Source organism: Propioniciclava sp. LT294 (assembly GCF_059516005.1).
Genome location: NZ_JCAKNG010000003.1, coordinates 111572 through 167761, shown reverse-complemented (window position 1 = coordinate 167761; position 56190 = coordinate 111572). Strand labels below are relative to the sequence as shown.

52 protein-coding genes, 1 tRNA gene and 5 pseudogenes (2 of these 58 only partly in view) are annotated in these 56190 nt (G+C 67.3%); 38 read left to right on the top strand and 20 right to left on the bottom strand.

Translation table 11 applies throughout. The features are described 5' to 3' along the window. Both treZ and treY read right to left on the bottom strand, forming a co-directional pair. Nucleotides 1-1209: the 5' portion of a malto-oligosyltrehalose trehalohydrolase gene (treZ, locus tag AC5YDA_RS05670; RefSeq protein WP_496190043.1), read on the bottom strand. 600 nt of this gene lie to the left of the window's left edge; 1209 of the gene's 1809 nt are visible here — the first part of the coding sequence; the start codon lies at nucleotides 1207-1209; its stop codon lies beyond the left edge, outside the window. Next, the gene (gene treY, locus AC5YDA_RS05665) at nucleotides 1202-3934 is read right to left on the bottom strand and encodes a malto-oligosyltrehalose synthase (protein WP_496190042.1); all 2733 of its coding nucleotides are present in this window, start codon (nucleotides 3932-3934) and stop codon (nucleotides 1202-1204) included. The genes treZ and treY overlap by 8 nt, the downstream gene beginning before the upstream one ends. Before the next feature lie 476 nt (nucleotides 3935-4410). Between treY and AC5YDA_RS05660 the strand changes: the two genes are divergently transcribed. From AC5YDA_RS05660 to AC5YDA_RS05615, 10 genes and pseudogenes are all read left to right on the top strand, one after another. Continuing rightward, nucleotides 4411-4493: transfer RNA gene (locus AC5YDA_RS05660), tRNA-Leu, on the top strand. A gap of 383 nt (nucleotides 4494-4876) precedes the next feature. After that, nucleotides 4877-5068 carry an excisionase family DNA-binding protein gene (locus tag AC5YDA_RS05655; protein ID WP_496192859.1) on the top strand — a complete coding sequence of 64 codons (192 nt, stop codon included), beginning with the start codon at nucleotides 4877-4879 and terminating at the stop codon, nucleotides 5066-5068. An 11-nt stretch (nucleotides 5069-5079) separates the two neighbouring features. After that, a complete protein-coding gene (locus AC5YDA_RS05650; protein WP_496192858.1) occupies nucleotides 5080-6534 on the top strand; it encodes a tyrosine-type recombinase/integrase in 1455 nt (484 codons plus the stop codon). Continuing rightward, nucleotides 6531-6677 (top strand): hypothetical protein, encoded by a 147-nt coding sequence (locus tag AC5YDA_RS05645; RefSeq protein WP_496192857.1) that lies wholly within the window; start codon nucleotides 6531-6533, stop codon nucleotides 6675-6677. The genes AC5YDA_RS05650 and AC5YDA_RS05645 overlap by 4 nt, the downstream gene beginning before the upstream one ends. Further along, nucleotides 6674-7846: an ArdC-like ssDNA-binding domain-containing protein gene (locus AC5YDA_RS05640; protein ID WP_496192856.1), complete on the top strand. Its 1173-nt coding sequence runs from the start codon at nucleotides 6674-6676 to the stop codon at nucleotides 7844-7846. The genes AC5YDA_RS05645 and AC5YDA_RS05640 overlap by 4 nt, the downstream gene beginning before the upstream one ends. A 517-nt stretch (nucleotides 7847-8363) precedes the next feature. Further along, entirely contained in the window at nucleotides 8364-9221 is an 858-nt protein-coding gene (locus tag AC5YDA_RS05635; protein WP_377107047.1) for a hypothetical protein, read from the top strand. 168 nt (nucleotides 9222-9389) lie between these two features. Next, a pseudogene (locus AC5YDA_RS05630) lies at nucleotides 9390-9897 on the top strand (transposase); the annotation flags it as partial. A gap of 47 nt (nucleotides 9898-9944) precedes the next feature. Next, nucleotides 9945-10196 (top strand): annotated as a pseudogene (locus tag AC5YDA_RS05625) (helix-turn-helix domain-containing protein); the annotation flags it as partial. Beyond that, a pseudogene (locus tag AC5YDA_RS05620) lies at nucleotides 10191-11066 on the top strand (IS30 family transposase); the annotation flags it as partial. The pseudogenes AC5YDA_RS05625 and AC5YDA_RS05620, both read left to right, overlap by 6 nt. A 60-nt stretch (nucleotides 11067-11126) precedes the next feature. Next, a pseudogene (locus tag AC5YDA_RS05615) lies at nucleotides 11127-11876 on the top strand (IS256 family transposase); the annotation flags it as partial. Nucleotides 11877-11880: 4 nt separating this feature from the next. Here AC5YDA_RS05615 and AC5YDA_RS05610 read toward each other — a convergent pair. Further along, nucleotides 11881-12111, bottom strand: a complete 231-nt coding sequence (locus tag AC5YDA_RS05610) for a hypothetical protein (RefSeq protein ID WP_496192855.1) — start codon at nucleotides 12109-12111, stop codon at nucleotides 11881-11883. Nucleotides 12112-12437: 326 nt separating this feature from the next. Here AC5YDA_RS05610 and AC5YDA_RS05605 point away from each other — a divergent pair, with 326 nt between their 5' ends. Beyond that, entirely contained in the window at nucleotides 12438-13115 is a 678-nt protein-coding gene (locus tag AC5YDA_RS05605; RefSeq protein ID WP_496192854.1) for a Crp/Fnr family transcriptional regulator, read from the top strand. On the opposite strand, the gene lepB is transcribed toward AC5YDA_RS05605, so the two are convergent. From lepB to AC5YDA_RS05580, 5 genes are all read right to left on the bottom strand, one after another. Beyond that, entirely contained in the window at nucleotides 13072-13524 is a 453-nt protein-coding gene (lepB, locus tag AC5YDA_RS05600) for a signal peptidase I (protein WP_486662468.1), read from the bottom strand. The genes AC5YDA_RS05605 and lepB overlap by 44 nt on opposite strands. 9 nt (nucleotides 13525-13533) lie before the next feature. Further along, the gene (locus AC5YDA_RS05595) at nucleotides 13534-14106 is read right to left on the bottom strand and encodes a DUF6448 family protein (RefSeq protein ID WP_377103900.1); all 573 of its coding nucleotides are present in this window, start codon (nucleotides 14104-14106) and stop codon (nucleotides 13534-13536) included. A gap of 107 nt (nucleotides 14107-14213) precedes the next feature. Beyond that, nucleotides 14214-14549, bottom strand: coding sequence for a cupin domain-containing protein (locus AC5YDA_RS05590; protein ID WP_377103902.1), 336 nt, complete (start codon nucleotides 14547-14549; stop codon nucleotides 14214-14216). Continuing rightward, nucleotides 14546-14854 carry a DUF2249 domain-containing protein gene (locus AC5YDA_RS05585; protein ID WP_496192853.1) on the bottom strand — a complete coding sequence of 103 codons (309 nt, stop codon included), beginning with the start codon at nucleotides 14852-14854 and terminating at the stop codon, nucleotides 14546-14548. Before AC5YDA_RS05585 ends, AC5YDA_RS05590 begins: the two co-directional genes overlap by 4 nt. Before the next feature lie 79 nt (nucleotides 14855-14933). Further along, the gene (locus AC5YDA_RS05580; protein ID WP_496192852.1) at nucleotides 14934-16169 is read right to left on the bottom strand and encodes a multicopper oxidase domain-containing protein; all 1236 of its coding nucleotides are present in this window, start codon (nucleotides 16167-16169) and stop codon (nucleotides 14934-14936) included. Nucleotides 16170-16204: 35 nt separating this feature from the next. Here AC5YDA_RS05580 and AC5YDA_RS05575 point away from each other — a divergent pair, with 35 nt between their 5' ends. Beyond that, nucleotides 16205-17029, top strand: a complete 825-nt coding sequence (locus AC5YDA_RS05575; protein ID WP_496192906.1) for an SDR family NAD(P)-dependent oxidoreductase — start codon at nucleotides 16205-16207, stop codon at nucleotides 17027-17029. Nucleotides 17030-17110: 81 nt separating this feature from the next. Here the strand turns inward: AC5YDA_RS05575 and AC5YDA_RS05570 are convergent, their stop codons facing one another. Next, a complete protein-coding gene (locus tag AC5YDA_RS05570) occupies nucleotides 17111-17596 on the bottom strand; it encodes a cyclophilin-like fold protein (RefSeq protein ID WP_496192851.1) in 486 nt (161 codons plus the stop codon). A 37-nt stretch (nucleotides 17597-17633) separates the two neighbouring features. Beyond that, nucleotides 17634-18656 (bottom strand): zinc-dependent alcohol dehydrogenase family protein, encoded by a 1023-nt coding sequence (locus tag AC5YDA_RS05565; RefSeq protein WP_496192850.1) that lies wholly within the window; start codon nucleotides 18654-18656, stop codon nucleotides 17634-17636. A 156-nt stretch (nucleotides 18657-18812) separates the two neighbouring features. On the opposite strand from AC5YDA_RS05565, the gene AC5YDA_RS05560 reads away from it, so the two are divergent. The 6 genes and pseudogenes from AC5YDA_RS05560 (at nucleotide 18813) to AC5YDA_RS05535 (ending at nucleotide 22063) form a co-directional block, all read left to right on the top strand. Further along, on the top strand, nucleotides 18813-19730 hold the full coding sequence (locus AC5YDA_RS05560) for a helix-turn-helix domain-containing protein (RefSeq protein ID WP_496192849.1): 918 nt from the start codon (nucleotides 18813-18815) through the stop codon (nucleotides 19728-19730). 180 nt (nucleotides 19731-19910) lie between these two features. Continuing rightward, on the top strand, nucleotides 19911-20309 hold the full coding sequence (locus tag AC5YDA_RS05555) for a (R)-mandelonitrile lyase (protein WP_496192848.1): 399 nt from the start codon (nucleotides 19911-19913) through the stop codon (nucleotides 20307-20309). 25 nt (nucleotides 20310-20334) lie between these two features. Then, nucleotides 20335-21102, top strand: a complete 768-nt coding sequence (locus tag AC5YDA_RS05550; protein ID WP_496192847.1) for an SDR family NAD(P)-dependent oxidoreductase — start codon at nucleotides 20335-20337, stop codon at nucleotides 21100-21102. Nucleotides 21103-21146: 44 nt separating this feature from the next. Further along, nucleotides 21147-21299, top strand: coding sequence for a hypothetical protein (locus tag AC5YDA_RS05545; protein WP_496192846.1), 153 nt, complete (start codon nucleotides 21147-21149; stop codon nucleotides 21297-21299). Between the two features lie 57 nt (nucleotides 21300-21356). Next, a pseudogene (locus AC5YDA_RS05540) lies at nucleotides 21357-21434 on the top strand (hypothetical protein); the annotation flags it as partial. A 98-nt stretch (nucleotides 21435-21532) separates the two neighbouring features. Continuing rightward, entirely contained in the window at nucleotides 21533-22063 is a 531-nt protein-coding gene (locus AC5YDA_RS05535) for an aldo/keto reductase (protein ID WP_496192845.1), read from the top strand. 598 nt (nucleotides 22064-22661) lie between these two features. On the opposite strand, the gene AC5YDA_RS05530 is transcribed toward AC5YDA_RS05535, so the two are convergent. Beyond that, nucleotides 22662-23693 carry a LacI family DNA-binding transcriptional regulator gene (locus AC5YDA_RS05530; protein WP_377103781.1) on the bottom strand — a complete coding sequence of 344 codons (1032 nt, stop codon included), beginning with the start codon at nucleotides 23691-23693 and terminating at the stop codon, nucleotides 22662-22664. Nucleotides 23694-23875: 182 nt separating this feature from the next. Here AC5YDA_RS05530 and AC5YDA_RS05525 point away from each other — a divergent pair, with 182 nt between their 5' ends. The 5 genes from AC5YDA_RS05525 to AC5YDA_RS05505 are packed head-to-tail and all read left to right on the top strand — an operon-like array spanning nucleotide 23876 to nucleotide 30403. Next, nucleotides 23876-25036, top strand: coding sequence for a substrate-binding domain-containing protein (locus tag AC5YDA_RS05525; RefSeq protein WP_377103779.1), 1161 nt, complete (start codon nucleotides 23876-23878; stop codon nucleotides 25034-25036). Continuing rightward, a complete protein-coding gene (locus tag AC5YDA_RS05520; RefSeq protein WP_496192844.1) occupies nucleotides 25033-26583 on the top strand; it encodes a sugar ABC transporter ATP-binding protein in 1551 nt (516 codons plus the stop codon). Before AC5YDA_RS05525 ends, AC5YDA_RS05520 begins: the two co-directional genes overlap by 4 nt. After that, nucleotides 26580-27551 (top strand): ABC transporter permease, encoded by a 972-nt coding sequence (locus tag AC5YDA_RS05515; RefSeq protein ID WP_496192843.1) that lies wholly within the window; start codon nucleotides 26580-26582, stop codon nucleotides 27549-27551. Before AC5YDA_RS05520 ends, AC5YDA_RS05515 begins: the two co-directional genes overlap by 4 nt. Nucleotides 27552-27571: 20 nt before the next feature. Then, on the top strand, nucleotides 27572-29617 hold the full coding sequence (locus tag AC5YDA_RS05510) for a beta-galactosidase (protein ID WP_496192842.1): 2046 nt from the start codon (nucleotides 27572-27574) through the stop codon (nucleotides 29615-29617). 33 nt (nucleotides 29618-29650) lie between these two features. Beyond that, nucleotides 29651-30403 (top strand): hypothetical protein, encoded by a 753-nt coding sequence (locus AC5YDA_RS05505; RefSeq protein WP_496192841.1) that lies wholly within the window; start codon nucleotides 29651-29653, stop codon nucleotides 30401-30403. Between the two features lie 126 nt (nucleotides 30404-30529). On the opposite strand, the gene AC5YDA_RS05500 is transcribed toward AC5YDA_RS05505, so the two are convergent. Then, nucleotides 30530-31786, bottom strand: a complete 1257-nt coding sequence (locus AC5YDA_RS05500) for an ROK family protein (RefSeq protein WP_496192840.1) — start codon at nucleotides 31784-31786, stop codon at nucleotides 30530-30532. A gap of 139 nt (nucleotides 31787-31925) precedes the next feature. Here AC5YDA_RS05500 and AC5YDA_RS05495 point away from each other — a divergent pair, with 139 nt between their 5' ends. From AC5YDA_RS05495 to AC5YDA_RS05455, 9 genes are all read left to right on the top strand, one after another. Further along, nucleotides 31926-33023 (top strand): Gfo/Idh/MocA family protein, encoded by a 1098-nt coding sequence (locus AC5YDA_RS05495; RefSeq protein ID WP_496192839.1) that lies wholly within the window; start codon nucleotides 31926-31928, stop codon nucleotides 33021-33023. Next, nucleotides 33020-33940: a sugar phosphate isomerase/epimerase family protein gene (locus AC5YDA_RS05490; RefSeq protein WP_496192838.1), complete on the top strand. Its 921-nt coding sequence runs from the start codon at nucleotides 33020-33022 to the stop codon at nucleotides 33938-33940. Before AC5YDA_RS05495 ends, AC5YDA_RS05490 begins: the two co-directional genes overlap by 4 nt. Nucleotides 33941-33964: 24 nt before the next feature. Further along, complete coding sequence (locus AC5YDA_RS05485) at nucleotides 33965-34999, top strand: zinc-dependent alcohol dehydrogenase family protein (RefSeq protein ID WP_496192837.1); 1035 nt, start codon at nucleotides 33965-33967, stop codon at nucleotides 34997-34999. 71 nt (nucleotides 35000-35070) lie between these two features. Next, the gene (locus AC5YDA_RS05480; RefSeq protein WP_496192836.1) at nucleotides 35071-36429 is read left to right on the top strand and encodes an ABC transporter substrate-binding protein; all 1359 of its coding nucleotides are present in this window, start codon (nucleotides 35071-35073) and stop codon (nucleotides 36427-36429) included. A 32-nt stretch (nucleotides 36430-36461) separates the two neighbouring features. Beyond that, entirely contained in the window at nucleotides 36462-37397 is a 936-nt protein-coding gene (locus AC5YDA_RS05475) for a carbohydrate ABC transporter permease (protein ID WP_496192835.1), read from the top strand. Between the two features lie 68 nt (nucleotides 37398-37465). Continuing rightward, complete coding sequence (locus AC5YDA_RS05470) at nucleotides 37466-38248, top strand: carbohydrate ABC transporter permease (protein WP_496192834.1); 783 nt, start codon at nucleotides 37466-37468, stop codon at nucleotides 38246-38248. A gap of 50 nt (nucleotides 38249-38298) precedes the next feature. Further along, nucleotides 38299-39165 (top strand): TIM barrel protein, encoded by an 867-nt coding sequence (locus AC5YDA_RS05465; RefSeq protein WP_496192833.1) that lies wholly within the window; start codon nucleotides 38299-38301, stop codon nucleotides 39163-39165. A gap of 2 nt (nucleotides 39166-39167) precedes the next feature. Beyond that, entirely contained in the window at nucleotides 39168-40043 is an 876-nt protein-coding gene (locus tag AC5YDA_RS05460) for a TIM barrel protein (protein ID WP_496192832.1), read from the top strand. 2 nt (nucleotides 40044-40045) lie between these two features. Further along, nucleotides 40046-40345 carry a putative quinol monooxygenase gene (locus tag AC5YDA_RS05455; RefSeq protein WP_496192831.1) on the top strand — a complete coding sequence of 100 codons (300 nt, stop codon included), beginning with the start codon at nucleotides 40046-40048 and terminating at the stop codon, nucleotides 40343-40345. A gap of 1142 nt (nucleotides 40346-41487) precedes the next feature. On the opposite strand, the gene AC5YDA_RS05450 is transcribed toward AC5YDA_RS05455, so the two are convergent. The 7 genes from AC5YDA_RS05450 to AC5YDA_RS05420 form a co-directional block, all read right to left on the bottom strand. Further along, a complete protein-coding gene (locus tag AC5YDA_RS05450) occupies nucleotides 41488-42321 on the bottom strand; it encodes an MBL fold metallo-hydrolase (protein ID WP_496190041.1) in 834 nt (277 codons plus the stop codon). Continuing rightward, a complete protein-coding gene (locus tag AC5YDA_RS05445) occupies nucleotides 42318-43178 on the bottom strand; it encodes an NUDIX hydrolase (protein ID WP_496192830.1) in 861 nt (286 codons plus the stop codon). The genes AC5YDA_RS05450 and AC5YDA_RS05445 overlap by 4 nt, the downstream gene beginning before the upstream one ends. Nucleotides 43179-43480: 302 nt before the next feature. Then, the gene (locus AC5YDA_RS05440; protein WP_496190039.1) at nucleotides 43481-44467 is read right to left on the bottom strand and encodes an ATP-binding cassette domain-containing protein; all 987 of its coding nucleotides are present in this window, start codon (nucleotides 44465-44467) and stop codon (nucleotides 43481-43483) included. Continuing rightward, the gene (locus tag AC5YDA_RS05435; protein ID WP_496192829.1) at nucleotides 44464-46326 is read right to left on the bottom strand and encodes a dipeptide/oligopeptide/nickel ABC transporter permease/ATP-binding protein; all 1863 of its coding nucleotides are present in this window, start codon (nucleotides 46324-46326) and stop codon (nucleotides 44464-44466) included. The genes AC5YDA_RS05440 and AC5YDA_RS05435 overlap by 4 nt, the downstream gene beginning before the upstream one ends. Beyond that, nucleotides 46323-47264: an ABC transporter permease gene (locus AC5YDA_RS05430; protein ID WP_496190037.1), complete on the bottom strand. Its 942-nt coding sequence runs from the start codon at nucleotides 47262-47264 to the stop codon at nucleotides 46323-46325. Before AC5YDA_RS05430 ends, AC5YDA_RS05435 begins: the two co-directional genes overlap by 4 nt. Before the next feature lie 82 nt (nucleotides 47265-47346). Then, nucleotides 47347-48915, bottom strand: a complete 1569-nt coding sequence (locus AC5YDA_RS05425; RefSeq protein WP_496190036.1) for an ABC transporter substrate-binding protein — start codon at nucleotides 48913-48915, stop codon at nucleotides 47347-47349. 284 nt (nucleotides 48916-49199) lie between these two features. Further along, on the bottom strand, nucleotides 49200-49601 hold the full coding sequence (locus AC5YDA_RS05420) for an NUDIX hydrolase (protein WP_496190035.1): 402 nt from the start codon (nucleotides 49599-49601) through the stop codon (nucleotides 49200-49202). Between the two features lie 234 nt (nucleotides 49602-49835). Here AC5YDA_RS05420 and AC5YDA_RS05415 point away from each other — a divergent pair, with 234 nt between their 5' ends. From AC5YDA_RS05415 to AC5YDA_RS05390, 6 genes are read left to right on the top strand one after another with little or no spacing between them, the layout of a single operon-like run. Continuing rightward, nucleotides 49836-51179 carry a hypothetical protein gene (locus tag AC5YDA_RS05415; protein ID WP_496190034.1) on the top strand — a complete coding sequence of 448 codons (1344 nt, stop codon included), beginning with the start codon at nucleotides 49836-49838 and terminating at the stop codon, nucleotides 51177-51179. Nucleotides 51180-51220: 41 nt separating this feature from the next. Then, nucleotides 51221-52255, top strand: a complete 1035-nt coding sequence (locus AC5YDA_RS05410) for an NAD(+)/NADH kinase (protein WP_496190033.1) — start codon at nucleotides 51221-51223, stop codon at nucleotides 52253-52255. A 54-nt stretch (nucleotides 52256-52309) separates the two neighbouring features. Further along, nucleotides 52310-53287: a thiamine pyrophosphate-dependent dehydrogenase E1 component subunit alpha gene (locus AC5YDA_RS05405; RefSeq protein ID WP_496190032.1), complete on the top strand. Its 978-nt coding sequence runs from the start codon at nucleotides 52310-52312 to the stop codon at nucleotides 53285-53287. 14 nt (nucleotides 53288-53301) lie between these two features. Continuing rightward, nucleotides 53302-54321, top strand: coding sequence for an alpha-ketoacid dehydrogenase subunit beta (locus tag AC5YDA_RS05400; protein WP_496190031.1), 1020 nt, complete (start codon nucleotides 53302-53304; stop codon nucleotides 54319-54321). Continuing rightward, nucleotides 54318-54635: a biotin/lipoyl-containing protein gene (locus AC5YDA_RS05395; RefSeq protein ID WP_496190030.1), complete on the top strand. Its 318-nt coding sequence runs from the start codon at nucleotides 54318-54320 to the stop codon at nucleotides 54633-54635. Before AC5YDA_RS05400 ends, AC5YDA_RS05395 begins: the two co-directional genes overlap by 4 nt. Before the next feature lie 58 nt (nucleotides 54636-54693). Next, nucleotides 54694-55362 (top strand): dihydrolipoamide acetyltransferase family protein, encoded by a 669-nt coding sequence (locus AC5YDA_RS05390; RefSeq protein WP_496190029.1) that lies wholly within the window; start codon nucleotides 54694-54696, stop codon nucleotides 55360-55362. A 73-nt stretch (nucleotides 55363-55435) separates the two neighbouring features. On the opposite strand, the gene AC5YDA_RS05385 is transcribed toward AC5YDA_RS05390, so the two are convergent. Beyond that, nucleotides 55436-56190: the 3' portion of an SDR family oxidoreductase gene (locus AC5YDA_RS05385; protein ID WP_496190028.1), read on the bottom strand. It continues 19 nt past the right edge of the window; the window shows 755 of its 774 coding nt (coding positions 20-774); its start codon lies off the right edge, out of view; its stop codon occupies nucleotides 55436-55438.

Genomic DNA, 56190 nt, shown 5'->3' with positions numbered 1-56190 from the left:
GTTCTGGGTGTAGGTGATGAACCGGCGGCGGTCGACCGCATCGGGGACGGGAGCACCCCACTCGGTGCCGCGGAAGGTCGACCAGGTGCCGTCGTGGACGAACACCTTCTCGAAGGCGTGGGCGAGCGTCTCGGGACTGCCGAAATCGACGTAGTAGCCGAAGGTCTCCCCGGTGAGCCAGCTGTGCAGGGCGTGGTGGACGTCATCGGCCCACTGCGCGTCCATGCCGCGGGCCTGGGGGCTGGCGGGCAGGGCGGGATCGCCGGTGGTCGCCGGGTGGGTGAGCGTCGGCGCGATCATCGTGACGTCGTTGAGGTCGGACTCGGCGATGAGGGTGAGCCGGCGACCCGTCTCGGCCTCGAGGTCGGCGACGGCATCCGCGATCTCGGTCAGGAGGTGCGGGATCGAGTCGTCCTTGAGGGCGTGCACCGCATCGAGGCGCAGGGCGTCGATGTGGAAGTCACGCAGCCAGCGGACGGCGTTGTCGATCAGGAAGGCGCGGACCCCGGCGGCATGCTCGTCGTCGAGGTTGATGGCGGCGCCCCAGGGCGTCTGGTGCCGGGCCGTGTAGTAGGGCCCGAACTCGGCCACGTAGTTGCCGGCCGGCCCGAAGTGGTTGTGGACGACGTCGAGGCAGACCGCCAGGCCGCGTGCGTGGGCCGCGTCGACGAACCGTTGCAACGCCACGGGGCCTCCATGGGCCTCGTGGACGGCGTACAGGGACACGCCGTCGTAGCCCCATCCCCGCTCGCCGGGGAAGGGGGCCAGCGGCATGAGCTCGACGGTGTCCACGCCGAGTTCGACGAGGTCGTCGAGGCGCTCGATCGCCGAGTCGAGCGTCCCCCCTGGGGTGAACGTGCCCACGTGCAGTTCGTAGAACACGCCGCCGAGGACGTCGCGTCCGTCCCAGTCGGCGTCCGTCCACCCGAAGGCGTTGGGGTCGAACACCCGGCTGGGGCCGTGGACGCCGTGGGGCTGCTGACCGCTGCGTGGGTCGGGGCGCGGATCCCTGCCGTCGACGCTGAGCAGGTAGTCGGTGCCGACGGGCAGGTCGATCGTCCAATAGCCGTCGCCCCGGGGGGCCAAGGTGGCCGACGTGCTCGCATCCGGGCCGGTGCTGCCGTCGCCCCCGGCCGTCGCCCCGGGCAGCACGGCCTCGACCGAACCGGCCAGCGGGGCCCACACGGTGATCGGCAACGTGTCAGTCATGGCTCGCCTCCCCGTTGCCGTTGGCCGGGCGCTCGAAGAACCGCTTGGTCAGCCAGCCGAGCAGGCCGGTGCTCTCCGCCTCGGCCTCCGCCTCGGCCTCCGCCTCGGCGGCGGGGCGGGTCGACAAACCCTCTCGCGGCGTCGCGCGGAAGATCGGGGTGCCGTCCTCCAGGGTGTCGGCGAGTGTCTCGGCCTGTGCCCGGGCGTCCGACCCGCCGGGGCCGTCGACCTTCTCCAGTACCGCGACGGGGTAGCGCGTCAGCAGATCGTCGATCAGGAGGCTGCCGCCGGGGTGCTCGGTGTCGGTCAGGATGTCGCGCCACGTCCCCTCCGGCAGCACGACCGAGTGGGCGGTGAATCCCTCGCTGCGGGCCAGGTCGCGGTGCAGGCGGGCGGCGACGGTGACCACCTGCGGGTCGTCACCGCGCGCGTAGCACAGGGCGTGGCCGGTGCTGCTGGGCAGCGGGCGGTACGCGGCCTCCGGCCCGACGAAGGCGTCGGGGCGCCGACGACGCAGCCGCAGGATCTCGCGGGTGAGGTGGAACTTCTCCTCGGCCAGCGTGACGGGCGCCCGCCGGTCGAGGTAGCTGGCGGTGTCGGCCAGTGCGGCGAAGTCGGCCGGTGCGCGGTTGTCCGGGTCCACGAGGTAGTTCTGCACGGTCTCACACGACTGGTAGGTGTCGGCCACCCCCAGGCACGTCAGCTGGATCGCCTTGCGGGACAGGATCGAGACGCGGACGGCGGCGTTGGTGAAGTCGAACCAGTCGCTGAACGCGCCCATCAGGTCTTCGTCGTCGTAGATCCTCGCGATGAACTCCTTCAGGCGCCCCTCGGCCTCGGCGTCCTGCGACGTCCAGGACGTCCAGATCTTCTGCTCACGAGCGGCCTTCAGCATGTACCGCTCGAGGCGCTCCCGCTCGATCGGGCCGTCGACGGTCCACGTCCCGGCGAGGATCTGCCAGAACAGGTTCTCGGTGTGGCCCTCGATGCCCTCCGCGTAGGGGTGGAGCCGGGTGACCAGCGCCCGCCACTCGGCCGAGTACTGGGACAGCACGCCGATGCGGCTGCGGACATCCTCGGAGCGCTTGGTGTCGTGGGTCGTCCCGCACGTCATCGTGGCGGGCCATGCGGAGGCCATCGTCGAGCACCAGCGGTGGAACTCGTCGGGGTTGAGGCTCCACGTGTCGGGGGAGCCACCGACCTCGTTGAGGGCGACCAGCTGGGTCCAGCGGTAGTAGGCGGTGTCCTCCACCCCCTTGGCGGTGACTGCGCCGCACACCTGCTGGAAACGGACCACCAGTTCGTCGCGCTGGGCACGTTGGGAGCGACCCTCGCTCCCGACCTCCCGACCCAGGACGAGGTCGACCACGACCTCCATCGTGTCGTGGAGTTCGGCGTCCAAGACCTGGGTGGCGCGTTTCGCAGCCTCCTCGACGAGCTCCACCGATGAAGCAGGCGGCTCCTCGCCGGGCACGACGTAGGCGCGGTAGCGGTCGAAGGCGATCACCAGTTCGGTGAGACAGGCACGGATCCAGCCGTGCGTGTGGTCACGCAGCATGATGTCGTCGCGGCAGATCGTGTGGGCCAGGGTCGCGATGCGGTGCACCTCGGCCAGGAGACTGGTGGTGACGATCTCGCGCTTGGCGTCGTTGATCACCTCGGGCAGGGTGCCGGGGATGTCGCCGGTGATCAGGTGTGCCACCGTGCCGAGGTCGCCGTAGCCCTTGGGGTCGCACTGCAGCGCCGAGATCCGCCAGGCGGCGTCGTAGCCGGTCGTGCCGGCCACGGGCCAGTCCTCGGGCATCGACTCGTCGCCCTCGAGGATCTTCTCGGCGGCGATCCAGGCCCCGCCGGTGGCCTTCGACAGCCGGCGCATGTAACCCCGCGGGTCGGCGAGCCCGTCGGGGTGGTCGATGCGGAACCCGTCGATGTGACCCGCGTCGAACAGGTCCAGCAACAGTGCGTGCGTGGCGTCGAACACCTTCGGGTCCTCCACGCGCAGCGCCACCAGTGTGTCGACGTCGAAGAAGCGGCGGAAGTTCAACTCCTCGGCCGCCACCTGCCAGTAGGCCAGCCGGTAGTACTGCTCCTTCACGCAGAGGTGCATGGGCAGGTTCTCCGTGCCGGCGCGCACGGGGAAGACGTGGTCGTAGTACACGAGGACCGGCTGTTCGCCGTCCTCCTCGTGGCCGGGGATGACGCGGTGCTCGAGCGTGATCTCGCCGTTGGCCAGCACGGTGCCGATGCGCGCACCGAGGACCGGCATCAGGATGCCCTCACCCTCGCCGTCATCGGTGCCGTCGAACCAGGTGGCGTAGGGCGAGGCCGGGCCCTCCTTGAGGACCGACCACAGGGCCCGGTTGTGGTGGATCGGAGTGGGGACGCCCATGTGGTTGGGCACCACGTCCACGACGATGCCCATCCCGCGTTCGTGTGCTCGGGAGGCGAGCCGCTCGAAGCCCTCGCGTCCGCCCATCTCCTCACTGATGCGGGAGTGGTCCACGACGTCGTAGCCGTGGGTGCTGCCCGGGGCTGCCTGCAGGATCGGGCTCAGGTAGAGGTCGGTCACGCCGAGGCCCTCGAGGTAGTCGAGTTGGGCCGCCGCCTGGTCGAAGCCGAGGTCCGGCCCCAACTGCAGTCGGTAGGTCGACACCGGCGTACGGCGTCGCTGGGACGGAAGGTGCGGGCGGGTGTCGGCCGCACGTGCTGCGGTGGTCTGGCTCAAGGCAAGTTCCTCGTCATCCGGTGCGCTGGCTCCTGCCAACCTACCGCGAACCTCTGACAGGCGGACGGGCCCGATGGCCGCGCAGCGCTCTTCCCGCGAGAGCCCGGCCCGCCACGGACGGTGGGACTCCTGCGCCGATGGGGCACGGGTCTGTGCTCCGCGTCGGGGGACCGGCGGCGACTGCGATCTCGTCCATCGGACGTTGGTCCGGGCGTCACCCGGAGTTCACATCCACCGAGTTGTCCACAGGGCTATCCACCCCTGTGGATCATGTGGATGGCATCACCCGTAGTCGCGCACCGTGATGTGGATGGCAGTGACCGTCTCCAACATGTCGGGAGTGTGAACAGCTCGTCCTTCCCGGCGCCACCCCGGCCCTCGCGTCACGGGTCCAGTTCGACCGGCTGGAATGGTCGAATATGACCTGCCGCCCAACCCGTGCTAAGGTACTCGGGCTGTCCCGGTGACGGGGCGAAGCGCGAGTGGCGGAATGGCAGACGCGCACGGTTCAGGTCCGTGTGTCCGTAAGGACGTGGAGGTTCAACTCCTCTCTCGCGCACTTATTGGTCGTGTGCCCCTGACGAGGGCAAACAGCATCTGACAAGCGGTTTCACCCTGATAAAGGGTTCGCTCAGACGTACCCACGAGAGCCCATCGGGGGCACTTCCTGCCCCACGTCTGCCCCACCTGCCCCACATATGCCCCACGGGAATGGCACAGAATGGCATACCCACAGGGGTATGCGTGGAAGAACCTCTAGCGTCTTCGTGGACCCCGGGGGTAGACCCCCAGCCTTGTCCATTCCTGTGCCCAGGGCTTCAGCGGCGGCCTCACCTGACCAGCGGTGCGGCGGTTCGCGCGGGAACATCCCTCAGATTGCTCGGCCCTGCTCTGTCCGGAATGAGGCCTCCGGCCGGCTTAAGGAGTCAGGAAGGAGCAGCCATGCCCGCACAACGCTATGAGACCATCGCCCAGGCCTGTGAACGGACCGGGATCAGCCGCAACACCCTGCGCAGGCGGATCGCCACCGGAGAACTGCCGGCCTTCATGACCGGACGCCGCATCCTGCGTCTGCGGCCCGAGGATGTCGACCGGCTTCTCAAGCCCCGCTACGGCCGGCCGATCGCGGTCTAGGGTCCGTCCCGATGGCCACGAAACGTATCCGGGAGAAGCGCACCTTCGGGGAGATCTCGCTATTGCCGAGTGGACGCTACCGCGCCCGGTACAGGGGGCCGGACGGCGAGAGGCACACCGCGCCGGTGACCTTCTTGTCCCGCATGGACGCCGAGACCTGGCTGTCGGGGCAGGCACGAAAGGTCAGCTCGGGAGACTGGAAGCCGCCGGAGAGCGCAGCCGTCGAGGGCGCCCGCGTCGAGGAGTTCGCCCGATCGTCGTTGGCAAGGCGACGGCTCCGGCCGGGCACCGCCGCGTTGTACGACAAGCTCCTCAGGCTGGAGATCCTTCCGGTGTTCGGCGATCGCCGGATCCGCGACATCACCGCCACCGAGGTCACCGACTGGTACCTCGCCATGGCGGACCGACCCACCCAGCAGGCGAACGCCTACGGCCTGTTCAAGTCGCTGATGAAGGACGCGGTCGAGGAGGAGATCATCGAGCGCAATCCCTGCCGGGTGAAGGGAGGAGTGAACAAGAAGGCCGTCCACGAGATCAAGGTCCTGACGCCGGCCCAACTCGGCCGCTACCTCGACGCGGTTCCCGCCGCTCGCCGCGTGCCCCTGCTGCTGGCTGGCTGGTGCGGGCTGCGCTCCGGGGAGGTGCGCGGACTTCGAGTCCAGGACCTCGACCTCAGGACCGGCGTCGTCCATGTGCGTCAGGCGATCGTCCGGCTCGTTGGAGAGCTGATCATCCAGCCGCCCAAGACCGCGGCCGGAAGCCGCGACGTTGCGATCCCCCCGCACCTGCTGCCGTCGCTGCGCGCGTGGATGGACGCGCAGCCGGTTCGCGACCCGGAAGCGCTGCTTTTCGCCGCCAGCGACGGCGTCACTCCCTTGAACGATTCCGTCCTTCGCGACGCGCACTACAAGGGACGCGAAGCGATCAGGATGCCCAGGCTCACCGTGCACGACCTGCGGCACACCAGCGCCACCATGGCCGCACAACAGGGCGCCACCATCGCCGAACTCCAGGCACGAATCGGTCACACGACGCCCAATATGGCGCTGCGCTACCAGCACGTCGCCGCCCACCGGGACCGTTCCCTCGCCAAGCGGATCTCCCAGATGGCCACCGAGTCCACCGAAGAGGCCGCGACTCCGACCGATCTGGTCGACCATCGGCCGCGCAAACCCCAGGGCGCACGGGCCACCGAGACAACCAGCCGAGCCTCCCGACCTGCGGGCCAGCGGAGTCGCGCCGAGCGAGAGCGAACCGCAGCGATCCGCAACTGGGCGGTGACCAGCGGAATCTATGTGCCCGCCCGCGGCCGCCTGAGCAGAGACGTGGTCGCGGCCTACGACGCCGCCCACCAACCACGCGAACGCCGATCGACCCCTGCCGGAGCGGCGACGAGCGAACAAGCCAACCGGCCCTCGCCGAGAGATCCCTCCGAGCTTCCGAATGGAAAGAAGGACACGCCGTGATTGTGCCGGTGCCGCCTCGCGATCGTCCGTTGGTGCTGTACGACCTGCTCGAGCAGATCGCCTGGCTCCAGGCTGTCAGAGCCTACCCGGCCGAGATCCAACGGCTGGGCGAGGAGTATCGGCGGCTGCGGGCGGAGCTGTGAAGGCCGGCCGGAACCTGACCGAGGCGCAGCGGGAGGCTGCTGACCGTGCCCGGCGTGAGACGGTCGAGCAGTTGCACGAGCAGTTGGCCGACGGCATCGCGAACCTGGACGACAAGGACGCCTGGCAGCGGTGGCTGGGCATGGCGTCGAAGCTGCATCGGTACAGCTTCAACAATGTGGTGCTGACGATGATGCAGAAGCCGGACGCGACGATGATCGCCGGCTATCGGGCCTGGCAGGCGATGGGCCACCAGGTGCGGCGCGGTGAGAGGGCGATCAAGATCCTCGGCCCGGTCACTCGCAAGGTCGAACTGGTCGACCGACTCACGGGTGAACCGATCCGGGACGCCGAGGGGCGTCAGCAGTACGTCTGGCAGTTGGTCGGAGTCCGCCCGGTGAGCGTCTTCGACGCGAGCCAGGTCGATCCACCCGTCGAGTCCCCGCCCAAGCCGACGCTGTTGCGCGGTCAGGCTCCTCCGGGGTTGTGGGATTCGCTGGCCGAGTTGGTGGAGGCGGAAGGCTTCCGGCTGGCCCGGGGCGACTGCGGCGGCGCCAACGGGCTCACCGACTATCTAGGCCGGGAGGTTCGGGTCCGGGCCGACGTCGACGACGCGCAGGCGGTGAAGACGCTCGCTCATGAGTTGGCGCATGTGCTGATCCGGCCCGATCCGGGTGAGCCGTACGCAGGCGCGTGCCGTGGCCGTCGCGAGGTGGAGGCAGAGTCGGTCGCCTACGTGGTAGCGGCTGCGCACAACCTGGACACCAGCCAGTACACGTTCAACTACGTCGCCGGCTGGGCCACCAAGGCTGCCACCCCAGAGAACGGCATCGAGGCTGTCGTCGCCGAAACCGGAGCCCGGGTGATCGCGACCGCCGACACGATCCTGGCCCACACCAAGCCCGCTGACCTCGAGACCAGGCTGGTCGACGCCGTCGCCGCAGACCGGGGTGTCACGGCCGGTGTGGCGCCCAGGATAGCGGCGCCGACGGCCGAGCCTGAGGTGTGGGAAACCTTCACGCCGACGCCGAGTCCCGGCGCTCAGGAGAGCCTCGCTGCCCACATCCGCACGTACCAACGAGTCCCATCCGCGAACAGGAACGGGGGTGTCGGCAGTCCTGCCGACACCCCCGATAGTGGGGCCAATCTTCTTGGTTACGACGAGGTGTGATCGAACCAGACTGCGGAGGTTCGGTACCCGTAGCCTCCCGGGCACCAGAGGCTGTAGGCCCAGTCGTAGTAGCGGGCCCGCCAAGGTCCAGTGATGTACAGCACCGACCCTCGGAGGCCGGAGCACTGAATCACCATGCGATCGTGGCCCGCACGGAAGGGAGCCGAGTTGCTGCACCCTCCGCTCGCGCCGCCAACGAGCCAGTAGTTCGTGTAGCGGCAGGTGGTTGCAGCGTCCGCCTGTGGTACAGCGACCAGGGCGGAGCCTGAGGCAAGGACCACCGCTGCGGCGATGCGCAGGAGGTTCTTCTTGACTCTTCCGATACCAGCGACGGTTTCGGGGGTGGCTTGGGTGACCGCAGTATTCATGACCCCTCCTTTGGTAGAGCGACGTGCAGAGAAGCACGTCTATAGGAAACTCGGGAGATGTTCTCTAGTTCTGATACTGGACCTGTTGGAGAACCGTGTCAAGATCTAGAAGAGACCGACTTCTCCCCTGGTGGACGTAAGATGCCTCCATGGCGAAACGAAAGAACAAGCGAGATGGCGACGAGGGAACGAGAGACCAGCTGTTGAGGGCAGGCTTCGACATGCTCAGCAGCGGTACAGCGCTTAGCTCGATCAAGTTGCTTGACCTGACGAAGGCGGCCGCCGTTTCGAACGGCTCCTTCTACCACGCGTGGCCGGAGGGGTTGGGTGCTTACCAGCGCGACCTTGCCATACACGCGGTGGACCTGGCCCAGGTCGAGTACCTGAAGTTCATCGAGGAGTCGGTGATTGTGGCAGATCCGGGCGAGATCGCGCTCCGCGATCTCGTAATGACTCAGTGCAAGCAGGACGCAGAAGGGATCGACCACGATCCCTCGTTCATCGCCCAAGTCTCGCTGTGGGGGGAGCACAAACAACACCCAGGAGTGCTCGAGGCACTCAGGAACCAGTACAACCGCTTCGCCGAAAAACTCTATCTCCCGATGTACGGCCGTGCGCTCGAGGTCTACGGTTTGGAGCTGCGAGAGCCGTTCAACATGGGAACGCTCGCGACGATGATGACGGCGCTTGCCGAAGGTTTGGCTTTACGCCGCGCGGTCGACCCCGAGGTGGCATCACTGCCCAAAGAGGTCGAGGCGGAGGGTTGGGATCTTTACGGGATCCTCGCCTACTGCCTACTCAGCGTCATGCTTCGGCCCGTCAACAACGGCGATACTCGAACCGCAGTGCAACTCGCGGACGACCTCCTCCTTGAAGGAGTCCCCGACGCCGCCGCGAAAGCAAGAGCCGCCGAGGCTGCGGCGTTCCGTGACGACCTGGATGCTGCGATTGCTGCAATCGAGACTCAGTTGGAGCAGCTCCGGAGCCTGAGGTCGCGCCGGCACTAGCTGGCGAAGTAGCTCCCTCGAGGAACCCGCCAAGCGCCGACGGCACAACCCTATTCGACACCGCACCAGCCAATCGAGAAGGGCGACCGAAATCTGGTGTAACTGATCTGGCCTGATCTGCCGCTCCGATAGGGGTGGCGGGAAGGACTGTCAGTGACGCAGGACAGTGTGTCGGCCGTGAGGCTGACCCAAGTACAAGAGGATGAGATCGCTCGTGGCCTGGTGGCCCGGGCACGCAGCGAAGGTGCCGAGCTGGTCGGGCCGGATGGATTGTTGTCCGGGCTGACGAAGCGGGTGCTGGAGACCGCGCTGGAGGAGGAGCTGACCGACCACATCGGGTACGAGCCGCACGACCCGGCCGGCCACCACTCGGGGAACTCCCGCAACGGGACCCGTGCCAAGACGGTCCTGACCGAGGTCGGGCCCGTCAGCGTCGAGGTGCCGAGGGGCCGGGCCTGGCACGTTCGAGCCGGTGATCGTGCCGAAGGGGAAACGCCGCCTGGAAGGGGTGGACCGGATCGTGCTGTCCCTGACGGCGCGGGGTTTGACCACCAGGGAGGTCGGTGCGCACTTCGCCGAGGTGTACGGCGCCAGCGTGTCGAAAGACACCATCAGTCGGATCAGCGACCGGGTGCTGGAGGAGATGACCGAGTGGCTGCACCGGCCGCTGGACGAGGGGCGGTTTCCAGTGATCGTTGCGAATCCTGAACTGGAGGGATCGCAATGCCACGTGGAGGACACAACAGAGCACCAGCTGCGACCAAGCGTCGCTACTTCGAGCTGATCCGTCAGGGGGCCCGCGGTTCGGAGGCGTCGACCCAGGTGGGGGTGTCGTTGAGCTGTGGTTCGTTGTGGTTCATCGACGCTGGCTCGGTGACGTTCATCGACTCCCCGATCAGCAGCCGCTACCTGTCGCAGGATGACAGGATCGAGATCGCGGACGGGCTGGCTGCGGGTGAGTCGGTCAAGGTGATCGCTGCCCGGATCGGCAAGAGCTACCAGACCGTGTACCGGGAGATCGGCCGGAATAGGAAGCCGAACGGCCGATACCAGCCTTGGTATGCCCACGGGCAGGCGCACGTTCGTCGCCAGCGGCCGAAGACCCCGCGGGTTGTCGCCGACCCGGCGCTGCGCGCGGTGGTCGCCGGCAAGCTCGCCGAGCACTGGTCACCAGCCCAGGTCAGCCGCTGGCTGCGGCGCCGCTGGCCGAACCGGCCAAGCTGGCAGCTGTGCACCGAGACGATCTATGAAGCGGCTTACCGCGGCCTGATCAGCCCCATCAGCGACGACATGCTGCGTACCGGGCGGACCTACCGCCACGCTCGTGGCCGGGGCCGCACCCGCGACGGCGCGCTGAAGCAGTCGACCGCGATGAAGTCGATCCACGACCGACCCACGGTGGTCGAGACCCGCAGCCAGGTCGGGCACTGGGAAGGCGACCTGATCATCGGCGGCGGGCAACGGTCCGCGATCGCGACCCTCGTCGAACGCAAGGCCCGGCTCACCCTGCTGGTCCCGGTCCGTGGCGGCCACAGCGCCCAGGTCGTCGGTGACGCCCTCATCGCAGCGTTCGCCCAGCTGCCGGCCGGGCTGCGGCGCACCCTGACCTGGGACCAGGGCAACGAGATGTTTCACCACGCCCGCATCGAGCAAGCGACCGGGCTGGCCATCTACTTCGCCGACCCGCACAGCCCCTGGCAGCGCGGCACCAACGAGAACACCAACGGACTACTCCGCCAGTACTTCCCCAAAGGCACCGACCTGAACCAGGTCACCGACGAACGCCTGGCCGAGGTCGCCGACGAACTCAACCACCGGCCCCGACTCGTCCTCGGCGACCGCACCCAGCCCAACTCATGCGACGATGGCTCCAGCCACCGATTCGCGACGACCGATAGAAACCGCCAGGTGTATCCGGTGGTGTTCATCGATGCGATCGTGGTGAAGGTCCGCGACGGGCAGGTCACGAACAAGCCGTTCTACGTGGCGATCGGGGTCACCGTGCACGGTGAACGCGACATCCTCGGGATCTGGGCCGGCGACGGCGGAGAAGGAGCGAAGTTCTGGCTGAACGTGCTCACCGAGATCAAGAACCGGGGCGTCGCTGACGTGCTCATGCTCGTGTGTGACGGGCTGAAAGGCCTGCCGGATGCGGTCAACACGGTGTGGGAGAACACGGTTGTTCAAACGTGCGTGATCCACCTGCTGCGCAACACGTTCCGCTACGCCGCCCGCCAGGACTGGGACCGGATCGCCAAGGACCTCCGACCGATCTATACCGCGGTCAACGAGTCGATGGCGCGGGAACGATTCGGCGAGTTCGCTGCCACCTGGCGGTCGAAGTATCCGGCCGCGGTCGCGTTGTGGGAACGCGCGTGGACCGAGTTCGTGCCGTTCCTCGACTATGACGTGGAGATCCGCAAGATCATCGCCACCACCAACAGCATCGAGTCGCTCAACGCCCGCTACCGCCGGGCCGTCCGTGCCCGGGGCCACTTCCCGACCGACCAGGCCGCCCTCAAATGCCTGTACCTGGTCACCAGGTCACTGGACCCCACCGGCCGCGGCAAGGCACGATGGGTCATCCGATGGAAAGCAGCGCTCAACGCGTTCGCCATCACCTTCGAAGGGCGCATCAGCCCCTCGAACAACTAGAACGCTAGATGCCAGTTACACCGGAAATCGGACAGACCCGGCTGGCGGGGTCGATCCAGAGAAGGGCTAGGCCGATTGCTCCGCCGGCGCTGGCGAGCGCGCACACCGGCCTTCGGCCGATCCGGTTCGACAGGCCGGGCAGCACGAGGTTCCACACACCGTAGGCGAGTCCCATGATCGTCATCAGCAGACTCATCCGGGTGGTCGACAACTGCCCGGGTCCGGTCCAGAACATGGGTCCATAGATGAGGACGGTCCCCTCTGTCTGGGATCGTCGCCGTCTTCGCGCAGCTGCGCGTGGACGCCCTCAGGGACAGCGATGTGGAGCTGGCACGGGCCCCGGGCCACGGGCCGCGTGGGTGGTCGACCCACGGTGATGACTCTTGGAGTGGATCGAGCAGGCGCGTCGGATGAGGACAGAAGGCAAGGAGTCTCGCGGAGATCGGCCGAGTTCTGGATTCCGCGCTTCCTCGGTCTCTAGGGCGCTGAGCTGTGCCCTTCGGGTCGCAGCCCTCCCTTCGGCCGGAGCCCGGCCGATCCCGGTGTGGCTAGGCTTCGGGCATGGCCGACAGTTGCGTCTCTCGTGTCCCGGTCTTTGCCGGCCTCTCTGCGCAGGATCAGCAGCGGGTCGAGGAGTTGGCGCGTCCGACCCTTCTGAAGGCGGGTGAGGCGGCATACCGTGCCGACGACGATCTGTCGCAGCTGATGGTGGTGCATTCGGGACGCCTCAAGATCTTTCGGCTCTCAGCCGACGGGTCCGAGCAGCTGATCCGGGTGCTGGGTCCAGGCGACTTCACCGGGGAGACGTCGGTGTTCACGGGCCAGCGGCCCGATGATTACGCCACCGCGCTGGAGGAATGCCAGCTTTGCGTGTTCCGCCATGATGATCTTGAGGGGTTGATCAGGAGGCACCCCGAGATCGGCTTGCAGCTGCTGTCGCGGGTGAGCGCGCGGCTCTCCGACACCGAGCACCGGCTCAACTCACTGACCTCGCGCGATGTCGAGAGCCGCCTGGCCGACTACCTGCTCGGCCTATCCAGCACCTGGCGGGGCGGCGTTGCCACGGTGACCTTACCGGTGGCCAAGAAGGACGTGGCCTCCCTGCTCGACACCACGCCTGAGAGCCTCAGCCGGGCTCTGAAGAGCCTCGCCGGGCAGGGTCTGATCGTGATCGGCGCGGGCCGGTCGGTCTCGATCACGCAACCCGACCGGCTGCAGCAGCTCGTCGACGAGGCTTGAAGGCCCGGGGCCAGCGGGGCCCCACCAGCCGTCGGGTGACCACCATTGCGACACTCTCAGCCGGGACGAAGGGTTCGTCCCAGATCCGGGAGTCGTCCGAGCCGGCTGGGTTGTCACCGGCCATGAAGTAGCTCGCCGCGGGAACCCGCCAGGTCTGGGTGTAGGCGCCCGGAACACGGGGACGTCCGTCGACGGACTCGCCGTTGACGAAAAGCCGTCCGGCCTCCAGCTCAACAAAGTCACCCGGCAGGCCCACCACGCGCTTGATCATCGGAAGTTCACCGCGCTGGAACACGACGACATCGTCCCGTCGTACCCCGGCGCGTCCGACCCGCCGCGTGAGCAGCAGGTCGGACGAGCGGTAGGTGGGGGCCATGGATTCGCCGGCAACCCTGACAAGCCGCTTCATCGGGGTTCCCTAGTGTTCGTGGGAGTGGCCCGCCGGCGCGTGGTGCGCGTGCTCCTCACCCTCGGCGTACTTGAAGAAGCTCACGTAGGCCGCAATGTAGCGTCGGGCAGCCACGACGTCGTTCACGTCGAAGTCCTTGATCGCCAGCGCCGCCTGAAAACGCTGGTCGAGCTCGGCGCGGCGCTCCTGCGGCACCCTCGGCAGCAGGTCTGCATCCGAGCCCGCTGCGATGGCCTCGTCGGCGGCCTTCACGACAGGGTCGATCTCGGTGCCGACGGGCTGGATACCGGTGAAGCCGACGCCCTCGCCCATCCGGTGGATGCGGACCATCGTTTCGAGGAAGAGCCGATCGGCCAGGTCGGCGGCTTCCCGCCCGAGGGTCCGGACCCGCAGGGCCTTCTCGAAGACCTCACGCAACTCGGCCTCACCGTCGGCGGGGATCCACTTGAGCGCGTAGTTGATGTTGCCGGTCTCCACGGCTTTACGTCCGTCCTTGACGGCCGGGCCTTCGGCGGTGTCGCAGTGGGCCTGCACGGTGATGGGCTTCAGTGCGGCCAGCAGGGTGGCGATTCGGTTGAACATGATGTTCTCCTTTGTTCGATGTCCCCAAGTTAGAAGGATCCGGGACGGACTTCCTTGACGCAGATCAAGCCCCGCTGCGGTTGTGGCGTCCCTTGAACACGAGCGCTTCAGCTCGACCGGCCGTCGAGCATGGCGAGCACCAAAAGGGATGGCTCGTGCGCGAACACAGCGTGGGGTACTCGGGTGTCGAGGTGCATCAGGCCACCGGGCAGGAGTTCCTCGGTGTGACCGTCGGCAGTGATCGCTAGTCGGCCTTCCAGAACTTGTAGCAGCACTGGCATCGCGGCGGTGTGCTCGGTGAGTTCCTGTCCGGCGTCGAATGCGAACATGACCACCCGAACGCCAGCTGCGTGCAGGACTGTCCGCGACACCGTTGCCTCCGGCTGAACCTTGATGCGCTCGGTCAGGTCCGCGATCGCTGTGAAAGCGCTGGCTGCGGTCATCGACCGGCCTGATCCTCGTCGGGGAGCCGGGTGATCCGCAGCCGCCACTCCTCTGGTCCCTCGACCAGGTACTCCACGCTGATGGGGGAACGCTCAGCGAGCTGGTTCAGCAGCGGCACCGGGTTGTGGGGTGCAACCAGGACGAGCGATCCACCGACTCCGATCGCATCGAATGCTCCAAAGACGGTGGCGTGCCGGATCGCATGCGGGATGGGCCGAACGTCCAGCACCAGGTCTTCCTCCTCGTGCTGCCCGCAGGCGCAGCCACCGGCCGTTGTGGTCTCCAGGGGGACGGTCTTGGTCATCGTGATCTCCTTCGGTGAGCTCCCGTGGGAGCGGTGGCGGCGGGCACCGTCGGTGCCGCCGGACGGGTGAGTCCGTTGTTCATGGGCTTACCTGGACGTAGCCGTGAGCGCCTCGCTCGGCGTCGGCCATGACGTGGGTGACCGTTGGGTAGCGTCCGGCTTCGGGGAAGACGGTCTCGACGAACCCGCCCTGGGCAGGCTGCAGGCCGAGTGCTTGGGCGCCGCCGCGGTCGCCGAACGGGTCGCGCCCATGCTTGAGCAGGTAGCTGCCTTCGCTGAGGACGGTGTCGAACTGGGCGCCGACGATGTGGAAGCTGCTGGGACGGTTCGGGCCGGCGTCGAGAACCCAGAACCGGACCCTTTCGCCGACCCTTGCGGTGAGCGGCTGGGTGTCGTAGCCGTTGGCGACGCCGTTGAACACCACGTAGCTGGGCTCACCGCCAGCGGCCGCATCGACGTCCACCTCTGCTGCCGACGCTGCGTCCGGCGCACGGTTCTGCAGGTAGACCTCCGACTGCACGAGCAGGTAGGAGCGGTCGACCTGCGGCAGTCCCTCGGGTTCGATCACCACGGCGCCGGTCATCCCTGCGGCGATGTGGGCGCTCATCGGCATCGTCGAGCAGTGGTACATCCAGATGCCGGCTTTGGTGGCGGTGAATCGGTAGGTGAGGCGTTCGCCCGGCTCAATGGTTCGCATGGGCTTGTCGGGGGCTAGTGCGCCGGCGTGGAAGTCGATCGACTGGCCCATCGATCCGTCGTTGACCAGAGTGATCACGAAGATGTCCCCGATCCGGCCGTGGAGGGTTGGCCCCACGGAGGCCCCGTTGTAGGTCCAGCGGCGCTGCCACACCCCCGGGGCGACCTCCAGCGGTGTCTCCTGCACGGTCAGCGTGAGGTGGTGCTCGCGGTCGTCGCTGAGCGGTGCCAGCACGGGGTCGACCACGTCCGGGGTCGTTGGCGAGGTTGAGGCGTCCGGTCCGTTCGGGGAGTGCTCCATCTGGTGCGGGTCAGTGCCTGGCGTCGGGCTGGCGGCCGGCCCCGCAGCGGGTGCGTTGTCAACAATGACCTCGAAGGTCATGCCCATCTGCCGGTGGCCGGCTACCGAGCAGTAGCCCGTCGTGGAGGTCCCGATGACGCCGGCATCCCGTTCTGTGCGGGCGCCGGGACCGATCCGTGCGCTCCTGGCCGAACCGATCACCAGGTCGTGGGTGGTGGTGTCGCCGTTGATCAGGTCGACAACCAGCCGGTCGCCGGCGTTCAGGTGCACTTCGGAGGGGGTGTAGCGCATGCCGATCGCCGTCACCTCGACCCGCACCACTTCTCCGGTGGGCTGGACAGCGGCAGCGAACCATCGTTCTGACCGGAGCCTCTGACGGCATCGGTGCAGCGGCCGCCCGACGGCTCGCGGCACGCGGGGAGCGGCTCCTGCTCGCCGGCCGCTCGCCGGAGAAGCTGGCTGCGGTCGCCGAGCCGCTCGGCGCCGAGTTCTTCGCCGCCGACTTCGAACACCTCGCTGAGGTTCGGCGGCTGGCGGCCTGGGTCCAGGAACGAGCCGAGCGTGTGGATGTGCTGGTCAACAACGCCGGCGGTGTCTTCGGAGATCGAATGGTGACCGAGGACGGCAACGAGCGGACGATGCAGGTCAACCACTACGCCGCCTTCCTGCTCACCCACCTGTTGCTCGAGCGTCTTCAGGCCGGGGGTGCAACCATCGTGAACACCTCCAGTGTCGGGGCGAAAGCGTTTGGCAAGATCGACCTCGCCGACCTGGACAACCAGGGGAGGTACCGGACGATGAAGACCTACGGCGACTCCAAGCTGGCGAACATCCTGTTCACCAAGGGCCTGCACGCCCGCTACCACGCAGCGGGCCTCAGCTCGGTCGCCCTGCACCCGGGCAACATCGCCTCCAACTTCGGCAGCACCGGCTCGCCCTGGATGAAGGCGATCTACCGAACTCCTTTGCGGCACCTCCTCGACACGCCCGAGGACGGGGCCGGCAACCTGCTTTGGGCCATCGACGGGACGCCGGGCCAGACCTGGCGGTCGGGGGAGTACTACGAGTCCCGGAAGCTGCCTCGACGCCCGAACCCCCAGCAGAACGACCCGCGCCTTGTCGACGGGCTGTGGGTGGAGAGCGCACGCCGGGTGGGCGTCAAGGTCACAGCTGCATAGCTCGATCCCACGTTCCGCACGGTTCCGCTCCCCCGCTACTGGGAGCCGCTCGGCTCGTCGTGCCGTGTTGCCCGGTGTGGGTCAGGCGAGCGCGATGGTGGCGGTGAAGCCGTCGGGCTGCCGTGCGATATCGGTCATGCCTTGCGGGAGGCGGCCGAGGCGGACGATGCCGTTCCAGTAGCCGACGTCGCCGTAGTAGAGCACCAGGTTGTTGCCGGGGCTGTAATAGCCGATGTCGTTGATCTCCGGGTCAGCGCCGGCGGGGACACCCTGCATGGTGAGCCGTTGGGGAAGTGTGGCGATCTTCTCGACCCGGTTGAAGTCGGCGAAGCTGAGCGTCAACGGCAGCTGCGTGACCAGGTCGCGCGCGGTCGGGTTGTCGGCAAGGGTGGCCGGGTAGCTGTGCTCGCCGATCGTGACGGTGATCCTGGTGGGTCCCGACGGCGCGCCGCCCGGCGTGGTGCGTGCTCTTGGAGCGTCATTGGCGCAGGCCGTGAGGGTGAGCAGGGCCAGCAGCGTGGACAGCTTGATCCGGTGGGGACGTCGTGAACGTCGCGTGGTGCTCATTGTGTAGCACTCCTTCCGCTAGATGGCGCCGCCCGGGTCAGGGCTGGAGGAGCACCTTGATGGCGGTGCGCTGGTCCATGGCCCGGTAGCCGTCGGCTGCCTGCTCTAGGGGCAGGGTGAGGTCGAACACCTTGCCCGGGTTGATCGTCCGGTTCCAGATCAGGTCGATGAGTTCGGGCAGGAACCGCCGCACAGGGGCGGGTCCGCCGTGCAGGTGGACCCCGGAGAAGAACAGCTCGGTCCCGTCCAGCGACACGTCGTGGGTGACGCCGACGTAGCCCACGTGCCCGCCGGGACGCGTGGCGCGGATGGCCTGCATCATCGACTCCTGGGTGCCGACCGCTTCGATGGTGGAGTGGGCGCCCAGGCCGTTGGTGAGTTCCTTGATGCGGGCTACCCCCTCGTCTCCGCGTTCGGTGACGATGTCGGTGGCGCCGAAGTCGCGGGCGAGCCGCTGCCGGTCGGTGTGTCGGCTCATCGCGATGATGCGCTCGGCGCCGAGCTGTTTGGCGGCCAGGACGCCGAGGAGGCCGACGGCGCCGTCCCCGACGACCGCGACGGTCTTGCCGGGCCCGGCTTCGGCGGCGATGGCGGCGAACCAGCCGGTGCCGAGCACGTCGGAGGCGGCGAGCAGCGACGGGATGAGGTCGTCGTCGGGCATGCCGGGAGTGGCGACCAGGGTGCCGTCGGCCAGGGGGACGCGCAGGTACTGCGACTGGGCGCCGGAGGCGGCGCCGGGCTGGCGTTGCACGCAGTGGCTCTGGTAGCCGGAGGTGCAGATCTCGCAGGTGTTGTCGGAGGCGAAGAACGAGCCGACGACGAAGTCGCCGACCTTGATGTTGCGCACGCTCGCGCCGACCTGATCGACGACGCCGACGTACTCGTGGCCGATGGGGGTGGGCTCGGTGGTGGCGTCGTCGCCGCGGTAGGGCCACAGGTCGGACCCGCAGATGCAGGCGGCGGCGACCTTCAGGATCGCGTCGGTGGGTTCGACGATGACGGGCACTTCGCGGTCCTCGACCCGTACGTCGCCGGGTCCGTACAGCAGGACTCCTCGCATGTTTCGTTTCCTCCGTCAGGTTCGTCGGCGGGCGGCCTGGAGCCGCCGCTGTTCGCCATCCATACAACCTCTCTTCTCGCGCGCGTGGGAGTCACGGCGGTGAGGTGTACCGGCAGGGCATCCCACCCCGCCAGTAGCACGCCTACGGTGGTTGTCGTGGACAACAGAGCCGAGGTGCGCGAGTTCCTCACCAGCAGGCGGGCGAAGATCACCCCCCAGGAGGCGGGCCTTCCTGTGGTGGGACAGCGCCGCGTGCCGGGCCTGCGGCGCAACGAGGTCGCGAGCCTGGCCGGGGTGAGCATCGAGTACTACTCCCGGCTGGAGCGCGGTCATCTTTCCGGGGTGTCGGCGAGCATCTTGGAGGCGATCGCGCGGGCCCTGCAACTGGACGCGGCCGAGCGCGGGCACCTGTTCGACCTGGCCCAGGCCGCGGACGGCAGCAACCTGCTCACCCGCCGGCACGGCCGCGGTGAGAAGCAGTGGATGCCGCACCCCGGCCTGCAGTGGATCCTCGACGCGATGCGGGATGCGCCTGCCGCAGTGGGCAACGGTCGAGGCGACCTGCTGGCCGCCAACCATCTCGGCCGTGCGCTGTACAGCGACGTGCTCGCCGACCCGAGCGGCAAGCCCAACTTCGCCCGGTTCGCGTTCCTTGACCCGGCGGCGCGCCGGTTCTATCCGGACTGGGACTTCTTCGCTGACATCACGGTCGCCAACCTGCGCACCGAAGCGGGCCGCAACCCGCACGACCGGCAACTCCACGAGCTGGTCGGCGAGCTGTCGACGCGCAGTCCCGAGTTCCGCAGCCGGTGGAGCGCGCACGACGTCCGCATCCACTCCTCGGGCACCAAGCACTTCCACCATTCGGTGGTCGGTGACCTGATCCTCGCCTACGAGACCGTCGACCTCCGCACCGACGCCGGGGTGTCCATGACGGTCTATGCCGCAGAACCCGGCTCGCCGTCGGAGCACGGGCTCCAGCTGCTGGCCAGCTGGGCCAGCGACCCCATCGCCACCGTGCAACGGACCGGACGGGCCGCGCACACCCCGGAGGCGACCCCGGAGGGGCGATGAGCCCACCGGGTCGCCCGCGGAGCTCTCCACGATCGACACCGCCGACGATCTCAAGGTGCGGGTGCAGCCCCTACCCCGCGCTGATGGTCACCAACCCGGCGCGGGCCACCTGCTTCCGGATCGTCCGGCACCGCACCAGGCGGTTCAGGTCGATCCTTCAACTCAAAGGAAGGAAACCTGATGAACATCGAACCCAAGCCGGCCACCGGCAAAGGACCGCAGGAGTGGTTCACCGGTGGCGTCTGGATCGACCCGATCGCCACCCGCAAGCCCGCCCCGTCCCAGATGATGGCCAGCCGGGTCCGGTTCGCTCCCGGAGCCCGGACCGCATGGCACTCCCATCCGGGCGGCCAGACCCTGCACGTCCTGGAGGGCGTAGCGCTGATGGGGCTACGGGACGGCACCGTCCTGGAGGTTCATCCCGGACAGACGGTGTACACGCCACCGGACGAGGAGCACTGGCACGGAGCCACCCCCGAGGACTTCATGGAGCACCTGGCCCTGTGGGAGGAGATCGGCGACGCCCCCAGCGCGAACTGGGCCGAGCACGTCGCCGACGCCGATTACCACCGTCCCTGACCACGAACCACACCAGGAGCAGACCATGAACCCGAGCTACGACTTCTCCGGCCAGGTGGCCTTCGTCACCGGCGCCAGCTCCGGCATGGGGCTCGCGGCGGCCCGGGCCTTCGCCGAGACCGGCGCCGCGGTGACCCTGGCCGACATCAACGCCGACGCCCTGCAACATGCCAGCGAGGACCTCGTTGACCGCGGGCACACCGTCCTGGCCGTGCAGTGTGACGTCGCCGACGAAGACAGCGTCGCCGCGGCCGTGCGGGGGACGGTCGACCGGTTCGGCCGGCTCGACATGGCGTTCAACAATGCTGGCATCATGATCCCCGCGTGTGATGCCGCCGATGAGGGCGCGGACGCGTTCGACCTGGTCAATGCCGTCAACTTGCGCGGCGTGTGGGCGTGCATGAAGCACGAGCTCGCCCAGATGCGGACCCAGACCAGCGGCGCGATCGTCAACTGTTCCTCCCTCGGCGGGCTCGTCGGCAACCCGGGAAGGGCGAGCTACCACGCCACCAAGCACGGGGTCCTCGGCCTCACCAAGAGCGCAGCCCTCGAATACGCACCCCGCGGGATCCGGATCAACGCCGTCTGCCCCGGCACGATCGCCACCCCGATGGTCACCGACATGATCAACAGCGGCGAACTCGCCCTCGCCGACGCGATCGCGAACCAACCGATCCACCGCCTCGGCGAGCCTGAGGAGATCGCCGCCGCCGTGCTCTGGCTGTGCAGCCCGGGCGCCAGCTTCGTCGTCGGGGTAGCCCTGCCCGTCGACGGCGGCTACACCGCCCAGTAGGGCGCCATTTCACCCCGAGCCTGTCTCGCTACCACCGAGGACCGATGATCCTGAACGAGACCTACACCCTGCCCAACCAGGTGCCGATCCCCAAGGTGGGCCTTGGCACGTGGTTCATCCGCGACGACAAGGCCGCTCACGTCGTCCGGGACGCCGTCACCGTCGGATACCGCAACGTCGACACGGCGCAGGCCTAGGGCAACGAGCGGGGCTTCGGAGAAGGCGTCCGCACCAGCGGGCTGGCCCGTGACGACGTGTTCGTGTCCACGAAGCTCGCGGCGGAGATCAAGGACTACGACCGCGCGGTGGCCGCCATCGACGGCTCGCTGGCAACCATGGGACTGGACCGGATCGATCTGATGCTGATCCACAGCCCCCAGCCATGCAACGACTTCCGTGGCGGCGACTACGCCAATGGGAACCGTGAGGCGTGGCGCGTGCGCTCGAGGACGCCTACCAGGCCGGCAAGCTGCGGGCGATCGGCGTTTCCAACTTCCAGGAACACAACCTGGACAACATCCTCCGCACGTCGACCGTCCACCCGCAGGTGAACCAGGTGCTGCTGCACGTCGGCAACACCCCAGCCCAGTTGCTCGCGTACTGCCAGGACCACGACATCCTCGTGCAGGCGAATTCGCCGATGGGCCACGGCGCGATCTTGCAGAACCCCCAACTCCTGGAGATCTCGAGGCGCTACGGGGTCACCGTCGCCCAGCTCTGCCTGCGCTACACGATCCAGCTCGGCACCCTGCCCCTGCCCAAGGCGTCGAGCCCCGACACCTGGCCAGCAATGCCGAGCTCGACTTCACCATCTCCGCCCAGGATCTGGATACCATGCGCGGCATGCAGATCCGCGAGTACGGCGAGCACACGAAGTTCCCCGTCTTCAGCGGAAGATGATCGCCAGACCTACCCCTCATCTGCCCCACGAGCCTCTTCCGCCGGCGCAAGAAGGGTATGAAACACCTAGTGAAAGGCAGGTTCGCGAACGCCCCGCGGGAGGTTCAACTCCTCTCTCGCGCACCGTAAGGTGCCTCTGACCAGGGCAAACACGGAATCGCGAATCCTCTCTCGTGTTCCATTCCGGTCGGACCAGAACCTTCTGACTAGGACTTTCGCGGATGGCATGGGTGGCCGATGGCCAGATGAGCCCACGCGGGGCCGCTTCTGCCCCACAGAAATGGCCCGCTGAAACTGGATCTGACTAGGTACGGAAGACGACTGGGGATCTCCGGACGGGCTGTGCTGCCCCACGAGAGCTCCAGGAACAGGACAGGAGCCGAGGCTCGTATCGCCGCTGCGACGCCGCCGCCATGGTTTCTCTCCCCGCTCCAGAAGAACGTCCTCAACCGGGCAGGCCTCCGCCACCCGTGAGCAACTCCCGATCACAATCGTGGCCTGGAGCGAACGCACCGACCACCGCAGCCGACGCCGAGGCGCTCTTGTGGATTGACCCCGTCAAGAACGAGACCACCATGACACCCACGAGAGCCATCAGGCTGCGTGACGCCACTGTCACCTGTTCGTGCAGCAGACCCTCTGATGGGCGACGAGAAGTTCTACGGCGGGGTCCGTCGTGTGCTCTGCCGCACGACCAGGCGTGGCCGAATCGGTTCCAGCAGCGCAGGGTCAGCTTCTTCATTGAGAAGTACCTCGAGGCACCGGCGGCCGAGCGCGCGGAAGTCCTGTCGCACCGTGGTGAGTGGAGGCATGAACTGGCTGGCGAACTCGTGATCGTCGAAGCCGACGACGCTGATGTCGTCGGGCACACGGACGCCGGCCTCAGCGAAGGCTCGCATCATTCCCAGAGCCATGAGGTCTGAGGCGGCGAAGACGGCGTCGGGGAGGCCGTTCTTGAGCAATCGCCTGCCGGCGTCGTAGCCGCTTTGGCCGGTCCATTTGCCGTGGATCGGCTCCGGTACTTCGAGGCCGTGGGCAAGCAGTTCGTCCTGCCATCCCTCGAGGCGGACGCTTCCGTCCAGCCAGTGCTGGTTGCCGGCGAGGTGAACGATGCTGCGGTGCCCGAGCCGGACGAGATGCCTAGTTGCGAGGCGGGCGCCGAGGCGCTGGTCCTCGGAGACGACTCGGACGCCGTCTGACGGAGTCGGGTCGGGCGCGAGCATCACGACCGGGAGTCCGCGCGCCCAGGTGAAGGACGCCGCCACTTCGCGAGTCGCAGCAGCTTCTCTACGCAGGGGGGCGATCACCACGATGCCGTCGACGAATGCGTCCGCGAACGTCTGAAGGGTGGACTGCAGCGATCCGAATGCGTCCCGTTCCTTGACGGTGAGCAGTACCGAGTAACCAGCCTTGCGAGCGGCTTCCTCCACGCCGTTGAGGGCGCCCATTGGGCCGTAGCGCCATGAGCCATCGGTGACCACCCCAATGGCGCCCGCGCGAGACTTCACGAGCGCGCGGGCGGCGCCATTTCGCCGGTAACCGGTCTCGGCGATCGCGCTGAGTACTCGCTGCTTCGTGTCAGGGGCGACGTGGCTACTTCCGTTGAGGACGCGAGAGACGGTCTGGTACGAGCAGCCGGCGATGCGTGCGACATCGTGAAGGCTCGGTCGCCTTGGTGATGGGGATGGCACGCCAGCAGCGTAGCCCATTTGAGAGGGTTGACACCCGGCTGTGTCAACGTTCACAATCTCAGTCGTGCGAACGTTCACACGCAGGTGAGCGCAGCGCAAGATCGAACTCCACTGCTCGACGCAGAGCGGGTGTCGCCGATCGTCAATACCAGAACTCTTCATGGAACGCCGAAGGAGCGTAAATGAACAAGAAGTGGACCACCGCTGCCGCGGTCGCAGCCCTCGCCCTGGGTTTCAGTCTCAGCGCCTGCAGTACCGGTACGACCGCGTCCAGTTCGGCCGACAACGGGGTCTCCGCCAAGGCGGACGCGGCGCTGAAGGAGATCCAGGGCAAGGTGCTCAGCAAGGGCCCGCATGGCGAGGACCCGTCGCCCAGGGAGGCTGTCGCGCTGAGCGACTCCGAGGTCGCCCAGATCAAGGCCAAGGGCGCCACGGCCGCCATCGTGATGCACTACGCGGGCAACGACTGGGCTACGGCCCAAGTGAACGGGCTCAAGAGCGAGTTCGCGCGTCTGGGCATCGAGGTTGTCGCTGTGACCGACGCGAACTTCAAGCCCGACCAGCAGGTCTCCAACATCGAGACGGTTCTGGCCAAGAAGCCGGACATCATCGTGTCCATTCCGACTGACCCGGTCGCGACCGCTGCGGCGTACAAGAAGGCTGCCGAGGCGGGCGTGAAGCTCGTGTTCATGGACAACGTGCCGAATGGTCTGGTGGCGGGCACCGACTACGAGTCCGTGGTCTCTGCCGACAACTACGGCAACGGTGTGGTCTCCGCGCACCTCTTGGCCAAGTCCCTGGGCGGCGCGGGCAAGATCGGCGTCATCTACCACGAGGCGGACTTCTTCGTCACCAAGCAGCGCTACCAGGGGTTCACCGAAACCATCGCCAAGGACTACCCCGACATCAAGGTCGTGAAGGCTCAGGGCATCGCTGGCCCCGACTTCGCCGGTGACGCTCAGAAGGTGGCCGACGCCATGCTGAGCCAGAACCCGGACCTGAACGGAATCTGGGCGGTCTGGGACGTGCCGGCTGAGGGCGTGATGGCAGCAGCCCGCGCCGCCGGACGTACCGATCTGAAGATTGCCACCGAAGACCTGGGCACCAATGTGGCTATCGCGTTGGCGCAGAACCAGCTGGTCGTCGGGCTGGGAGCCCAGCAGCCGTTCCAGCAGGGTGTCACCGAGGCCGATATTGCCGGTGGTGCACTGATCGGCAAGAAGGCGCCGGCCTACGTTGCGCTCAACGCCCTTCCGGTCGATCACAGCAATGTGCTGGACGCCTGGAAGCAGGTCTACAGCACGGAGGCGCCGGCTGACCTTCAGAAGGCCTACGTGAAATGACCGTCGTCCCGGAGGGTGGCGTCGAGGGGATGTACTCCCCGGCGCCGCCCCCCGCCGTCCCAGCGGTGCGGATGGTGGGAATCAACAAGTCCTTCGACACCGTGAGAGTGCTTGAGGATGTCGACTTCGAGGTCCTCCCGGGCGAAGTACATGCACTGGCCGGGGGAAACGGGGCCGGGAAGTCGACCCTGATGAAGATCCTGCAGGGTGTCTACAGCAAGGACTCGGGATCGATCGAGATCGCGGGAAGCCAGACCTCCTTCGGCTCCATCCACGATGCCAAGGCCGCTGGTATCGGCATGGTGTTCCAGGAGTTCAGCCTGATCCCCTCCCTCACTGTCGCGCAGAACATCTTCCTCAACGCTGAACCGCTGAAGGCCGGCCTGATCGACGACCGGGCGATGGTGGAGCGCGCACGGGCCGTCTTCGACCGGATGCAGACGCCTGTCGACCCGACCCGCGAGCTCAGTGCGATGAGCACCGCCTACTGGCAGCTCACCGAGATCGCCAAGGCTCTCAGTGAAGATGCGCGGGTCCTGATCATGGACGAACCGACGGCATCGCTGGCCCGGCACGAGGCCAAGGCGCTGTTCGAGGTGATCACCCGGCTCAAGGAGCAGGGCATCGCGATCATCTACATCTCCCACCGGATGGAGGAGGTCTTCGAGATCGCTGACCGCATCACGATCCTCCGCAACGGGGTGCGCCTGCTCACCATGCCGTTGAGCCAGATCTCACCCGCCCAGATCGTGGAGGGCATCGTTGGAAAGGCGGTGGAGGTCTCCGCGGTCACAGCGGCGGTGGCCGACGACGCGCCGATCGTCCTGGAGGCCCGCGGACTGGCTTCCAGCAGCGGGATCCACGACCTGGACCTCACCCTCCGAGCTGGCCAGGTCGTAGGCCTGGCAGGCCTGATGGGATCGGGGCGCAGCGAGTTGGCCAGAGCCCTCTACGGCATCGACAAGATTACCGCCGGAGCGCTCGCCGTCGGCGGGCGCGAGGTGTCGATCGGGTCACCGAGGGAGGCGCTCGCCCGCGGGATCTGCCTGATTCCCGAAGACCGTCGCCTACAGGGCCTGATCCTGGAGCACTCCGTGACCGGCAACCTTGCGCTGCCGCACCTCGACGAGGTTCGCAAGGGGTGGTTCGTCGACGAGCGCGCCACCTCTTCCCTGGTCGCGCGGCTCATCGCGACCTTCGGCATCAAGGTCGCCGACCCGAGCCGGCCCGCGAAGCTGCTCTCTGGCGGGAACCAGCAGAAGATCGTGATCGCCAAGTGGATCAGCCGCGGGCCCCGCGTCTTGATCATGGACGAGCCGACCGCCGGCGTGGACATCGGGACCAAGGCGGAGATCATCGCCACTGTCAGAGCCCAGGCCGCTCAAGGAATGGCGGTTCTGGTCATTTCGTCGGAGTATTCAGAACTCCTCGCAATGAGCGACCGACTCCTCCTCGTGCGCGATTTCACAATCGTGCGCGAGATCGATCGCTCGGCAGTCACCGACGAGCAATCCCTCGAACTCGAAGTACAAGGAGTGGCGGCATGAACGTGACCTCAACCAAGCCCGCCGAGATCGTGGGCGCCAGGAAGCGCTTCACCATCGACTGGCGACGCGACATCATCTACGTCGGGTTCGTCGCTGTCGTGATCGTCTTCGCAATCCTCCTGCGCGACCAGGGCTTCGTCTCGACGACGAGCCTGATGAACATCCTGCGCCAGACCGCCATCGTCACCGTCCTGGCGGTCGGCATGACCTACGTGATTGCCGCCGCCGAGATCGACCTTTCCGTGGGCTCCGTCGCCGGCCTCGCTTCGGTCGTGACAGCCATGACGCTGTCGTCCTTCGGCCTGGTGCCCGGCATCATCGCCGGGCTGGCGGTCGGAGCTGCGATCGGCGCCCTAAACGGAGCACTGGTCGCCTTCGTCCGCATCCCGTCCTTCCTGGTCACGCTGGCGATGATGGGCATCGCGTTCGGGATCGCCCAATGGACAACAGCCTCAGCGCCTCAACCGATCCTTGACATGACGTTCAACAACGTCTTCGGAGGGGGCTCCCTCGGGCCGGTCCCTGTCCTCATTCTCTGGATGCTCGTCGTGGTCGTCATCGGTTCGGTCGTCCTCAAGAAGATGCCGTTCGGCCGTCAGGTCCTGGCCACCGGAGCGAACAAGGTTGCCGCGGAGTACTCGGGGATCGCGACCCGGTGGATTCGCTTCCGGGTCATGATGATCTGCTCGATTGGGGCCTCCCTCGCGGGGATGCTCTACGCGGGACGGCTGCAGTCGGGCCGCTTCCAGTGGGGCCAGGGCGACGAGATGAACGCCATCGCCGCCGTGATCCTCGGTGGCACGGCGCTCTCGGGCGGGCGTGGATCAGTCATCGGCACATTCTTCGGTGCACTCCTCATGGCGACGATCAATTACGGCCTCATCCTCGGCGGCCTCGACACCAGCCAGCAGCAAATCATCCGGGGAATCATCATCGTGCTCGCGGTTGCGCTGGCGCGGCAGAAGTAACTCAACGAAAAGGAACGACAATGACTGAGAGAAACACGTCCCACATCGTTGTGGGCGACGGCCGGTTCGTCGTCGACGGCGAGCCGCTCAAGCTCTATGGCGGCGCCGTCCACTACTGGCGGCTCGACCGGGACAAGTGGGACGGAATCCTTGACTCCGTCAAGGGCATGGGGTTCAACATGATCTCCATCTACATGCCTTGGGAGATCCATGAGATCGCGAAGGGCGAGTTCGACTTCTCGGGCAACAAGGACATCGATGCGTTCATGACCTTGTGCGAGCAGAAGGGCCTGACGATCGTCGCCCGGCCCGGCCCCCAGATCAACTCCGAGCTGACCTGGTTCGGTTACCCCAAGCGCATCCTCGAGAACGACCGTCTGCACGCACGCAACGCCAAGGGAGGCATGACGGTCCTCACACAGGTGCCCAAGCCCATCCCTGCGCTCAACTACGCCGCGGACGAGTTCTTCGAAGAGACCGCACTCTGGTACGACGCGATCTGCGCGATCCTGGCCAAGCACGCCTACCCCAATGGCGGTCTGGTCGCCGCCCAGGTCGACAACGAGATGGCCTACTTCTTCTGCATCAACGCCTATGCCGCCGACTTCAGCGAAGCCTCGCTGCGCAACTACCGCACGTTCCTGGTGAACAAGTACGGCTCACTGGACGCGATCAACGCCGCCCACGGGCTGTCCGCCACCTCGATCGACGAGGTCGATGCCCCCCGCCGGTTCAGCGCCACCAAGGCGGACGAGATCCCGCGGTACGCCGACTGGATCGAGTACCGCGAGGTCTACCTGATCGACTCCATGGATCGACTCGCCGGCATGATGCGGGAACGCGGGCTGGGCAAGATCGCCCTGTTCCACAACTACCCCCACCCCCTGGGGCCGGGCGGAGCAGCGTCCGGCTTCACCACCCCGTTCAACATCGCCAAGCTCGAAGAGAAGCTCGACTTCGTCGGCTTCGACATCTACTCCCGCAAGGAGCTCTACGGCCACGTGAAGACCGTCGGCAGCTACGTCGTCGGAACCAGCCGGTACCCCTACATCCCCGAATTCATCGCCGGCGTCTGGCCCTGGTACCTGCACCCCGGCGAGCTGTACGACGAGGAGTTCGTGACCAAGGCCGCCCTCGCCCAGGGCATCAAGGGCTTCAGCCGCTACATGCTCGTCGAACGCGACCGCTGGCTCGACTCGCCGGTCCGGCGCGACGGCCGGGTTCGCGAGGACCACGCCGCCATGTTCGGAGCCGCCAACCGCATGCAGCTCCAGGGACGCTTCTCGGACCTGCGCCGCGAATCCGACGTGCTCCTCCTCGCCAACCGCGAATACGACCGACTGGAAGCCGCCAGCGTGCTGGTGTCCTTCCCCGGGGACTTCCTCGAGACGCCGTCGGGCTTCTCCGAGTACGCCAACCCCCTGACCATCAGCGAGCACCGCCTCGGCTTCGACAAGGCACCCCAGCTGGAGAAGTCCGAGTGGTTCGGGGCCTTCCACCGTGCCCTCAGCTCGGGCGGCTACGACTTCGTCCTCTCAGACACGGCGCTGGACCCCTCTCACTGGTCCAAGTACCGGGTGGTCAGCATCACGACCCTCGACTACCTTGATGCCGGCCTCCAGCAGGCACTGGTCGACTACGCGGCAGCAGGCGGCACTCTCGTCATCGGTCCGCGCCTGCCCCGGTACGACAGCCTGATGCGCCCGTGCACCATCCTCGCCGACGCTGTGGCGGCCAACGCACCCCGGATCGTCCTGGTCGATTCGGCCGAGGAAGTCCCGAGCGCCATGATCCGCACCTGTGGCCAGGCCGGGGTAGCACTGATCGGGCGAAACGACCCTCGTCTTGACGTCATCGTGCACGGCGACACCGTCGACGAGGCACGCAAGGTCGTCTTCGTGGTCAATCCCACGGCCGACCGCGTCGAGGCGACAGTAGCGATCAGCGTCCCGCTCCACTCGGCCACCGAGCTGTGGACCGGAGAGCCGGTCCGGCCGAGCGGCGACACCATCGCGGCCTCCATGGCTCCCTACTCAATCCACGTCTACGAGTGCCGCACGGCCTGAAAGGAACCGAACATGCTTCACGGAAATGTACTGATGGCCGACCTCGACGTCGACCAGTGGCGTAACGCTCAAGATCTCGTCCTGAAGTCAGCGAAGGAGGCGAAGCGGCTGGTCGTCATGCTCGAAGACGGCGAGGTGGTCAAGTGCCGGCACACGACGGGCAGGGCAGTGAACCAGGCACCGACCCGGGTCGAGGACCTGAACGTCGCGGCACGCTCGCTGTACGAGGCAAACAAGGAGGACACCGACTTCGTCCTCGTGATGGAGCGCGACGCGGCGGACGAGTACTTCGCTCGCTATCAGGATGCCTGGAGTGCCGACGAGGATCTGGACGAGTACGTCCGCAGAACCTACGCCTCGCTCGACGACTTCGCCGACAGGATCGTCACCTACCCCACCCCCGCCCGCGAGACACTCGGGCTGCAATGGCGGATCGGGGCGACCTTCGAAGAACTCGAAGGCGCGGTCCGCTCCCTGGTTGATCCCGGCTCAACGGTGGTTCTCGCCGTCCACGACGGTGAGAAGCTGTGGACCAGCCTCATCCTCTCCTTCGACGCCGACCTGAAGATCATCTCGATCGGAACCGCCGACCCGAGCCTGGTGGACATCCATGGTCCTCGCGCCGAAGTGGTGGAACGACTCGTGCGCTTCGCCGACGCACGCGAAGGCAACGTTGGGCTGGTCGTCGAGGCCACGCTGCACGCGGCCAAGGAGTTCCTCGCCGCCACCGACAAGAAGGCAGTTCGCGCCCGACTCGGCGACGCCTTGGTGGTTACCGAACGGTAGCCACCAAGGCGTGGGGTAGGGGCCACCGCCATGACGCCTCCTACCCCGAGCAGTGGCCGGGGTGTCCTGTCGCCCCGGCCACTGGAGCACCTCGGGTAGGGGGCATCCGTGAAGCTCTGGAGTCCGTCACCCGGCGAGTTCCGGGTGGCCCACTGGCGACCCGTGGTTGATCCACAGCGCAAGCCGCTCACGCGAAAGGAGTTCGTCGACGACCATGAAAGCCGCACCCTTCAGGCCCGCTGTGCTCCCCAAGGGGGAGCGATCGATCAGGAGCGCGCGTGTGGCCAGTGGGAGAGATCGACTGATCACCACTTGGCGCACGACAGCCAGATACAGGTCTCCGATCTCCGTGACTCCACCGCCAAGCAGGATCAGCGATGGGTTGAAGAAGTTGACCAACTGCGAGAGCGTCTCGCCCACCAGTCGCGCGGACTCAGTGACCAGCTCGACGGCTCGCTGGTCGCCGAAGATCGCACCGCGCCCCACGTCCGCCGCCGTGATCTCCCCACCTGCCTCAAGGACCTTCGACAGAAACGGACTCTCACCGGCTTCAGCGGCTGACCGGCCCTGGCGAGCGAGGGCAGCACCACCGGCGAGGGCTTCAAGGCACCCGAGCTGTCCGCAACGGCAGACCACCCGCGATTCCACGCGCGTGCCGATGTGTCCGATGTCGCCAGCGGCGCCTTGGGCCCCGCGATGAAGCCGTCCCATGGAGACCAGGCCGGCGCCGATCCCCGATCCGACCTTCACGTAGATCACGTCCCGCCGGCCGAAGGCGAGACCGTCGCGGAGTTCCCCGAGCGCCATGACGTTCACGTCGTTGTCGACCCAGGTCGGCGCCAGGAATCGCTTCGAGAAGAAGCTGCGGACATCGAAACCGTCCCAGCCGGGCATGATGGGGGGCGCGACTGGTCTGCCACTGGTGAACTCAACGGGTCCCGGCAGGCCGATGCCAATCCCCCAAACGTCCACCGCGTTGTCCCGGATCAACTCATCGAAGTGTTGAGCGACTCGCCCAAGAATGGCCGCGGGCCCGTCGGTGATGTCGCTCGGCTCGGATCCGTGAGAGATCAGGCGCCCTGCGAGGTCCGAGAGCCCGACGCTCATCGTGGTTGCGCCGAGCTCGGCCACCAGCACATGACCCGCTCCCGACGAGAAACGCAAGCCGCGAGCGGCCCGACCGCCCGTGGATGAGCTGAGCCCTGCCTCCATGATCAAGCCCTGCTCGATGAGCTGGGCCGTGCGCTGCGTGACAACGTTGCGGCCCAAGCCGGACGCTCGGGCGATCTCTGGTCTCGTCCATTCGTCCCCGTTGCGTATCAGGGTGAGCACGGCCACCAGAGCGTCGAGGTGGTCGTCGGCGGGCGCAGGCCTAGGCGTCATGGGAACTCCGTATGCATTCGATCATCATAATTCCGCGCTGCGGGTGTTGACTTACGCACGCGTCGTGCATAAGACTGCATGCGTGACGACGACAGAGCACACGTTCGGAGCAGGAGCCGGCGTCTTCCAAGGACCTCCTGTGCGGGCCGGCATCATTGGCGCCGGCTTCATCGGAGAGGTGCATGCGCGCGCCATCCGAGCAGCGGGCGGGCGCTTGGTCGCCGTCTCGGACGGGACGGCAGACCGCTCGGAGAATGCGGCCATGCGGCTGGGGGCAGAGTCCGGACTCGCGACCGCCGAGGAGCTTCTCGCCTCCCCGGGCGTCGACGTGGTCCATATCTGCACACCTAATCATCTTCATGCTCCGCTGGCGAAGATGACGATAGCTGCTGGGAAGCACGTCATCTGCGAGAAGCCTCTCGCCACGAGCCGCGCCGACGCTGAGGAGTTGGTGCGCCTGGCCGACAGCGAGGGCGTAACAGCAGCGGTGCCCTTCATCTATCGCTACTACCCGACCGTTCGAGAGGCCCAGGCACGCGTTGCCGAAGGGTCGAGCGGGCCGGTTCGGCTGATCCATGGCTCCTATCTGCAGGATTGGCTCTCTCGGCCGGCGGACGACAACTGGCGGGTCGACCCCGGGCTTGGTGGTGCGTCGAGAACCTTCGCCGACATCGGCGTGCATTGGTGCGACCTGGTGGAGTTCGTCACGGGGCACCGAATCGTCGCATTGGCCGCTCGGCTCATGACCGCGGTCCCGTTCAGATCGATCGCGGGCGACCAGGCCACCGTCGCCCCACGTCCCGTCGAGACCGAGGACGCGGCGAGCTTGGTCTTCGAGACCGACGGCGGCGCCGTGGGCTCACTCGTGGTCAGCCAGGTGACCCCGGGCCGGAAGAACCGCCTGTGGTTCTCCATCGACGGCGCCGAGACCTCGATGGCCTTCGACCAGGAACAGCCGGAATCACTCTGGATCGGCGGCAGGGATCAGACCAACATCCTGATGCGCGGTTCCGCGGCCATGTCTCCTGCTGCCCAAAGGCTGTCGGTCCTTCCCGCCGGCCATCCCCAGGGCTACCAGAACTGCTTCGATGCCTTCGTCGGTGACGTCTACTCGACGCTGTCCGGGGACCCGCAGCACGCGATGCCGCGCTTCTCGGACGGGCTGAGGGCTGCAGTCCTCACCGAGGCGGTCCTTGCCTCAGCTGAGCGACGAGCGTGGGTGGAGGTTGCGGCATGAAACTCGGATTCCTCACCGCCTGCCTGCCCGGGCTGAGCCTGGAAGCGATCGCGGACTACGCCGTGGAAAGCGGGTACGAAGCCCTCGAAGTGGCTGCCTGGCCGGCACTCGGTGATCGCCCTTTCACCGCCACCCATCTGGACGTGGCCAACTTCAGTGCTGCGCGCGCCGATGAGATCCTCACACTCTTCGGAGACCGCGGTCTCACGCTCTCCTCGTTGGCGTTCTACGACAACAACCTGCACCCAGATCCTGATGAGCGGCGGAGGATCAACGACCATGTGTTGGCGTGCGTGGACGCCGCCGCGCAGCTTGGCTGCCCCACGGTCGGGACCTTCGTTGGCCGGGACCCGGGCCGTACGGTCAGGGAGAACCTGGCGGATGCCGAGCGCGTCTTCGCGCCTCTCGTCGAGAGGGCCGGTGAGAAGGGCGTCAAGCTCGTCATCGAGAACTGCGTCATGGAGGGCTGGCACCCCGATGGCTACCCGGGAAACCTGGCCTACTCGCCCGAACTCTGGGAGTGGATGTTCTCGATCGGCCTCTACCTGAACTACGACCCGTCGCATCTGGTGTGGATGGGGATCGACCCGGTGGCGGCGCTGCGTCCCTATGTCGGGAAGGTCGCCCACGCCCAGGCCAAGGACAGCCAGGTGTTCCCCGACCGCCGCAACCGCTACGGATATCCCGGTCGCGCTGTCGACCGCCCCGACCCGTGGGACGTGGGCTGGTGGCGCTACCGGGTGCCCGGCCTCGGTGACGTGGACTGGCGACGCGTCGTCGACACGTTGTACGAGGGCGGTTTCGACGGCGTGCTGTCCGTCGAGCACGAGGACCCGATCTGGACGGGCACCGAGGACCGCATCAAGGCCGGCCTCGAGATCGCCCACCGAACCCTGCGCCCACTCATCATCCGCTGAACAGAACTGAGAAAGAAGAGGGCAATGACTGACACCATGTCCGCCTTGCGGCTCCACGCACCGGGCGACCTACGCCTCGACGAGGTGCCCATTCCCTCCCCGGGCGTCGGTGAGGTGCTGGTGAAGGTGCATCGGTGCGGCATCTGCGGCACAGACCTCCACATCGCCAAGGGTCACTTCCCGGCTCCCAATCTGCCGCTCACGCTCGGACACGAGTTCTCCGGGACCGTCGTCGCGCTCGGCGACGGAGTCTCCGACGTCGGCGTCGGCGCCCGCGTGGTCGTCGACATCAACATCGCGTGCGGGCACTGCTACTTCTGTACGCGAGGACAGAAGCTGTTCTGCCCCAGCGTTGCCCAACTCGGGGTTCACCGGGCCGGCGGCCTCGCGGAGTACGTCACCGCCCCAGCGACCAATCTCCACTTTCTCCCCAGCGAGCTGTCGCTGGACACCGCCGCCTACGTTGAACCGCTGGCGTGTGCCATTCACGGCCAGGATCGGATCGGGATCCGTTCCGGTGACTCGGTTCTCGTCATCGGCGGCGGGCCCATGGGCCTGGCACACATCGCGCTCGCCCGCATGAACGGCGCCGCGAACGTCATCGTCTCTGAGCCGAACGCCACCCGCCGCGCTCTGGCGGAACGCCTTGGTGCGGACTTCACCATCGATCCGACCAATCAGGGACTGGCCGAAGCCCTGAAGGATCTCACCGGCGGTGTCGGTCCGGACGTCGTCATCGAGGCCGTCGGCAGCGTCCGCACCTATGAGTCCGCCATCGAGGTCGTTCGCCGAGGCGGGAAGGTCCTTGCCTACGGTGCGGCCGCCCAGGACGCCGTGATGTCACTGAAGCCCTTCGACGTCTACTCCAAGGAGCTCACGATCGCCGGCTCCTACGCCGGGACCTATGACACGTGGCCCAGGGCAATCGCGCTGCTTGCCGGCAAACGTTTCGACCCCGCGCTCATCGTCGACAGCATCCGGCCGCTGAGCGAATCCGTCGATGCGCTCAACGAACTCGGAACCAACCCCACGCTGACCAAGGTTCACATCCAGCCCTGACCTCCCCGCCCCGTCGCAATCGCCTTCCCAACACCTGACGCACCACCACAAGCCCGAAGAAAGGACCATCGATGTTCCCGAAGACCAGGAAGCGCCGCCTTCTGGCGGCAGCCGCAACTGTCGCATTGACCGCGCTCGCGTTCTCCGCGTGCGCCGCAGGGGGTCCCCCGGCACAGACAGCCGGAGGGAAGGTCACCCTGAATGCGATCTTCCTACCCGCCACCTGGGGCACGGTGGTGAAGGAGAAGCTCGCCCCCGAGTACGAGAAGCAGACCGGCGTTCACGTCGAGGTTCAGCTCATCGGGCGCGACGCGATCCACGAGAAGATGGCCACTCTCTTCGCCGGCCAGGACTCCAGCTTCGACATCTTCAACCTCGACTACAACTGGATCCCCGAGTTCGGCAAAGCGGGCCACCTCGTTCCTCTGGACGACGCGATCACCGCCGAGGACAAGGCCGACTTCCTGCCGCTGGCCACTCAGGTCGCGACCTGGGACGGCAAGCTGCTCGGAATCCCGCAGACCATCCACCCTGCCCTGCTCTGGTACCGCAGCGACCTGTACAGCGACCAGAAGGTTCAGGCTGATTACGAGGCCGCCACCGGGGAGGCCCTCACCCCGCCCAAGACCATGGAGGAATGGGCCAAGCAGGTCAAGTTCTTTAACGGCAGGACCTACGAGGGTGTGAAGCTCAATGGCTGGGCGGCTCAAGCGGCCAAGGGCTTCGGCAATGTCCACACCTGGCTGAGCTTCTGCTACAGCTTCGACTGCACCCCGTTCAACGGTGACTTCACCGCGTCGAACCTCGCCAGCCCGCAGGCGAAGGCCGCCACTGCCCAGTGGGCCGAGATGATGAAGTACATGCCTGAGGGCGCGAACCAGTTCACATACGACAACGTCACCGCTGCCGCTCAGCAGGGCACCATCGCCACTGCAATCCAGTGGTCCTGGGGTGCGTTCGCGGTAGACGACCCCTCAGCCTCCAAGACCGTGGGGAAGTGGTCCTTCACCCAGATTCCTGCGGGCCCGAGCGGAACGAGCTCGTCCCACCTTGCCGAATGGGTGATCTCGGTCTCCAAGTACTCCAAGAACGTCGATGAGGCCAAGAAGTTCGCCGCGTGGCTTGAGACCAAGGAGAACGACGTCTTCCAGGCCGACAACGGTGGTGGCGACCCCGTCCGCACCTCGTCGTACTCGAACAGCACCCTCACCGAACAGAAGGTGGCCGGTAGCGACGCCCTCCGCTTCCGCCGGCTGCCGGAGGTTCTCACCGCAATGAAGTCCGCCCAACCGCGTCCCTTCTTCCCGGCGGAGGAGGGCTGGGAGACCATCCTCAGCACCCAGCTGAGCGCGATCTCCCAGGGCCAGTCATCGGTGGACGAAGGCCTGGCGGCAGCAGATGCCGCAGTGAACAAGTACCTCGCCCAGTGAAGTAGCTGGCCCACCACCGAGAAGCGGACAACATGGCAAGCAGCATCAGCATGACGGGCGCCCCGGCGACAGTAGTGTCGCCGGGGCTCGCCCCAAGACGTCGTCGGCCACGGCAGATACTGCGCTACAGCGCCATGTTCCCTGGACTCCTGGTACTAGGAGCGTTCGCCCTTTACCCCGCGGTCTACTCCCTGGTCATCTCGTTGTTCAACTGGAACCTGACCTCCCCCACGCAGCGTTTCGTGGGTCTCAGGAACTACCAGGACCTGCTCACCGACCCGGCCTTCTGGCACGCCGTCGCCATCACCATCGAGTTCGTCGCCGTGTCGGTCGGCGTCCAGTTCCTGCTCGCCTTCGGCCTGGGCCTGATCTTCTTCCGAGGGCTACCCGGTGACAAGGTGATGCGCGCACTGATCCTCATGCCGATGCTGATCGCGCCAGTGGTGGTCGGGCTGCTTTCGCGGTTCAGCCTCGAACCGACCTTCGGCATTGTCAACCAGCTACTTCGGCAGTTCGGCCTGGGAACCTTTGACTTTCTCGGGAGTCCAGCGCTGGCCCTGCCGACTCTGATCGTCATCGACGTCTGGCAGTGGACGCCTTTCCTCTTCCTCATCCTCCTTGCCGCCATGCAGGGCATCCCCGAAGATGTCATCGAGGCCGCAAAGATCGACGGTGCGTCGTGGCCGCGGATCATTTGGCACATCTTCCTGCCTCTCCTGCAGTACCCCATTCTGGTCGGCCTCGCGCTGCGGGTGATCGACGCGTTCCGGGTGTACGACCTGGTGTTCATGACTACGCGAGGCGGTCCGATCGATGCGACCTCGACGATGTCCTGGCAGATCTATGACGTCGGCTTTCGAGTCTTCAACCTGTCCTACGCTGCGGCCTTCTCGTGGCTCCTGCTCATCCTCGTGATGGTGACGGTGAGCTTCATGATGCGCCGCATCGTCGCTAACCAGGAGGACTGATGATGACAACAGCTGCGCCGCGCCCAAGGCGACGCCGGGTGCACTGGTCCACAGGAGTCAGATTCCTGATGGCCGCTGTCGCCACCATTGGGTTCATCGCGCCCATCGCCTGGATGGTGACCACAGCCTTCAAGACCACCAAGGACGCCTTCTCGCCAGCTCCAGAACTCCTGTTCAGCCCAACCATGGAGAACTTCTCTCAAGTCTTCTTCCGCAGCCAGTTCGGCTACGCACTCGTGAACAGCCTTCAGGTGTCGATCATCTCGACCTTCGTCGCGGTGGTATTGGGCTCCGGTATCGCCTACCCGCTCGCGCGATTCCAGTTCAAGGCCAAGGGTCAGATCGCCAGCTGGATCCTGTCGCTACGCGTCATCCCGCCGATCGTAACGATCATCCCGGTGTTCCTGATGATGCGGACAATCCACCTGAACGGCACATTGACCTCGATCATCATGCTGCACACCTTCATGAACCTTCCCCTTGCCGTGTGGTTGCTCCGCGGCTTCTTCGCCGAAGTTCCCCGGGAACTGGAGGAGGCGGCCGCGATCGACGGACTCAACCCGCTCGGCGCGTTCATCCGGATCGTGCTGCCCCTTGCGATGCCTGGAGTCATGTCGACGGCGCTGCTCAGCTTCGTGTTCTCCTGGAACGAGTTCCTGTTCGCGAACATCCTGTCCGGCGCGTACACCCGCACGGCGACTGTCGCGCTCACCGAATTCGTCACCCCGGTAGGCACGGAATGGACGCGAATCATGGCGGCCGGCACGATCGTCGCCGTTCCCGTGTGGCTGGCTGCACTCGCCGCTCAGAAGTACCTCGTCCGCGGGCTCACTTTGGGCGCAATCAAATGACCGATCCTCAACTCGACCACCTACTCGAATCGCAACCCAAGGAGACACCGATGTCATCGACCACCCGGTTCAAGTACGCCTACAACTCCCTCGTCTATGTCGGTGAAGACCTCGCTCAGTCTGTCGACCGCGTTGCCCGCTTCGGCTACGACGCCATCGAGATCGTCGGTGAGCCGACGAAGATCGACGCGGACCGGGTTGCTCGGCTCACGAAGGACGCCGGCATCGGAGTCAGTAGCATCTGTTCGATCTACACCGCCGATCGGGACCTCATCCACCCAGATCCTGCGGCTCGCAAGGCGGCTGTCCAATACGTCAAGGATCTGGTCGACTTCGCCGCAACCATGAACTGCCCGACAGTGGTCCTCCACCCAACTGCCAACATGAAGATCAAGCCGCTCGGCTCCAAAGAGGACGAGTGGAACTGGGCCGTAGAGTCAATCCGCGACGCCGGCGAATACGGGGCTGCGAACGGCGTCAGCTTCTCGCTGGAGGCGTGGAACCGGTTCGAGTCGTACTTCCTCAACCGGCTCGAGCAATGCCGCGACTTGTGGGCGGCAACCGGGTTGAGCAATGGCGGCGTACAGGGCGACACGTTCCACATGAACATCGAAGAGGCATCCATCGCCGAGGCATTCCGCGCTAGCAAGGGTGTGCTTCAGCACGTCCACCTCGCCGACTCCGACCGCACCGCACCCGGCGGGGCGCTCCTGGACTTCGTTCCGATCATCGACGCACTCGTGGAGATCGAGTACGACCACTACCTCAGCTTCGAACTGCTGCCAGCCGCGGCCGACCCCTTCTCCGGCGGCCGGAGCGAGGAGTTCTTCGACCGGTACACCGAACGCGCGATCCGAACGATCAAGGCCGTCGAGGAACTCGTTCGCACGCGTCGCGAGCTCGGCGGAAAGGCCTGACGATGGCGCCGTCAAGAGCGAACCTTGGGCTCAGCACCTTCATTCTGGCGTCGCCCTTCTCCGATCGCGATTGCGGAGTCTTCGAGAAGGTCCGCGAGTGGGGGTACGACCACATTGAGGTCTGCATCGAGGACCCCAGCGTCATCACCACCGAGGCTTTGAGCGCCGCGGCCGCCGCCGCGGATCTCCAGGTGTTGATCTGCGGAGCATTCGGCCCCAACCGCGACGTCTCGCATGAGGACGTTCACATCCGGCAGTTGGGGATCGACTACCTGCGTCATTGCATCGACTTCGCTGCCGCAGTGGGCAGCCCGCTCGTCAGCGGGCCGATGTATGCGACTACAGGCCAGGCCCGGTTGCTGGAGCCGCCCGAACGCCAAGCCCAATGGGATCGCGCTGTGGGAAGCCTCAGTGATGTCGCCACCCACGCCAGGAACGCCGGGGTGGCGCTCGCCATCGAGCCCCTGAACCGATTTGAGACCGACCTCATCAACACCGTCGACCAAGGGCTCGCCCTCTGTGCGGACATCGGCGCTGACAACGTCGGACTGATGTTGGACACCTTCCACATGAACATCGAGGAGAAGAGCCTCCCGGCAGCCATTCGACGAGCCGGCGACAGGATCTTCAACTTCCAGGCAGCCGAGAACGACCGAGGCACCCCCGGAACGGGACACACCGACTGGGACGGCGTCATCGCTGCACTCCAAGAAGTGGACTACGAAGGAACGATTGTCGTCGAGTCCTTCCTGCCTACTGTGAAAGAGATAGCCCGGGCAGTCTCGCTGTGGCGGCCGGTCGCTCCGTCGATGGATGAACTGGCTGAGCAAGGCGCGGCTTTCCTGCTCAACGCGCTGGCGAAGATCTCGGGCGAATAGGCATGGACGCCGACGGTGCTGTGATCATGATCGCCCGGTTCGATGCTCGCGACGGTATGGCCGATGTGCTGACATCCCGTCTTCAGGAGATGGTGCGGCTCACTCTGGCTGAACCTGGCTGCGTCCGATATGAGTTGCATCAACTCGAAGAAGCGCCCGCCCAACTGTTGCTGATCGAGCAATGGGACACGCAACAGAGCTTGGACACGCATATGAGAACCGAGCACGTCAGGGCGCTGGTATCGGATGCGCCCAGCCTCACGGTTCGCAACATCGAGATCGTCCGGCTTCGCCGAATCTAGCTCCGTCTCGATAGGCCGCCGCGCTGGGCTTGCCCCGGCGATCACGGGCACGTGAGGGGGCCGTCCCTACGGGAACGAAGCACATTCGGAGGTCGGTATCGGTCGATCCTCAGACCGACCGTGTCCGTCCGACAGCGAGGGCGGCAGCTCTCGTGACCACCACAGTCCATCTCATCGCGGGCGAGATGGCCGCCCTGCCTCGTCCTCCGTCTCGGATGAGAGGTGATCTCGCCCGGAGCCGGCGCGCAAACCCCTCTGCGCGCCGGCTCCACCATGCCGGGGTCTCCGAACTGGGAGATTGGGTCTGGCGTCGTGTCCGCTGGCGCGGGCGTGAGGGCCAGCCGAGTTACCGGGCCGCCAGGTCGTGTGACTGCTCAGCTCGCAGGTACGGCGAAGGGCCGTGCCTATTGCGAGATCCTTCGGTATGGGGTATCGCTCGTGCAGCCGGATCCCCGCGAGCTGGAGTACCTCCTCCTGGTCGGCCCACCCGCTGCACAAGTCGGAGTGGGTGGGCGTCAGGTTCTTCGACGAACGCCACACGGAGCTCGCCGTCGCGAGACGGGTGCGGCCAGGCGATGGTCCTTCGCGTCGGCCGTCAGGCGAGTTCGTAGGCGGCGTCCACGTCGTCGGTGCAGAGCGTGGAGTAGGCCACTGGTCCGTGGCCACAGGGGTGATGCCGTTGTTGTCGGCCGCGGGTCCGGGCAGCGCAAGCCCGAGGGCGAACCCGCCGAGCGTGAGCTCGATCTCGACCGGCTCTTCGTTGATCAGCGGCATCTCCGCACGGTGCGGTCTAGCCATGTCAACGCGCTCGTCCTGCTGCCGAGACGGCGTGAGTCCTGCCCCACATCTGCCCCTCGGGGCCGCTGCGAGCTCGTCGGAACTGTGCGAAACCCGTAGTCAGAGGCATCTTCTGTGGAGCTCCTTGGTAGGTTCAACTCCTCTCTCGCGCACAAAATGTGCCTGTGACCAGGGCTATGCAGTGAAAAGGCGGGAGGCGAAAACCTCTCGCCTTTTCTGTGTCCCGGTGTTGTGACGTGCGGCGGGCAGGGGAGGATGCATCGCTGAGGTGACCGGCGGTTCCTCGGGTGGCGCGTGTGTCCCGAGGCGTGGGGTGTGTTCCCCATGGCCAACACCATCTCGACCTACACCACCACGTCACCGCTCGTGAGGTAGTCGAGTTGGGCCCGCACGGACAAGGCGGCCGCGGGCCACAGGGATCGATCAACGTCGGCATAGACCTGCTCCACGACCTCGTCCGCGTCCCGGGCGCCCTGCGCCACCGCGCTGCGGACCTGGTCCAGACGCTCCAGGCGGTGGCGTCGGTAGAAGGCCACCGTCGCCGCGGCGTCCGCGAGTGGACCCCCGTGGCCCGGCAGGATGTCCGTGACGACGCCAGAGTGGATCGCCTTCTCGATCTTGGCCAGGCTGGCGAGGTAGTCGCCGAGGACGCCGTCCGGCCAGGTGACCACCGAGGTTCCCCAGCCCAGCACGGTGTCGCCACTGAACAGGGCGCCGTCCCCCCGGAGCAGGAAGCACACGGAGTCACTGGTGTGTCCGGGGGACGCCAGCACGCTGAGCTCGGCGCCGGCCTCCCGGATCACCTCGCCGTCAGTCAGGTCGTCGGAGCCGGCCCCGAACGCCCGCACGGGGGCGTCGACCCTGGCAGCGAACTCGGGGGCCCCCTCCGCGTGGTCGGGGTGGCGGTGGGTGAGGAGGACCTGGGCGACGCGGCGTCCGGCGACGACCGCCAGGATCGCCTCCAGGTGGGCCTCGTCGGCCGGTCCTGGGTCGATGACGAGGCAGTCGGAGTGCCCGGGCTCGCCGACGACCCAGGTGTTGGTCCCCTCCAGGGTGAGAGGCGACGGGTTGGGGCACAGGACGCACGCCACCCGCCCGCTCCACGAGCCGCCGGTCCAGCTGTGCGGCTCCCACCGGGGCGGCCGGGCGACGAGGGGGGTCGCACCGGTTCCGGTCACGAGTGGTCCTCAGGGGTGGCGCGGACCAGGAGCGCGGTCTCGTCGCCGCGCCGGATGGGTTCGGCCAGGATCGGCCGGAACGAGGGCGACGACGCCACACAGGACGCGGCGTCGGAGGCGCCGGCGAGTGCCTCCATCTGAGCGACGGTGGGGGGGAACAGCACGGCACTCCCCAGCTCCATCTCCGCGAGCAGATCGGCAGGCCGCACCCAACGGGCGTGGTCGGCCTCTGTGTTGTCGTTGTCGGGGACCTGGCCCTGGGGCACCTGCGCGACGAAGAACCGGGTGTCGTAGCGTCGCGGCTCGAAGCACGGAGTGATCCAGTGGGCGTGGGCCGCCAGCAGGTCGGTGCGCAGGACAAGGTTGCGCTCCATGAGGAGTTCGGCGAACGACTGCTCGCGGGCGAGGAGTCGGCGGCGAGCGGCCTGCCAGCCCGGGCCCCGGACGTCCTCCACCACCCTGCGCTCCCCGGGGCCGGCGAGCAGGACACCACACTCCTCGAACAGTTCCCGGGCCGCGGCGACGACCAGGGTGCGGGCGGAGGCGTCCGACGGAGCGGACAACACAGTGGCCCAGTGCGCCGGGGATGGGCCGGCCCACGGAAGGTGCTCGTCGGCGTCACGGGCGTCCACCCCACCGCCGGGGAAGACGTAGGCCGAGGGTGCGAACGCCATGGTGGACACCCGCTTCATCATGAAGACCTCGACCCCGGCCGCGGGCCCCCCGTCAGTGGCGTCCCTGACCAGCATGACCGTGGAGGCGTCCCTGGCGGGCGCCGCAGGGCCGCCCTCGCCCGTCAGCCACGCAAGCGCGCGGGCCTCCAGACCCTTGGGCATGGGGTAGATGCGGTCGCTCATGGTCACCCTTCCCGGTCCGGGCTGTCGCGATTCGATCGCACCGGTGGCTCGCAACCCGCGTCCGCTCGCACGCCGCCCCGGCGCTGCCATCCTACGAGGATGAACGCCGTGCCACGGAACACCGTCGCAGACATCCAGACGCGCAGCGCACGGCGGGCCGGTCCGGAATCACGGTGAACGATCTCGGCGGCGGTCAGTCAAGGGCTGTGTCCCCTCGTGCGCATTCCCCACGGTGGGGCGGTGCCCCGGCCGAGGTCACTGTCACGTCGTGACCCCGGCGCACGCGTCGCCGGACACGGCCCTCAGGCGGCAGCTTCCGCAGTCTGCCGTGCCATCTCCGCGTCGTGGGCCCGCCGGGCTCGGCGCCGCTCCGCCTGTCGATCCGGATCCGGCACGGGCGAGGCCAGCAGCAGCCGCTGCGTGTAGGGGTGGGCGGGGTCCACCGCCACCTTGGACGCCGGGCCCTGCTCGACGATCTCGCCCTTGTACATGACAGCCACGCGGTGGCTGACGTGCCGGATGACGTCGAGGTCGTGCGACACGAACAGGTAGGACACCATGAGGGTCTCCTGGATCTCGAGGAACAGATCCAGCACGCGGGCCTGCGTCGAGAGGTCCAAGGCTGAGACAGGCTCGTCGCACACGATGAGTTTCGGCTGGAGCGCGAGCGCGCGGGCGATGGCCACCCGTTGCCGCTGCCCGCCCGAGAACTCCCGTGGCAGACGCTCCATGGCGTCGTGCGGCAGGTGCACCCGCTCGAGCAGAGCCCGTACCCGCTTGCGCGCCTCGGCACCCGAGATGCCCTGGATGCCCAGGGGCTCGCTCAGGATGTCCCCGATGGTCATGGACGGGTTCAGCGACGTGTACGGGTCCTGGAACACCACCTGGATGTCCTTGCTCAGGCCACGACGCTCCTTGCGGCTCGCGTGGGCGATGTCGCGACCCTGAAAGAGCACCCGCCCCCCGGTGATGGGGGCCAGCCCCAGCACCGCCCGGCCGAGCGTGGTCTTGCCACAGCCCGACTCGCCGACGAGGCCCATGGTCTTGCCCTCCTCGACGGCCAGCGAGACCCCGTGCAGGATCTCCACCGGCTTCGCGAACAGTCCACGCTGCGGGTAGGCGACGCGCACCTCCTCGACGTCGAGCAGGTGGTTGCCCGGGGGCAGGTCCTCCACGTGCGGGGCGTGCCCGGCGACATCGTCGAGCCGCTCGGCGGGCGACACCAAGTCCGGATCGTGCGCGGCCGGACCCGGCCCGGGAATCGGCTGGTCGGGCAGGTTCCCACTCATCGGTCGCCTCCAACGGGATCGGGGAGAAGCTTGGTACGCGGCGTCTTGTCGACCAGCATGGACTCCAGCAGCATCTTCGTGTAGGGGTCCTGGGGCGTCCGGAGGATCGAACGCACATCACCCTGCTCCACGATGCGGCCGTTCTGCATGACCGCGACGCGGTCGCACAGATCGGCGACGACGCCGAAGTTGTGCGTGACCAGGATGATCCCCTGGTGCAGCTCGCCCTGCAGCCTGCGGATCAGGTCGAGCACCTCGGCCTGGACCGTGACGTCGAGGGCCGTGGTGGGCTCATCGGCGATGATGAGGTCGGGGTTGCACGAGATGGCGCCGGCGATCAGCACCCGTTGAGCCATCCCGCCCGAGATCTGGTGGGCATAGCTGCGGAAGGTGCGTCTCGGGTCCGGGATCCCCACGAGCCTGAGAAGTTCCAGCGCTTGAGCCTCGGCCGCCTTGTCGTTGAGCCCCAACGTCCGTCTCATGGGACGGACCAACTGGGACCCGATCGTGAACGACGGGTCCAGATTGCTCATGGGCTCCTGCGGGATGTAGGCGATGCGCTTGCCGCGCAGCGGGGCGAGCCGTGCCTGGTCGATCTTCATGGCGGCGGCGTCGACGGTCTGGACGCCGTCGAACACGATCCGGCCGGTCGAGACCAGCGCGTTGTCCGGCAGCAGGCCGAGCACGGCGAACGAGCTCTGCGACTTGCCGGACCCGGACTCGCCCACGATGCCCAGCACCTCATCCCGGTCGACGTGGAAGGAGACCCCGTCGACGACCGTGCTGCGGCTGCCGTCGGGCTGCGGGTACTGGATCCGGAGGTCCGTGACCTCGAGCAGGTGGGGCGCGGGAGCCCCGCCGCTCCGGCCGGCACCGGTGGCGGTGGCGGACCCGGGCTCGCCCCGGGTGGCGATCGGGACGCCCGCCGCCCCGCGAACGGCCTTCCGCTTCTCCTTGGTCTTGACCTGGTCCTCCAGCGCGTCTCGCAACGCGTTCGCGAAGAGCACGAAGCCGCCGATGGTGAGCGAGATGGCGAGGGTGGGCCACAACAGCGCCAATGGCTGGCGGTAGATGCTGCGGAAGCCGTCGTTGATCATGACACCCCACGTGGAGGCGCTGGGGTCGCCCAGACCGAGGAACTCGAGGGCCGACTGGAAGGAGATGGCGATGCCGCACACCATGGAGGCCTGGATGATGACCGGCGCCCGCACGACACCCAGGACGTGGCGACCGATGATGCGGAGGTCGGAGAGGCCGGCCACGCGGGCCGCGTCCACATACAACTCGTTGCGGACGGACTGCGTAGCGGCCCGCACGAGCCGGAAGAATCCGGGCGCCACCATGACACCGAAGATCGCCATGGTGATCTCGACCGAGGGGCCGACCGCCGCACGGATGGCGAGCAGCACGATCAGGTTGGGCAGGGACATGAGGATGTTGGTGGCCCAGCTCGCGAGGCCGTCGAACCAACCGCCGTAATATCCGGCGACCAGACCGGCGGGCAGGCCGATGAGGATGGCGACGGTCGCCGCGATGGCGGCGGAGGAGAGGGTGCCGCGCGCACCGAAGAGCAGGCGTGACCAGATGTCGCGACCGTTGGAGTCGGTGCCCATGAGATGCTCGGCCGACGGGCCCGCGAGGACCTGGTTCGACACCGTGACGGGGGCGAAGGGGGCGATGATCTCGGCGAACACTGCCCAGCCGATCACGAGGGCCAGCAGGATGACCGACGTCAACCCCATCGGATTGCTGAGCAGCCGTCGGACGACCCCTGCTCGCTTGACAGTGCCGGACTGGCCGGCCGTCGTGCCGGACCCGTTCCCGGGATCGGCGCCCTGGATCGCCGTGGTGTCGCTCATGACACACGCACCTTCGGGTTGAGCCAGCCGTTGGCGATGTCGACCAGCAGATTGACGACGACGACGATCGCCACCGTGTAGATGACGACGCCCATCACCAGGGGCAGGTCGTTCTGGGTGGTGGCATCCACGGCCAGGCGACCGAGCCCCGGGAGGGCGAAGATCGACTCGATGATCACGACGCCACCGAGGAGGCCGATGAACTGCAACGACAGCACGGTCAGGCCGGCGGGCGCGGCAGCCCGGAGCACGTGCCGGAAGAGGATCTCGCGCTCGGGGATGCCCCGGGACCTGAGGGTCCGGACGTAGTCCAGTTCCATCTGCTTGATGAACGCGCTGCGGATCTGCTGCGCGGCCCCGGCGATTCCGTTCAGGACGAGACCGATGACGGGCAGGGTGAGGGAGACGACCCAGTCCCCGAGCCCGGAGCGGGGTGTGATGCGGGAAATCGCCGGGAACCAGCCCAGCTTGATGGCAAAGACGAGCACCAGCACGATGCCGATGATGTAGCCGGGGATGGCCGCGGCGAGCACCGCGAGGACCTGGACGATGCGGTCGGCGACGCCCCGCTTGACGGCGGCGGTCACACCGAGCAGGGTCGCCACGGCCGCGATGAGGAGGATGGCCACCGCGACCATCGTGAGCGTGAGCGGCAGGCGAGCTCCGATGGCGGAGAAGACCGGCTGGTTGGTGAACCAGGAGCGGCCGAACTCCAGCTGCACGGCATCCGTCAGCCAGGTGACGAGGCGCTCCAGCAGGGGCCGGTCGAGGCCCAGCTGCCGGGCCTTGGCGGCAACGGCCTCCTCGGAGGCCTGGTCACCCATGAGGTTGCGAGCGATGTTGCCGCTCGAGAGGAAGAGCAGCAGGAACGTGGTGCACGCCACCACGAACAGGGCCCCGACGCCCGAGACCAGACGTCTTCCGATGAAAGTCAACATGAATGGGAGCACCCTTCAGGCGAAGCGGTGGTGCACGTCCGGCCTGCACGCTGCCGGGCCGGACGTGCAGCACTCGGGGGGGTCAGGAAGCGGGCTCGTAGTTGTAGATCGACGGCACGGCCATCTGGACCTGGGGCTCGACCTTGACCTTGTCGGCGTTGTACACGTAGTTCTGCTTGATGCGGTAGAACGGCGCGAACCAGGCGTTCTCGACGATGTAACGGTTCAGGGCCGGCCCGGCTTCACCCGGATCGTCACCGGCAGTGCGGACACCCTCGAGGAGGGCGGCCACTTCCGGGTTGTTGGTGCGGAACGGGTTGTACAGGGTCTTCGGCACGAGCATCTGGTTGGCTGCCACCCAAGCCGTCCCCTGGAAGAGCTGGAACCAGGCAATCGGGTAGTCGCCCCGCCCGATGATGCTGACGTATTCGGGCGCCGGCACGGACTGGAGCTTCACCTTGATACCCACGTCGGCCAACTGCTGGACCACGTAGTTGTTCACCACGTCGACGCCGGGCAGGAGCGGGGCGGACATCTCGAACCCCTTGGGGTACCCGGCCTCGGCCAGCAGGCTGCGGGCCTTCTCCGGATCGAACGTGTAGTAGGAGTCCAGCTCCTTGACGTACGCACCGGAATCCGGTCCGAACACCTGCGAAGTGATGTCGCCGCCGCCCATCATCACGTTCTTGAGCAGCGCTTCGCGGTCGATGGCGTAGTTGATCGCCTGACGCACCCGGACGTCGCCCATGGCAGGCACCTTGGCGCCGTCGCGATCGAAGAGGAGCAAGCCGCTCCAGTCGACGGGCCACTCCAGAGCGGTGAGCTTCGCGGCCTTCGCCTGGTCGCGGGTGGCCGGGTCAAGCAGCGTGGCGTCCACCTGGCCACCGGTCACCGCGTTCACGCGGGCGGTGACGTCGGGCAGGACCCGCAACGTGATGGTGCCCCACTTCTGCAGGTCGGGGTTCCAGTACCCCTCGCGCGCGGTGAAGACGTGCTGGGAACCCTTGACGGACTGCGCGGGGTCGAGCGTGTACGGCCCCGTCCCGATGGGCGCGTCCGCGATGTCGGTGCTACCCAGCTTCGCCGGGGAACCCATGAGCCCTGCGGCCTGGCTGAGGAAGTAGGTGAAGGCCGGGTCAGCCTGCGTGAGGGTGATGTCGATGGTGTAGTCGTCGACGACCGTGGCGGACCCGAAGTTGCCCAGCTGGGCCACCTGGCGGCCGTTCGCGCCCTTGAAGTGCTCGAGGTTGGCCTTGACCGCCTGGGCGTTGAAGGCGGCGCCGTCCGAGAAGGTCACGTCGTTGCGCAGCTTCAGACGCAGGACGGTGCGGTTGCTGTCGGTGTAGTCCCACGCGGTGGCCAGCATCGGCGCCAGCTTGCCGTCGGGTTCCCTCAGCAGCAGGGTGTCGTAGGGCGCCTGGTAGGGCTGGAGGAGGTGGCCGACGTGGGCCTGAGCAGGATCCCAGGATGCCGGTTCGGCCAGCACGCCCAGGACGAGGTCCTGGGGCGCCTGGGGTGCCTGGGCGGCTGCGGTGCCGGTGCCGGCGGTGCCGGCGGTGCCCGGCTGGCTGGATGTCCCCCCGGAACAGCCAGCCAGGGCGATGGCTGCCGCCACCAGCCCCGCGGCCCATTTGATGGTGGATCGTTTCATTGGTTCTCCTCGTCACTCTGCCCGACGATGCGGGACGCGTCTGCCCCGGCGCGCCTCCATGCACCCCCGGGAGAAGCCACGTCCGGGCTCCCCGTGACCATCCGGGAAGGTGTGACGAAGCCTAGGAGTGGAGACCGGCGGCTGCCGGGCGTTCGAAAAAGTCAATCGCCGAAGCGTGGGACCGCGAGCGCTCGGATCGACCCCGGGACAGGGCCTCGAAGCCGCGGAGACAGTCAGGCAGGCCGGACGCGACGCGGAGGCTAGTCGGCCCGGCGGGGCCGGCTTCAGGCGTCCGCCGCCACGGCGACACGGATGAGCGCGATCAACTCGGGAACGGCCAGACACAACTCCTCCGCCTCGGCCGGCGTGAACCAGCCGATCGCGTCGTGCTCATGCGGGGCGAGGTTCCCGGGCTCGCCGCACCAGCTGAGTGCCACATAGACATGGGTCTCTGCCCCGGGCACCTCGACGGGCACCGGCAGCAACTGGAGTTGTCCGACGACGACGCCCAGCTCCTCAGCGAGTTCTCGGCGCGCCGTGGCGTCCGGCTCCTCGCCCGCTTCGATGTGGCCACCGGGCAGGTCCCAGACATCCGGGAACAGGCGACGCCCGGGATGGCGGTGCACGAGCAGCGCCCGCCCTTCACGGACGAGCACGCAGAACGCCAGTCGATGGATCTCGCTCATGCGTCATTCAAACACGGCTGCAGGGTCAGCGGTCGTCCCACAGCCCCCAGACCATGCGCTGGCCATGGACCCGGACAACCAGCGCCTCCGGGAACCGGGTGAGCTCCACGGGCGGGACATCGACTGTGCCGTCCCGGGGGTTTGACGCTCCCGGTTGCCTCACCGAGAATGGCCGGTAATCGGCGGGACATTTCCCGTGAGGTGGTGGTGGTGGTGTCGAGGCGCGTTGGCTCCATGCGGCCCTTGGTGCGGGCTTCGTGGCGCCGCGCCCGAGCGACGGGTCTGGATCCCGCCGACAGCGAGCCGCCCTACCTGATGAAGTCCGATGACCTCCGTCAACGGCGCGCCGAACACCCGATGGCGTCGCTCCTGCCCACCGTGCGCGACCTCATCCTGGGCCCTTCGGCCGACGCGGGGCACGTCCTGGCGATCTCCGACATCGAGGGGGACGTCCTGTGGCTGGACGGCAGCCGCTCCCTGTTGAAACGCGCAGCCCGTATCGGCATGGGGCCGGGAGCCCGGTGGAGTGAGTGGGGTGTGGGGACCAACGCCATCGGAACCGCACTCCATGAGCTTCGCCCGGTCCAGATCACCTTCGACGAGCACTACCTGTTCACCCATCGGGAGTGGGGCTGCTGGGCGGCCCCGATCCATGACCCGGTCACGGGTACTCCGTTGGCCATCCTCGACGTCTCCGGCCCGGACGCCAGTCCCGACAAGCTCCTGCTCGTACGTTCCGTCGCCCGGCTCGTGGAGAGCATGTTGCGGGAACAACGTCGTGAGGAGTTGGACACCATCGCGGACGCCGCCGTTCGCGCCGGCCTCGACGCCCGCCGATCGGCGCTGCTGAGCGCCGACGGGCAGCTCCTCTGGGGCCGGGGAGACCTCTACCCTCCGTGGGGCCTGGTGCCCCAGGATGGGGCCGAGTTGCTGTCCAGCCGCGCGCTCCGGTTCGACCGCCTCGGTGACTTCTGGGTGGTGCACGCCCCCACCGCATCGCCGACGGGCGTCCATTTGCGGCTGTTGGGCCCGCTGCCCCCGGCGATCTCCGTGTCGGGGGCGTGGATCGAACTCTCACCCAGACATGCGGACATACTCTTCCTGCTCTCGCGCCGCCCCGAGGGAATGCGGGCCGACGAACTGGCGCAGGAACTGTACGGTGATCGCGGCAATCCGTTGACCGTGCGCGTCGAGATGCATCGGATCCGGGCCATCCTGGGTGAGCGCATTGCGAGCAGCCCCTACCGCTTCACCGTCCCCGTGGTCACGGACGCCAGCGCAGTCCTTGCCCTCGTCGCCCAGGGTCGGGTGGCTGAGGCCGTCGATTGCTACCACGGTCAGTTACTGCCTCGCAGCGACTCCCTCACCATCGAGTTGTACCGCGCCGAGCTCAACCAGACGCTGCGTGGGGCCGTCCTGCGCGTCGGGGGTCCCGCGCTCGATCGTTGGTGCCTGGGCCCCGTCGGAAGCTCGGATGCCGAGGCGTTGAGCGCAGACGTGGCGACGCTCAGTCCCTCCGATCCGATGGTCCCGATCATCCTCGCCCGGCTCGACCGGATGGGCCAGTACGCAGGCTGACGTGCAACGTCGACGCAACGCCCCCCGAGGCACCATCAGGCATGAGCTGCGTCACGGTGGGCCTGGTGGTCAACAGCGCCTCCGGTCACGACATCCGTAGGCTGGTCAGCGCTGCAACGGTGGTGGACAACTCCGAGAAGGGGGCGATGGTCGTCCGGCTGCTCGCCGGACTCAGGTCCGCCGGCGTCGACCGTGTCCTGGCCATGCCCACCGACCGCATGGTGGTCTCCACCATGCGGCGGCTGATGCGACAGGTTTCGCTGCAACATGGCGACCAGTTCCCCACGCTGGAGTGGCTCGACTTCCGACCGCAGTTGACGGCCTCCGACACCCTGCGTGCGCTCGACCTGATGGTCGAGTCGGGCGTGTCCGCGGTGTGCGTGCTCGGAGGCGACGGCACACAACGTCTCACCGCCGACATCCTCGGCGACATCCCACTCGCCGCGGTGTCGACAGGCACGAACAACGTCTTCCCCCCGTGGGCGGAGCCCACCACGGCCGGGATCGCCGCCGGCCTGGTCGCCGCAGGGGCGGTGCCCATCGAGGCTGGCTGCGTCCGTGAACACGGGATGGTGGTGGAGTGTGCCGGACGCCGCGAAACCGCGCTGGTGGACGTGGGCGTCTCGACGCATCCTTGGATCGGTGCGCGCGCTCTCTGGGACGTCCAAGATCTGACGGAGGTGGCGGTCGTCTTCACCGACCCGGCCGCGATCGGGTTGTCCGCCATCGCAGCTGCCGTGTACGACGCCCCGCGGGGTGAGCCGGGCGGCGTCCTCGTTCGGCTCGCGCCACTCCGGCACGCCGTCCACGTCGTGCACGTGCCCCTGGTGCCGGGCATCGTCACACCGGTGGGGATCGCAGATGTCACCCCGATCCCGTTCGGTGAAACGGTTGGGCTGGACATGGTGGCAGGCACCCTGACGGTCGACGGGGAGCGGGAGGTTCCCAGGTCCGCAGGAGTTCCGGCGACGGTGAGGATCGGGCTCGGGCCCCTGCGCATCGATGTGTCGCGCACCTTGGTGCACGCCGCGCACGCGCGGGGCGATGCAACGCTGACGCAACGCCCCGGTCGGTAGCGTCGCAGGACGGCGACGGGGCCGACGCCCGTCGCACGAGGAAGTGGAGGGGTGATGACCACAACACCGGATTCCCGTGAGGCCTTGTTGGAGGCCTACCGACTCATGAAGACGATTCGCGAGTTCGAGGAACGTGCTCACCGCGAGTTCGCGACCGGCCTGATGCCCGGCTTCGTCCACCTGTACGCCGGCGAGGAGGCAGTCGCGGTGGGCGTCTGCAGCAACCTCACGGCTGACGACTACATCGCCTCGACCCACCGCGGGCACGGACACGCCATCGCCAAGGGCTGCGACGTGATGGGCATGATGGCCGAGCTCTACGGCCGCTCAACGGGTCTGTGCGGCGGGAAGGGTGGGTCGATGCACATCGCCGACCTGTCCACCGGCATGCTCGGTGCCAACGGCATCGTGGGCGGTGGCCCGCCGCTCGTGTGCGGCGTCGGGTTGAGCGCGAAGGTGCGCGGCACCGATCAGGTGGGTGTGTCGTTCACCGGTGACGGCGGCGCCAACCAGGGAACCTTCCTGGAGTCGTTGAACCTGGCCGCGGTCTGGGACCTGCCCGTCGTCTTCGTCGTCGAGAACAACGGTTACGCCGAGTCGACGAGCAGCCAGTTCCACCAGTCCGGCATCGACGTCGCCAAGCGCGCCGATGGGTTCGGGCTACCGGCCGCAGTCGTGGACGGCCACGACTACTTCGCGGTCCGCGAAGCCATGGCGGCTGCCGTTCAGCGTGCACGCTCCGGCGGCGGGCCATCCTTGGTCGAGTGCAAGACCGACCGCTTCTACGGCCACTTCGAGGGGGACCAGCAGAAGTACCGCCCGGCCGGGGAGGTCGAGAGGCTGCGCGCGGAGAAGGACTGCCTGAACCGCTTCGAGAAGACGGTCACCGACGCAGGCCTGCTGTCGGCCGGCGACCTCCGCGCGGTGGACGCCGAGGTCGCCGACCTCATCGACCGGGCCGTCGAGGCCGCCCTGGCCGCGCCCGAGCCGGAGCTGCGCTCCCTTCTCACCGACGTGTACGTCAGCTACTAGGCGAAGGAACGATCATGGCACGCAGAGTGACCTACAGAGAGGCCATCAACGAAGCCATCCGCCAGGAGATGGCAGCAGACCCGCGCGTGGTCCTGTTCGGCGAGGATGTCGCCGGCGGGGCGGGGACCAGTGAGCCGCTGGACGCCTGGGGTGGCGTCCTCGGCGTCACGAAGGGTATCCAGCCCCTGTTCCCGGACCGGGTGCTCGACACGCCGATCAGTGAGTCGGCGATCGTGGGCGCAGCGGCGGGCGCCGCCGCGTCCGGACTCCGGCCGATCGCCGAACTCATGTTCATCGACTTCGTCGGCGTCTGCCTCGACCAGATCCTCAACCAGACGGCGAAGTTCCGGTACATGTTCGGCGGCAAGGCGGAGACCCCGTTGGTGATCCGCACGATGTACGGCGCCGGAATGAACGCGGCTGCCCAGCACTCGCAGTCGCTGTACGCGATCCTGACGCACATCCCCGGCATCAAGGTCGTCCTGCCGTCCAACCCCTACGACGCCAAGGGTCTGCTCGTGCAGGCGATCCGTGACCAGGACCCGGTGATCTTCTGCGAGCACAAGATGCTCTACGGAGTGAAGGGCGAGGTGCCGGAGGACCTCTACGTCATCCCCTTCGGTGAAGCCCGCATCGTGCGGCAGGGCACGGACGTCACCGTTGTGGCGCTCGGCCGCATGGTGTCCATCGCCGAGAAGGCGGCTGCGGCACTGGCCAAGGACGACATCGAGGTCGAGATCATCGATCCCCGGACGACCTCGCCCCTGGACGAGGATGCCATCCTCGCCAGCGTGGAGAAGACGGGCCGTCTCGTGGTCGTCGACGAGGGAAACCCCCGGTGCGGCATGGCTGCAGACCTGGCCGCCCTGGTGGCGACACGGGGGTTCGCATCGCTCAAGGCGCCGATCCGGACCATCACCCCGCCGCACACGCCGGTACCGTTCGCGACCGTCCTGGAGCAGGCCTACATCCCATCGCCGGCGGACGTCGAGGCGTCCGTGAGAGAGATCATGGACAGGGAGGCCGTCGCATGAGCGAGCTGCGCGACATCACGATGCCCAAGTGGGGCATGGCCATGACCGAGGGAGACCTCGCCGGCTGGTTGGTCGGGGTGGGCGAGGCGGTCGAGGTCGGACAGCTCGTCTGCGACGTCGAGACCGACAAGATCACCGGCCAGGTCGAGTCGCCCGTGGCGGGGGTGGTCCGTCGGCTCGTCGCCGAGGAAGGGGCCACCCTGCCCGTCGGTGCGCTCCTGGCGGTGGTGTCCGATGACGAGGTGGGTGACGAGGAGCTGGACGCCCACGTGGCGGAGTTCGAAGCCTCGTTCGTGCCACCCACCCAAGGGTGATCCGTTCCGTGGTCGGTGGGCTGGTGCCCAGGAGGGTGTCCGGCAGGAAGGAGTTGTGATGGATGACACCACGGTCCGCATGAGCCGTATGCGCAAGCTCATCGCGAGGCGTATGCACGAGTCGCTCCAGGGCAGCGCGCAACTCACGCTGGTCTCCACTGCGGACGTCACCGAACTCACCGCTCTGCGCTCCCGGTGGGAGGGTGAGCTCCGGCCCACCTTCACGGACGCCGTGATCCGGGCTTCCGCCCTTGCGCTGCGCGAGCACCCGGGGGTGAACGCGCGGCTCGAGGACGAGACCATCGTCCACGCGGGTCAGGTCAACATCGGGATGGCGGTGGCCCTCGAAGGCGGTCTGGTCGTGCCCGTCGTCAGGGGCGCCGACGAGCTGCCCCTCGCCGAGTTGGCCACCGTCACGCGGGACCTCGCGGAGCGCTCCCGTACCGGCAGGCTGGGCATGGACGACCTGGAGGGCGGCACGTTCACGGTGACGAGCCTGGGGGGTCAGGGCATCGATGCGTTCACTCCGGTGCTCAACCCGCCCGAGTCGGCGATCCTCGGGGTCGGTCGGTCCCGCCCCCTGGCGGTCCCCGACTCCGGCGGGGTCGCGTGGCGCCAGGAGATGACCCTCAGCCTCACGATCGATCACCGTGTGGTCGACGGCTACCCGGGCGCGCTCTTCCTGGCACGGGTTGCTGCGCTGTTGGCTCAGCCCTCCGGCCTGTGACGAATGGTGGACGGGGTCGCTCCGGCCCCGTCCACCACTGCGTGGCGCACCCGACCGTGGCCGGGTCGCGGCATCAGGGATAGATCATCCCACCGTCGATGACGACGCACTGGCCTGTCATGTAGTCGGAGTCCGGGCCGGCGAGGTAGGAGACCAGCGACGCGACGTCCGCCGGGACGGACACGCGCCCGAGAGCGATCCCCGCGGCCATGGCCATCATCGACTCGCCCTTGCCGACCTTGTTGATCTCTCCGAGGTCGTGGTCGATCTCCTCCCACATCTTCGTGTCGACGATTCCGGGGCAGTAGGCGTTCACCGTGATGCCGTGGGGTGCCCACTCCTGCGCCGCGGATTGGGTCAGGGCCTTGACCGCGAACTTCGACGAGCAGTACACGCCCAGGAGCGCGAAGCCCTTGTGGGCTGCGATCGAGGCAGCGCCGATGATCTTCCCCCCGCCGCCCTGGGCGATCATCTGGCGGGCGGCCTCGGTGTAACAGAAGAACAGCCCACGGCCGTTGACACGGTGCACCACGTCGTACTCGTCGGGTGACACGTCCAGCAGGGCCTTGGTCTGTGCGATGCCGGCGTTCGCCACCATCACATCCAGCGAGCCGAACTCGTCGACCACGGCGGCGATCCCGGCCTTCACCGAGTCGAGGTCCGTGACATCGATGTGGACGGCCATGACGCGACCGCCGGTTCCTTCCAGCTCTGCGCGTGTGGCAGCCAATGGTTCGGCCATCGAGGGCAGGTCGCTGAGGGCAACATTGTGTCCGTCGGCGATCAGACGGGCTGCGATGCCCTTGCCGATGCCGCGCGCCGAGCCGG

Excerpts from the sequence above, each read along its gene's own strand:
- AC5YDA_RS05635 (WP_377107047.1), top strand. The coding sequence starts at position 8,364 with ATGGCGAAACGAAAGAACAAGCGAGATGGCGACGAGGGAACGAGAGAC.
- AC5YDA_RS05405 (WP_496190032.1), top strand. The coding sequence starts at position 52,310 with ATGACCACAACACCGGATTCCCGTGAGGCCTTGTTGGAGGCCTACCGA.
- lepB (WP_486662468.1), bottom strand. The coding sequence starts at position 13,524 with ATGAAGCGGCTTGTCAGGGTTGCCGGCGAATCCATGGCCCCCACCTAC.
- AC5YDA_RS05585 (WP_496192853.1), bottom strand. The coding sequence starts at position 14,854 with ATGACCAAGACCGTCCCCCTGGAGACCACAACGGCCGGTGGCTGCGCC.
- AC5YDA_RS05425 (WP_496190036.1), bottom strand. The coding sequence starts at position 48,915 with ATGAAACGATCCACCATCAAATGGGCCGCGGGGCTGGTGGCGGCAGCC.
- AC5YDA_RS05500 (WP_496192840.1), bottom strand. The coding sequence starts at position 31,786 with ATGACGCCTAGGCCTGCGCCCGCCGACGACCACCTCGACGCTCTGGTG.
- AC5YDA_RS05520 (WP_496192844.1), top strand. The coding sequence starts at position 25,033 with ATGACCGTCGTCCCGGAGGGTGGCGTCGAGGGGATGTACTCCCCGGCG.
- AC5YDA_RS05610 (WP_496192855.1), bottom strand. The coding sequence starts at position 12,111 with ATGTTCTGGACCGGACCCGGGCAGTTGTCGACCACCCGGATGAGTCTG.
- AC5YDA_RS05655 (WP_496192859.1), top strand. The coding sequence starts at position 4,877 with ATGCCCGCACAACGCTATGAGACCATCGCCCAGGCCTGTGAACGGACC.
- AC5YDA_RS05590 (WP_377103902.1), bottom strand. The coding sequence starts at position 14,549 with ATGACCGCAGCCAGCGCTTTCACAGCGATCGCGGACCTGACCGAGCGC.
- AC5YDA_RS05470 (WP_496192834.1), top strand. The coding sequence starts at position 37,466 with ATGGCCGCTGTCGCCACCATTGGGTTCATCGCGCCCATCGCCTGGATG.
- AC5YDA_RS05525 (WP_377103779.1), top strand. The coding sequence starts at position 23,876 with ATGAACAAGAAGTGGACCACCGCTGCCGCGGTCGCAGCCCTCGCCCTG.
- AC5YDA_RS05460 (WP_496192832.1), top strand. The coding sequence starts at position 39,168 with ATGGCGCCGTCAAGAGCGAACCTTGGGCTCAGCACCTTCATTCTGGCG.
- AC5YDA_RS05475 (WP_496192835.1), top strand. The coding sequence starts at position 36,462 with ATGGCAAGCAGCATCAGCATGACGGGCGCCCCGGCGACAGTAGTGTCG.
- AC5YDA_RS05515 (WP_496192843.1), top strand. The coding sequence starts at position 26,580 with ATGAACGTGACCTCAACCAAGCCCGCCGAGATCGTGGGCGCCAGGAAG.
- AC5YDA_RS05455 (WP_496192831.1), top strand. The coding sequence starts at position 40,046 with ATGGACGCCGACGGTGCTGTGATCATGATCGCCCGGTTCGATGCTCGC.
- AC5YDA_RS05430 (WP_496190037.1), bottom strand. The coding sequence starts at position 47,264 with ATGTTGACTTTCATCGGAAGACGTCTGGTCTCGGGCGTCGGGGCCCTG.
- AC5YDA_RS05395 (WP_496190030.1), top strand. The coding sequence starts at position 54,318 with ATGAGCGAGCTGCGCGACATCACGATGCCCAAGTGGGGCATGGCCATG.
- AC5YDA_RS05400 (WP_496190031.1), top strand. The coding sequence starts at position 53,302 with ATGGCACGCAGAGTGACCTACAGAGAGGCCATCAACGAAGCCATCCGC.
- AC5YDA_RS05650 (WP_496192858.1), top strand. The coding sequence starts at position 5,080 with ATGGCCACGAAACGTATCCGGGAGAAGCGCACCTTCGGGGAGATCTCG.
- AC5YDA_RS05595 (WP_377103900.1), bottom strand. The coding sequence starts at position 14,106 with ATGTTCAACCGAATCGCCACCCTGCTGGCCGCACTGAAGCCCATCACC.
- AC5YDA_RS05440 (WP_496190039.1), bottom strand. The coding sequence starts at position 44,467 with ATGAGTGGGAACCTGCCCGACCAGCCGATTCCCGGGCCGGGTCCGGCC.
- AC5YDA_RS05555 (WP_496192848.1), top strand. The coding sequence starts at position 19,911 with ATGAACATCGAACCCAAGCCGGCCACCGGCAAAGGACCGCAGGAGTGG.
- AC5YDA_RS05605 (WP_496192854.1), top strand. The coding sequence starts at position 12,438 with ATGGCCGACAGTTGCGTCTCTCGTGTCCCGGTCTTTGCCGGCCTCTCT.
- AC5YDA_RS05545 (WP_496192846.1), top strand. The coding sequence starts at position 21,147 with ATGATCCTGAACGAGACCTACACCCTGCCCAACCAGGTGCCGATCCCC.
- AC5YDA_RS05410 (WP_496190033.1), top strand. The coding sequence starts at position 51,221 with ATGAGCTGCGTCACGGTGGGCCTGGTGGTCAACAGCGCCTCCGGTCAC.
- AC5YDA_RS05550 (WP_496192847.1), top strand. The coding sequence starts at position 20,335 with ATGAACCCGAGCTACGACTTCTCCGGCCAGGTGGCCTTCGTCACCGGC.
- AC5YDA_RS05445 (WP_496192830.1), bottom strand. The coding sequence starts at position 43,178 with ATGAGCGACCGCATCTACCCCATGCCCAAGGGTCTGGAGGCCCGCGCG.
- AC5YDA_RS05565 (WP_496192850.1), bottom strand. The coding sequence starts at position 18,656 with ATGCGAGGAGTCCTGCTGTACGGACCCGGCGACGTACGGGTCGAGGAC.
- AC5YDA_RS05390 (WP_496190029.1), top strand. The coding sequence starts at position 54,694 with ATGGATGACACCACGGTCCGCATGAGCCGTATGCGCAAGCTCATCGCG.
- AC5YDA_RS05485 (WP_496192837.1), top strand. The coding sequence starts at position 33,965 with ATGACTGACACCATGTCCGCCTTGCGGCTCCACGCACCGGGCGACCTA.
- AC5YDA_RS05420 (WP_496190035.1), bottom strand. The coding sequence starts at position 49,601 with ATGAGCGAGATCCATCGACTGGCGTTCTGCGTGCTCGTCCGTGAAGGG.
- AC5YDA_RS05570 (WP_496192851.1), bottom strand. The coding sequence starts at position 17,596 with ATGAGCACCACGCGACGTTCACGACGTCCCCACCGGATCAAGCTGTCC.
- AC5YDA_RS05465 (WP_496192833.1), top strand. The coding sequence starts at position 38,299 with ATGTCATCGACCACCCGGTTCAAGTACGCCTACAACTCCCTCGTCTAT.
- AC5YDA_RS05435 (WP_496192829.1), bottom strand. The coding sequence starts at position 46,326 with ATGAGCGACACCACGGCGATCCAGGGCGCCGATCCCGGGAACGGGTCC.
- AC5YDA_RS05415 (WP_496190034.1), top strand. The coding sequence starts at position 49,836 with ATGCGGCCCTTGGTGCGGGCTTCGTGGCGCCGCGCCCGAGCGACGGGT.
- AC5YDA_RS05490 (WP_496192838.1), top strand. The coding sequence starts at position 33,020 with ATGAAACTCGGATTCCTCACCGCCTGCCTGCCCGGGCTGAGCCTGGAA.
- AC5YDA_RS05510 (WP_496192842.1), top strand. The coding sequence starts at position 27,572 with ATGACTGAGAGAAACACGTCCCACATCGTTGTGGGCGACGGCCGGTTC.
- AC5YDA_RS05505 (WP_496192841.1), top strand. The coding sequence starts at position 29,651 with ATGGCCGACCTCGACGTCGACCAGTGGCGTAACGCTCAAGATCTCGTC.
- AC5YDA_RS05480 (WP_496192836.1), top strand. The coding sequence starts at position 35,071 with ATGTTCCCGAAGACCAGGAAGCGCCGCCTTCTGGCGGCAGCCGCAACT.